General features: G+C 39.3%; 55 protein-coding genes and 1 riboswitch (1 of these 56 cut by a window edge). Of the genes, 43 read left to right on the forward strand and 12 right to left on the reverse strand.

Annotation, left to right across the window (positions count from 1 at the left end):
* Nucleotides 1-413 precede the first annotated feature (413 nt).
* On the forward strand, nucleotides 414-821 hold the full coding sequence (locus tag B4Z90_RS06235; protein ID WP_115047011.1) for a hypothetical protein: 408 nt from the start codon (nucleotides 414-416) through the stop codon (nucleotides 819-821).
* A 52-nt stretch (nucleotides 822-873) separates the two neighbouring features.
* Here the strand turns inward: B4Z90_RS06235 and B4Z90_RS06240 are convergent, their stop codons facing one another.
* Entirely contained in the window at nucleotides 874-1,269 is a 396-nt protein-coding gene (locus tag B4Z90_RS06240) for a single-stranded DNA-binding protein (RefSeq protein ID WP_070561582.1), read from the reverse strand.
* A 174-nt stretch (nucleotides 1,270-1,443) separates the two neighbouring features.
* Between B4Z90_RS06240 and B4Z90_RS06245 the strand changes: the two genes are divergently transcribed.
* Nucleotides 1,444-1,809, forward strand: a complete 366-nt coding sequence (locus B4Z90_RS06245) for a hypothetical protein (RefSeq protein ID WP_286754801.1) — start codon at nucleotides 1,444-1,446, stop codon at nucleotides 1,807-1,809.
* A gap of 31 nt (nucleotides 1,810-1,840) precedes the next feature.
* Here B4Z90_RS06245 and B4Z90_RS06250 read toward each other — a convergent pair whose 3' ends face one another.
* Nucleotides 1,841-2,431: a helix-turn-helix domain-containing protein gene (locus tag B4Z90_RS06250; protein ID WP_286801597.1), complete on the reverse strand. Its 591-nt coding sequence runs from the start codon at nucleotides 2,429-2,431 to the stop codon at nucleotides 1,841-1,843.
* A gap of 420 nt (nucleotides 2,432-2,851) precedes the next feature.
* On the opposite strand from B4Z90_RS06250, the gene B4Z90_RS06255 reads away from it, so the two are divergent.
* On the forward strand, nucleotides 2,852-3,382 hold the full coding sequence (locus tag B4Z90_RS06255; protein ID WP_112374064.1) for a hypothetical protein: 531 nt from the start codon (nucleotides 2,852-2,854) through the stop codon (nucleotides 3,380-3,382).
* Nucleotides 3,383-3,481: 99 nt separating this feature from the next.
* On the opposite strand, the gene metE is transcribed toward B4Z90_RS06255, so the two are convergent.
* From metE to B4Z90_RS06270, 3 genes are all read right to left on the reverse strand, one after another.
* A complete protein-coding gene (gene metE, locus B4Z90_RS06260) occupies nucleotides 3,482-5,794 on the reverse strand; it encodes a 5-methyltetrahydropteroyltriglutamate--homocysteine S-methyltransferase (protein ID WP_070561576.1) in 2,313 nt (770 codons plus the stop codon).
* Between the two features lie 78 nt (nucleotides 5,795-5,872).
* A riboswitch (SAM riboswitch) is annotated at nucleotides 5,873-5,976 on the reverse strand.
* A gap of 184 nt (nucleotides 5,977-6,160) precedes the next feature.
* Complete coding sequence (locus B4Z90_RS06265) at nucleotides 6,161-6,850, reverse strand: response regulator transcription factor (RefSeq protein ID WP_172840643.1); 690 nt, start codon at nucleotides 6,848-6,850, stop codon at nucleotides 6,161-6,163.
* 102 nt (nucleotides 6,851-6,952) lie between these two features.
* Nucleotides 6,953-8,785: a sensor histidine kinase gene (locus tag B4Z90_RS06270; RefSeq protein ID WP_115047017.1), complete on the reverse strand. Its 1,833-nt coding sequence runs from the start codon at nucleotides 8,783-8,785 to the stop codon at nucleotides 6,953-6,955.
* Between the two features lie 374 nt (nucleotides 8,786-9,159).
* On the opposite strand from B4Z90_RS06270, the gene B4Z90_RS06275 reads away from it, so the two are divergent.
* Complete coding sequence (locus B4Z90_RS06275) at nucleotides 9,160-9,489, forward strand: hypothetical protein (protein ID WP_070561571.1); 330 nt, start codon at nucleotides 9,160-9,162, stop codon at nucleotides 9,487-9,489.
* 47 nt (nucleotides 9,490-9,536) lie between these two features.
* Here B4Z90_RS06275 and pyk read toward each other — a convergent pair whose 3' ends face one another.
* Nucleotides 9,537-10,964, reverse strand: coding sequence for a pyruvate kinase (gene pyk / locus B4Z90_RS06280; RefSeq protein WP_070561569.1), 1,428 nt, complete (start codon nucleotides 10,962-10,964; stop codon nucleotides 9,537-9,539).
* Nucleotides 10,965-11,098: 134 nt separating this feature from the next.
* Nucleotides 11,099-11,593, reverse strand: coding sequence for an IPExxxVDY family protein (locus tag B4Z90_RS06285; RefSeq protein WP_286801598.1), 495 nt, complete (start codon nucleotides 11,591-11,593; stop codon nucleotides 11,099-11,101).
* A gap of 287 nt (nucleotides 11,594-11,880) precedes the next feature.
* Between B4Z90_RS06285 and B4Z90_RS06290 the strand changes: the two genes are divergently transcribed.
* The 8 genes from B4Z90_RS06290 (at nucleotide 11,881) to B4Z90_RS06325 (ending at nucleotide 20,587) form a co-directional block, all read left to right on the forward strand.
* Nucleotides 11,881-12,117: an acyl carrier protein gene (locus B4Z90_RS06290; RefSeq protein ID WP_028070665.1), complete on the forward strand. Its 237-nt coding sequence runs from the start codon at nucleotides 11,881-11,883 to the stop codon at nucleotides 12,115-12,117.
* 27 nt (nucleotides 12,118-12,144) lie between these two features.
* Nucleotides 12,145-13,398: a beta-ketoacyl-ACP synthase II gene (fabF, locus tag B4Z90_RS06295; protein ID WP_046674847.1), complete on the forward strand. Its 1,254-nt coding sequence runs from the start codon at nucleotides 12,145-12,147 to the stop codon at nucleotides 13,396-13,398.
* 84 nt (nucleotides 13,399-13,482) lie between these two features.
* Nucleotides 13,483-14,223, forward strand: a complete 741-nt coding sequence (rnc, locus tag B4Z90_RS06300; protein WP_046674848.1) for a ribonuclease III — start codon at nucleotides 13,483-13,485, stop codon at nucleotides 14,221-14,223.
* A gap of 24 nt (nucleotides 14,224-14,247) precedes the next feature.
* Nucleotides 14,248-15,630 (forward strand): histidine--tRNA ligase, encoded by a 1,383-nt coding sequence (gene hisS / locus B4Z90_RS06305; protein ID WP_070561565.1) that lies wholly within the window; start codon nucleotides 14,248-14,250, stop codon nucleotides 15,628-15,630.
* Nucleotides 15,631-15,873: 243 nt separating this feature from the next.
* Nucleotides 15,874-16,869 carry a pyruvate dehydrogenase (acetyl-transferring) E1 component subunit alpha gene (gene pdhA / locus B4Z90_RS06310; RefSeq protein WP_046674850.1) on the forward strand — a complete coding sequence of 332 codons (996 nt, stop codon included), beginning with the start codon at nucleotides 15,874-15,876 and terminating at the stop codon, nucleotides 16,867-16,869.
* Nucleotides 16,870-16,898: 29 nt separating this feature from the next.
* Nucleotides 16,899-18,530: a pyruvate dehydrogenase complex dihydrolipoamide acetyltransferase gene (locus B4Z90_RS06315; RefSeq protein WP_115047021.1), complete on the forward strand. Its 1,632-nt coding sequence runs from the start codon at nucleotides 16,899-16,901 to the stop codon at nucleotides 18,528-18,530.
* 382 nt (nucleotides 18,531-18,912) lie between these two features.
* Nucleotides 18,913-20,103, forward strand: a complete 1,191-nt coding sequence (locus B4Z90_RS06320) for a serine hydrolase domain-containing protein (protein WP_286801600.1) — start codon at nucleotides 18,913-18,915, stop codon at nucleotides 20,101-20,103.
* Between the two features lie 124 nt (nucleotides 20,104-20,227).
* Nucleotides 20,228-20,587, forward strand: a complete 360-nt coding sequence (locus B4Z90_RS06325) for a CoA-binding protein (protein WP_046674853.1) — start codon at nucleotides 20,228-20,230, stop codon at nucleotides 20,585-20,587.
* Here B4Z90_RS06325 and B4Z90_RS06330 read toward each other — a convergent pair.
* The 3 genes from B4Z90_RS06330 to B4Z90_RS06340 form a co-directional block, all read right to left on the reverse strand.
* A complete protein-coding gene (locus B4Z90_RS06330; RefSeq protein WP_046674854.1) occupies nucleotides 20,584-21,834 on the reverse strand; it encodes an ROK family transcriptional regulator in 1,251 nt (416 codons plus the stop codon). The two genes, B4Z90_RS06325 and B4Z90_RS06330, sit on opposite strands and share 4 nt — an antisense overlap.
* Before the next feature lie 151 nt (nucleotides 21,835-21,985).
* Nucleotides 21,986-25,387: a DUF1080 domain-containing protein gene (locus B4Z90_RS06335; RefSeq protein WP_286709452.1), complete on the reverse strand. Its 3,402-nt coding sequence runs from the start codon at nucleotides 25,385-25,387 to the stop codon at nucleotides 21,986-21,988.
* 12 nt (nucleotides 25,388-25,399) lie between these two features.
* Nucleotides 25,400-26,668 carry a Gfo/Idh/MocA family oxidoreductase gene (locus B4Z90_RS06340; protein ID WP_046674856.1) on the reverse strand — a complete coding sequence of 423 codons (1,269 nt, stop codon included), beginning with the start codon at nucleotides 26,666-26,668 and terminating at the stop codon, nucleotides 25,400-25,402.
* Nucleotides 26,669-27,051: 383 nt separating this feature from the next.
* Between B4Z90_RS06340 and B4Z90_RS06345 the strand changes: the two genes are divergently transcribed.
* Together B4Z90_RS06345 and B4Z90_RS06350 are read left to right on the forward strand one after the other, a co-directional pair.
* Nucleotides 27,052-29,196: a glycosyl hydrolase family 95 catalytic domain-containing protein gene (locus tag B4Z90_RS06345; protein WP_286801601.1), complete on the forward strand. Its 2,145-nt coding sequence runs from the start codon at nucleotides 27,052-27,054 to the stop codon at nucleotides 29,194-29,196.
* A gap of 151 nt (nucleotides 29,197-29,347) precedes the next feature.
* Complete coding sequence (locus B4Z90_RS06350) at nucleotides 29,348-30,595, forward strand: glycoside hydrolase family 88 protein (protein ID WP_070561558.1); 1,248 nt, start codon at nucleotides 29,348-29,350, stop codon at nucleotides 30,593-30,595.
* Nucleotides 30,596-30,721: 126 nt separating this feature from the next.
* Here B4Z90_RS06350 and B4Z90_RS06355 read toward each other — a convergent pair whose 3' ends face one another.
* Nucleotides 30,722-34,603: a hybrid sensor histidine kinase/response regulator transcription factor gene (locus B4Z90_RS06355; RefSeq protein WP_286801602.1), complete on the reverse strand. Its 3,882-nt coding sequence runs from the start codon at nucleotides 34,601-34,603 to the stop codon at nucleotides 30,722-30,724.
* A 137-nt stretch (nucleotides 34,604-34,740) separates the two neighbouring features.
* Here B4Z90_RS06355 and B4Z90_RS06360 point away from each other — a divergent pair, with 137 nt between their 5' ends.
* The 6 genes from B4Z90_RS06360 to B4Z90_RS06385 all read left to right on the forward strand — a co-directional run bounded on the left by B4Z90_RS06360 (nucleotide 34,741) and on the right by B4Z90_RS06385 (nucleotide 45,181).
* A complete protein-coding gene (locus B4Z90_RS06360; protein ID WP_286801603.1) occupies nucleotides 34,741-38,061 on the forward strand; it encodes a SusC/RagA family TonB-linked outer membrane protein in 3,321 nt (1,106 codons plus the stop codon).
* Between the two features lie 109 nt (nucleotides 38,062-38,170).
* Complete coding sequence (locus B4Z90_RS06365) at nucleotides 38,171-40,063, forward strand: RagB/SusD family nutrient uptake outer membrane protein (RefSeq protein WP_115047035.1); 1,893 nt, start codon at nucleotides 38,171-38,173, stop codon at nucleotides 40,061-40,063.
* A 186-nt stretch (nucleotides 40,064-40,249) separates the two neighbouring features.
* A complete protein-coding gene (locus tag B4Z90_RS06370; protein ID WP_112373927.1) occupies nucleotides 40,250-41,515 on the forward strand; it encodes a DUF2264 domain-containing protein in 1,266 nt (421 codons plus the stop codon).
* 41 nt (nucleotides 41,516-41,556) lie between these two features.
* Nucleotides 41,557-42,831, forward strand: coding sequence for a glycoside hydrolase family 88 protein (locus B4Z90_RS06375; RefSeq protein WP_286801605.1), 1,275 nt, complete (start codon nucleotides 41,557-41,559; stop codon nucleotides 42,829-42,831).
* A 590-nt stretch (nucleotides 42,832-43,421) separates the two neighbouring features.
* Nucleotides 43,422-43,886 (forward strand): hypothetical protein, encoded by a 465-nt coding sequence (locus B4Z90_RS06380; protein WP_112373925.1) that lies wholly within the window; start codon nucleotides 43,422-43,424, stop codon nucleotides 43,884-43,886.
* 341 nt (nucleotides 43,887-44,227) lie between these two features.
* Nucleotides 44,228-45,181: a helix-turn-helix transcriptional regulator gene (locus B4Z90_RS06385; protein ID WP_112373924.1), complete on the forward strand. Its 954-nt coding sequence runs from the start codon at nucleotides 44,228-44,230 to the stop codon at nucleotides 45,179-45,181.
* Between the two features lie 149 nt (nucleotides 45,182-45,330).
* On the opposite strand, the gene B4Z90_RS06390 is transcribed toward B4Z90_RS06385, so the two are convergent.
* Nucleotides 45,331-45,801, reverse strand: a complete 471-nt coding sequence (locus tag B4Z90_RS06390) for a DinB family protein (RefSeq protein WP_286754812.1) — start codon at nucleotides 45,799-45,801, stop codon at nucleotides 45,331-45,333.
* Between the two features lie 334 nt (nucleotides 45,802-46,135).
* Here B4Z90_RS06390 and rplC point away from each other — a divergent pair, with 334 nt between their 5' ends.
* From rplC to infA, 23 genes are all read left to right on the forward strand, one after another.
* Nucleotides 46,136-46,753, forward strand: coding sequence for a 50S ribosomal protein L3 (rplC, locus tag B4Z90_RS06395; protein WP_104385215.1), 618 nt, complete (start codon nucleotides 46,136-46,138; stop codon nucleotides 46,751-46,753).
* A gap of 5 nt (nucleotides 46,754-46,758) precedes the next feature.
* Complete coding sequence (gene rplD / locus B4Z90_RS06400; protein WP_046674865.1) at nucleotides 46,759-47,388, forward strand: 50S ribosomal protein L4; 630 nt, start codon at nucleotides 46,759-46,761, stop codon at nucleotides 47,386-47,388.
* Between the two features lies 1 nt (nucleotide 47,389).
* Nucleotides 47,390-47,680: a 50S ribosomal protein L23 gene (gene rplW, locus B4Z90_RS06405; protein ID WP_046674866.1), complete on the forward strand. Its 291-nt coding sequence runs from the start codon at nucleotides 47,390-47,392 to the stop codon at nucleotides 47,678-47,680.
* Nucleotides 47,681-47,686: 6 nt separating this feature from the next.
* Nucleotides 47,687-48,514, forward strand: a complete 828-nt coding sequence (rplB, locus tag B4Z90_RS06410; RefSeq protein WP_046674867.1) for a 50S ribosomal protein L2 — start codon at nucleotides 47,687-47,689, stop codon at nucleotides 48,512-48,514.
* The gene (rpsS, locus tag B4Z90_RS06415) at nucleotides 48,514-48,780 is read left to right on the forward strand and encodes a 30S ribosomal protein S19 (protein WP_002997495.1); all 267 of its coding nucleotides are present in this window, start codon (nucleotides 48,514-48,516) and stop codon (nucleotides 48,778-48,780) included. The genes rplB and rpsS overlap by 1 nt, the downstream gene beginning before the upstream one ends.
* 6 nt (nucleotides 48,781-48,786) lie before the next feature.
* The gene (gene rplV, locus B4Z90_RS06420) at nucleotides 48,787-49,221 is read left to right on the forward strand and encodes a 50S ribosomal protein L22 (protein WP_046674868.1); all 435 of its coding nucleotides are present in this window, start codon (nucleotides 48,787-48,789) and stop codon (nucleotides 49,219-49,221) included.
* 11 nt (nucleotides 49,222-49,232) lie between these two features.
* A complete protein-coding gene (rpsC, locus tag B4Z90_RS06425) occupies nucleotides 49,233-50,027 on the forward strand; it encodes a 30S ribosomal protein S3 (RefSeq protein ID WP_046674869.1) in 795 nt (264 codons plus the stop codon).
* Nucleotides 50,028-50,086: 59 nt separating this feature from the next.
* Entirely contained in the window at nucleotides 50,087-50,509 is a 423-nt protein-coding gene (rplP, locus tag B4Z90_RS06430; RefSeq protein ID WP_046674870.1) for a 50S ribosomal protein L16, read from the forward strand.
* Nucleotides 50,510-50,601: 92 nt separating this feature from the next.
* Nucleotides 50,602-50,820, forward strand: a complete 219-nt coding sequence (gene rpmC, locus B4Z90_RS06435) for a 50S ribosomal protein L29 (protein ID WP_046674871.1) — start codon at nucleotides 50,602-50,604, stop codon at nucleotides 50,818-50,820.
* Between the two features lie 14 nt (nucleotides 50,821-50,834).
* Nucleotides 50,835-51,089 carry a 30S ribosomal protein S17 gene (gene rpsQ, locus B4Z90_RS06440; RefSeq protein WP_046674872.1) on the forward strand — a complete coding sequence of 85 codons (255 nt, stop codon included), beginning with the start codon at nucleotides 50,835-50,837 and terminating at the stop codon, nucleotides 51,087-51,089.
* A gap of 1 nt (nucleotide 51,090) precedes the next feature.
* Complete coding sequence (rplN, locus tag B4Z90_RS06445; protein WP_046674873.1) at nucleotides 51,091-51,459, forward strand: 50S ribosomal protein L14; 369 nt, start codon at nucleotides 51,091-51,093, stop codon at nucleotides 51,457-51,459.
* Between the two features lie 2 nt (nucleotides 51,460-51,461).
* A complete protein-coding gene (rplX, locus tag B4Z90_RS06450) occupies nucleotides 51,462-51,806 on the forward strand; it encodes a 50S ribosomal protein L24 (RefSeq protein ID WP_070570406.1) in 345 nt (114 codons plus the stop codon).
* A complete protein-coding gene (gene rplE, locus B4Z90_RS06455) occupies nucleotides 51,806-52,375 on the forward strand; it encodes a 50S ribosomal protein L5 (protein WP_046674875.1) in 570 nt (189 codons plus the stop codon). Before rplX ends, rplE begins: the two co-directional genes overlap by 1 nt.
* Nucleotides 52,368-52,637: a 30S ribosomal protein S14 gene (gene rpsN, locus B4Z90_RS06460; RefSeq protein ID WP_028071569.1), complete on the forward strand. Its 270-nt coding sequence runs from the start codon at nucleotides 52,368-52,370 to the stop codon at nucleotides 52,635-52,637. Before rplE ends, rpsN begins: the two co-directional genes overlap by 8 nt.
* 137 nt (nucleotides 52,638-52,774) lie before the next feature.
* Nucleotides 52,775-53,176: a 30S ribosomal protein S8 gene (gene rpsH / locus B4Z90_RS06465; RefSeq protein WP_223584601.1), complete on the forward strand. Its 402-nt coding sequence runs from the start codon at nucleotides 52,775-52,777 to the stop codon at nucleotides 53,174-53,176.
* Between the two features lie 21 nt (nucleotides 53,177-53,197).
* Nucleotides 53,198-53,752, forward strand: coding sequence for a 50S ribosomal protein L6 (gene rplF, locus B4Z90_RS06470; RefSeq protein WP_088160090.1), 555 nt, complete (start codon nucleotides 53,198-53,200; stop codon nucleotides 53,750-53,752).
* The gene (gene rplR / locus B4Z90_RS06475) at nucleotides 53,749-54,111 is read left to right on the forward strand and encodes a 50S ribosomal protein L18 (RefSeq protein ID WP_172462327.1); all 363 of its coding nucleotides are present in this window, start codon (nucleotides 53,749-53,751) and stop codon (nucleotides 54,109-54,111) included. The genes rplF and rplR overlap by 4 nt, the downstream gene beginning before the upstream one ends.
* 27 nt (nucleotides 54,112-54,138) lie before the next feature.
* Nucleotides 54,139-54,642 carry a 30S ribosomal protein S5 gene (rpsE, locus tag B4Z90_RS06480; protein ID WP_236560343.1) on the forward strand — a complete coding sequence of 168 codons (504 nt, stop codon included), beginning with the start codon at nucleotides 54,139-54,141 and terminating at the stop codon, nucleotides 54,640-54,642.
* 5 nt (nucleotides 54,643-54,647) lie between these two features.
* The gene (rpmD, locus tag B4Z90_RS06485) at nucleotides 54,648-54,827 is read left to right on the forward strand and encodes a 50S ribosomal protein L30 (protein ID WP_046674880.1); all 180 of its coding nucleotides are present in this window, start codon (nucleotides 54,648-54,650) and stop codon (nucleotides 54,825-54,827) included.
* A gap of 119 nt (nucleotides 54,828-54,946) precedes the next feature.
* Nucleotides 54,947-55,393: a 50S ribosomal protein L15 gene (gene rplO, locus B4Z90_RS06490; protein WP_046674881.1), complete on the forward strand. Its 447-nt coding sequence runs from the start codon at nucleotides 54,947-54,949 to the stop codon at nucleotides 55,391-55,393.
* Between the two features lie 3 nt (nucleotides 55,394-55,396).
* Nucleotides 55,397-56,734 (forward strand): preprotein translocase subunit SecY, encoded by a 1,338-nt coding sequence (secY, locus tag B4Z90_RS06495; RefSeq protein ID WP_046674882.1) that lies wholly within the window; start codon nucleotides 55,397-55,399, stop codon nucleotides 56,732-56,734.
* Nucleotides 56,735-56,743: 9 nt separating this feature from the next.
* Nucleotides 56,744-57,526: a type I methionyl aminopeptidase gene (map, locus tag B4Z90_RS06500; RefSeq protein ID WP_046674883.1), complete on the forward strand. Its 783-nt coding sequence runs from the start codon at nucleotides 56,744-56,746 to the stop codon at nucleotides 57,524-57,526.
* A gap of 74 nt (nucleotides 57,527-57,600) precedes the next feature.
* A protein-coding gene (gene infA / locus B4Z90_RS06505; RefSeq protein ID WP_002997456.1) for a translation initiation factor IF-1 crosses the window boundary here: on the forward strand, nucleotides 57,601-57,671 show its start. 148 nt of this gene lie beyond the right edge of the window; only the first 71 of its 219 coding nucleotides appear in the window; the start codon lies at nucleotides 57,601-57,603; the stop codon falls past the right edge of the window.

Raw genomic sequence — 57,671 nt, forward strand, 5'->3', positions numbered from 1 at the left:
ATTGTTTATTCGGTTTTGCCGGTATCGGGCGTATTTCCATGTTGTTATCATATCCGTGGTTAATTATGTAATCGCAGTCCATTTACAAGGTATTAACAAGGGGTTTGCAGGGGTTTACCCTTGTAATACCCCTAATATGTACGGCCTTGGAGTTGATCTGATGTTGACTTGCCTACAAGAAAAGAAGACTCCTAACTCAGGCCTGCAGAATGTGAGTGTCCACAAAAAATTTCGTAGAGTCGGGCATTGTAATTAAATTAGTTCGATAATAAAGTAACGTTACAAAAAGGTAGGGTTGTGATTAAGATGATGGTGAACTTGTCGATCCGATAAAACTAGAGTGATTTATTTAGCTTTAGAACAACACGCATAAACGAATAAATGACCAGACTTAAAAAACTAAATTTAAATAAATGAAGAAAGTAGCCTTATCAGCATTAATTGCTGGATTTTTTGTTATTTCCTGCAATAATTCCACGACTAAAAAAGTCGAAGTAAAAGATACAACTGCCGCTATTGACTTAAAAAAAGATACGGCCGAAACGTCGGTAGAAAATAGCGGTGGCGAAGTGCCAATACCGAAATTTAGTTCTGCTGAGACACAAAAATTGGCGGAGGATTATACAAAATATATCAAAGAATTTATCGCTGTTGCTAAAAGCGGCGATGTTGTTAAACTCAAGGAGCTTGCAGCGAAGCGACAGGAATGGGCGGCCAAAGAAACTGAAGCTGTTGCTAAGTTTACGCCAGAAGATGCTAAATTATGGAAGGCTTATGCAGAGAACCTAGGAAGAGCGTTGACTGCAAGCCTGACAAAATAAGTTGGAAACAATCGACGAGGTAGGGGCTTGAAAACCTACCTCGTTGATCATACTAGAAAGGCAGATCGTCTTCATTTTCATCTGGAGGTGTTGGGATGTCATCTTTGGCACCGTTCGAATCAGATAAAATCATAAAATTATCTACTTTAATTTCTGTGACATATTGTTTTACCCCATCTGCGTTCTCATAGTTACGATAGGTGAGTTTGCCTTCAACCATGAGTTTGGTCCCACGTTGGCATTTCTTTTCAATGGTATTGTTTTGCTTACCCCAAACCACGAGTGTATGCCATTGAACTTCTTCAACCCATTCACCGGCTTTGTTCTTGAAAAGATCATTGGTGGCGAGACGTAATATGGAGTAATTGGTGCCAGTGGAAGTTGTTTTGATTAACGGGTCGTTTCCTAAATGCCCAACCAATTGTACTTTGTTGCGTAATGTGCTCATGTGTCTAATTTTTAAAAGTTTTTAATAATTCTTATTTTAGTTGATGGTCATTGGCTATGAACGCCGAATGATCTTAAGCAAAGGTGGGGTGGGGAAATAACTATAGTCGTCTATTTACCATTTGTATTCGACTATAGTCGGTTGTAACCGTTTGTTGTCGTTTAATCTTCCGTTATGAGTTCTGGAGAAAAAGTCTGCCTTGAATGTGGCAAAGTAATATATGGCCGTTCGGACAAGCGATTTTGTGATGATGCTTGCCGGAACGCCTATAACAATAAATTAAATAGCGACCAGACCAATCTGGTGCGCAATGTGAATAATATCCTACGAAAAAACCGCCGTATTTTATTAGATGCATTGAGTGGGGAGGGTATGGTGAAGATCCAACGGGAAAAGTTAAAGCGGTTGGGATTTGATTTTAAGTTTCATACACATACTTTTTCCAATAACAAGGGGCAGACCTATAGCTTTATTTACGAAACAGGGTATCTGTTGTTGGAGAATGATTGGGTATTGATTGTTCAAAAGAAACCGCTGTGATATTGATCACAATAGATTCATTTGTATTGGTTTAGTTTGCAGAACTGAGCTTGGCTTTTCTTATTGCAATATAATTAAAAATAGTAAACGTTAGAATCAATATGTAATAGCATACTGGGATGAGTAAAAAATAGGCGCTATTAAAGATATTGGTTAAAAAAGACGGTAGTGCAATTTTAAAAAAATCTGCAATAATGATATAGCCTATGAAACTTCCGAGAAAAAATAGTCCAACAGCGTGTATTATAATTATTTTTTTTAGGTGCTTACTGTATAAGGCGTCTTTGTTTTGTTTCGTATAACCCATAATTGCTGGGACCAATAGCCCTAATAATGGATTGACCAAAAAGGTGAGCGATGCTAAATATAGCGCTTTAATACTTCCTGTTTGATTGTTGTCGATACTGATTTGATTTACATTTGGCATAATGAGTTGTTCTAATGGTATTTCCAAAATTTGACTGATCTGTTTGAGACTAAATCCACTGATTTCTTCCGTGCCTTTTTCTATGTGTTGCACTGTTCTTAGCGATACCCCCGCTTGATCGGCGAGTTCCTGCTGCGTTAGTCCCTTACGTTTTCTTGCTAGTTTGATTAATTGATTAGCTGATTGACTTTCCATAGTTCAAAGATGGGGAAATAGTCGTTGAATTTTAGTGAAATTGATGCGACAATAATATGCCAATATCGTGCTGAACAATATAACAGATTAATAATCAAAAGTTTTTGGAATTTGGTAAATATTTTGAATCTTTGCAATTCAATAGAGTAATTAATAAAAACGGAAGAATATGTTTGCAATATTAGAAAACCCCGCTTCGTCCACAGAGAAGATTCTCGGGAATATTCTTCGGAATACGGCCCTTTCCTAATCTTCTTCTTAATACGTTAAGTAACCTAGGTTGATATTGGCTAAAACGTGGCGCTCGAAATGGTAGTCCACTTTTCCAATATGCTTAGCTTATTCAGGAGTTTTAAAAATCCAGTTACTTTCAAAGTTATCGTGAAAGCTGGATATGAATGTTATGTTTTAGAAAATTTTATGAATTCAGTAAATAAATATGTCCTTCAGGCGCTGGATAACTATCCGATGTATTTGGAGGAGACCATGGAATCCTTATCCTATGCGCTATCCTATGATGAGTCCAATACAATGGCGCTGTGTTTGATGGGAAGAGTTCATGCCGAACAGCTATTGGACTATGAGCAGGCAAAAAGGTATTTCCAGGAAGCTTTGGTGCATAATGTGCAGGCACTGGAAGTATATCCTTATTTCATTCAGACATTGATTGATATGGGGGAGTATGAAGCTGCAAAAAAGACGATCAAATTTGCTTTGACACTTCCGGCCATGCCCTTGACAGGAATCTGGATCAAGAAAGCACTTCTATTTGAAAAAATGAGAAAATACAAAAAGGCATTGAAGGCGTTAAAAAAGGCTAAACTTGAAAATGTTGACCTCGATTTTTCGTCAAGCCTGAAGGCGATTGAAGATCGGATTAAAGGAAAACAGGAAATTAAGAACGGGAACGAAAAGGAAAACAAGAAAGAACGGAAGAACAGCCGAAAATAATCTCACCTTATTCGGATAACAGTTTTTATTTTGAACGAAGCCCAATAAAGAAGCCCTAGCTGAAATTTCAGCTAGGGCTTTATCAATATAGTTTAAGAATTATTCTGCTCTTAAGATTTTCGCAGCCTCAACCATAGACTCTAAAGCCGCTTTGGTTTCTGGCCAAGCACGAGTTTTCAAACCACAGTCAGGATTAACCCAAAGTTGTTCTGCTGGAACTACTGCTTTTGCTTTGCGCAATAGATCTACCATCTCATCTTTGCTTGGAACACGTGGTGAGTGAATGTCATAAACACCTGGACCAATATCATTTGGATATTTGAAATCACCGGCGAAAGCATTCAATAATTTCATTTGAGAACGTGAAGTCTCAATCGTGATAACATCGGCATCCATTGCAGCGATATCTTCGATCACATTATTGAACTCAGAATAACACATGTGTGTGTGAATCTGTGTATCGTCTTCAACATTTGATGAAGAGACACGGAAAGCACGTACTGCCCAGTTCAAGTAATCTTTTTGATCAGCTTTACGTAACGGTAATCCTTCACGGATAGCTGGTTCATCGATTTGTATGATTTTGATACCTGCTTTTTCCAAGGCTTGTACTTCATCCAAGATCGCCAATGCAATTTGGTAAGTCGTTGTTGAGCGCGGTTGATCGTTACGTACGAAAGACCATTGTAAGATTGTTACAGGACCAGTCAACATACCTTTAACCGGACGATTTGTCAATGATTGTGCATATGAAGACCAACGGACAGTCATATCTTCAGGACGGTATACGTCACCATAGATAATCGGAGGTTTTACACAACGTGAACCGTAAGATTGTACCCAACCATTTTGTGTGAAAGCGTAACCAGCCAATTGTTCACCGAAGTATTCAACCATGTCATTACGTTCGAATTCGCCGTGTACTAATACGTCGATATCCAATTGCTCTTGAAGACGGATGGTGTTTTCTGTTTCTTCTGCGATTGCTTTATCGTATTCTGCCTGCGTAATAGCACCCTTTTTCAGATCTGCTCTCCATTTACGAACATCTTTCGTTTGTGGGAATGAACCGATAGTTGTGGTCGGGAACGCCGGTAAGTTGAATTTCGCTTGTTGCGCTGCTTTACGGTCTGCAAATGCTGAAGTGCGTTTTGCATCGTCATCAGTAATATTGCTTGTACGTGTTTTAACCTCTGGTTTGTGGATCAATGGAGAGGTACGGCGGCTTTCAGCAGCCGCTTTGTTCGCTTCGAAGCGTTTTGCTGTTTCAGCATCAACTTCTCCCTCCGCTAGTACGGCTAAGTCTTTTACTTCAGCTAATTTTTGTTTAGCAAATGCTAACCAGTTTTTTACTTCAGCTGGTAGCGATTGTTCATTGTGTTCATTGTCTAAGTCAAAAGGAACGTGCAACAGTGATGAAGAAGGAGCTACCCATACACGGTCTTTTCCTAATGCATCAACAGCCTGTTTGATTTTAACCAATGATTTTTCGTAATCATTTTTCCAGATGTTACGGCCTTCAACAATACCTAAAGATAATGTTAATGAAGCAGGAACTTTAGCCAATACCGTATCCAATTGATTTTCACCGCGTACCAGATCCAAATGTAAAGCATGGATAGGTAGGTTAACTGCGATATCTTCGTTGTCTTTTAAAGATTCGAAGTAAGTCGTTGCGATTAATTTGATATTTTTTGCTGCTGCAGCTAATTTTTCGAAAGTAGGTTGATATAAAGCTTTTACTTTAGCATCTAAATCCAATGCTAAGAAAGGCTCGTCAATCTGAACATATTGTGCACCAGCATCAGCTAGTTTAGCTAGTATTTGCTCATATACTGGAATAAGTTTATCCAATAAATCGATACGGTCGAAGCCAGCTTCTTTTTCTTTACCGATCAAAAGGTATGTAATAGGACCTAATAGAACTGGTTTAGTATCGATGCCCAATGATTTTGCTTCGTTGTATTCATTTAAGAATTTTTCGGAAGTCAATTTGAATTCTTGATCTTTGGTGAATTCTGGTACCATGTAGTGGTAGTTCGTATCCAACCACTTGGTCATTTCCATTGCAGTCACGTCGATTCCTTCTTGTTGGAAACCGCGCGCCATGGCAAAATATAGATCTAAACTGTAATTGTTGTCTACTTTATTCAATAAAGAATGGTAGCGAGCAGGAATTGCACCAACAGTGAGGGTTAAATCCAATACTTGATCGTAAAAAGAGAAATCATTGGAAGGGATCAAATCTATTCCAGCATCTTTTTGTGTTTTCCAATTGCCTTCACGAATTTTTTTTGCTGTGTCCAATAATTCCTCAACAGAAGATTTTTTAGCCCAATAGGCCTCATTGGCTTTTTTCAATTCGCGGAACGCGCCCACACGAGGGTAACCTAAATTGTTAGTCAATAACATAATGAATGTTTTTAATATTTCTTTTTCAACTATATTTCTTGCTAGAGAGAGAAGGACACACTAGAATTTGGTGACTTCGGCTTATCATTCCCATATCAAGTAGGGTAGAATTTAGCACCTTGTCAAGGGACAGGTTGCTAAGGCTTCATCGGGTCTATTCCCTCTGCCTTTCTCTATAAGCGACGCTAAGTTAGAACATTTCTTTTTGAAATGCAAATTTTTTATAAAAGTGCGTCAATTTTTTATATTCTACTAAGGATGAAATTGTTTTGTTCTTTTATTTTCATCCACGAATTCGAGTAAGTCACGCTTGAATACGTGTGTAGCATAAAAAGGGGAATGACTATATTTTTCATTCCCCTTTTTTTAGCTGACCAAAAGTTTGTAACCTTTTCCGTGCACATTGACAATTTCAACTTTGCTATCTTCTTTTAGATATTTACGAAGTTTACTGAGAAATACATCCATACTTCTACCCGTAAAATAGTTATCATCATGCCATATTTTTAACAACGCTTCTTCCCGGGTCAGCACATCATTTTTCTTTAAGCAAAGCAAGCGGAGTAGTTCAGCTTCTTTCGTGGAGAGTTTTTGCATCTGTCCTTTGTAAGAAATCTGCTGACTTGTATAATCAAAGAAATAATCGCCAATTTCAAATTTATCCGCAACCACTTCTTCTTCTTTGTCTCGAACACTGCGTTTCAGCAAAGCATTGATGCGGAGCAATAATTCTTCCACTCGAAAAGGCTTGGTGATATAATCATCTCCTCCTAGCTCAAAGGCTTCGGTCTTATCTTCCATCATCCCCTTTGCTGTGGCAAAGATAATAGGAACAGTATTGTTTGTTTTTCTGATTTCACGTCCAACTGTAAATCCGTCCTTTTTTGGCATCATGACATCAAAAATACAAAGGTCGTAGTTATTTTTTTTGAATTGAGAAATCGCTTCATCTCCATCCGTGCATAATGTGACGTCAAATTTTCCCTTTAATTCGAGATAGTCTTTTAAAAGATCCCCCAAATTAGGATCATCTTCTGCTAATAATATCTTTTGCATAATGAATATATTAATTTTCACCAATGTCCCTTGATGCTGATAAATCAGCCTTCCTCAACCTTTGAAATTTTTTAAAGAGGAAATATACAAAAAAGGAACGTTTTATTTTTTAATAGGCAAAATTACTTCAAAGGTCGTGCCTTTATCTTTTTCACTTTTAACTGTAATTTTTCCGTTCAGCCTTCTCAGAATGTCCTGTACATAACTTAAGCCAAGGCCAAATCCTTTGACATTATGAACATTCCCAGTTGGAATACGGTAAAACTGGTCGAAAATCTTTTGCAGGTGATCCCGGCTCATCCCAATACCATTGTCGGCTATGGTGACAACAATGGTGTCGCCAACATTTTTTGAATTGATGTTGACATGTAAATCTCCTTTGCTGTACTTGATGGCATTATCCAAAAGATTGTAAAATACATTGGAAAAATGTAACTCATCACCAACGACAACATCCTTGGTCGCTGCAAGATCTATACTGAATTTCCCGCCAATATTTTGCATCCGTAGCTGCATACTGTCCGTTACTGCCGAAACAAGATCATTGATGCATACTTCTACCTGGTCGAGTTTTAGCGTTTCTTTTTCTAGTCTTGCCAAATCGAGCACACGTTCAATATGATTTCCGAGTCTAACATTTTCGTCGTAGATGATATTAGCCAATTTCTGAACGCGCTTGTGGTCGGCATTGATGTCTGGATCTTTAAGTGACTCACTGGCAATCATAATTGTTGCAACAGGTGTTTTAAACTCATGCGTCATGTTGTTGATGAAATCCGTCTTCATTTCCGAAACTTTCTTTTGTCTGAAGATGATAATCAGTGTATAAGCAAAACACCCCACCAACAAGAAAAGCAGTGCCAGCATGGGCAGCAACAGATAGCCCATATTATCGGCAATTATCGCCTTTTTATTGGGGAAATAGATGGTTAATTTTCCTGGCGCAGCACCGATATCACCTTTAAAAAGTGCCGTTGAGTATTTGGTTGTATTTGTTGGGTTATTTAAAGCGGCTTCGTTTAAAATATTATTTAGTAATATATTGTTTGTGCTCCATATTTCAATATTGAAAGGAGCTTTAATGTCGCGTTGAGCCAACTCCTCTTTGATAAGTTCTTGAACGATGATCACATTCAATCGATCCTTTAATGGACGTTTAGCAAGCTCCATTCCAATAGCAATATCTTCGATGTAGTCTGCTTTTTTGCCGCCCAGCATGGCAACGGAATCATATACATTAAAGCCACTCCACGCGTTTTTTCTGTTGAGGATATCCAATCTTTTTTCCAAATCAGAAATTGTTTTCGCAAGTTTCGCATTCTCTCTTGGAGGTAATGTGGCTACCCGGAATTTTGTTTGTTGATTGACCAGTGGGTCCATTAGGGGGATAACAAACCGCGTGCTATCGTCCTTCCCATTGATCTGATCATCTACCTTTGAAGCATTTAACATGATAAAAGCCTGTACCAAATTATCGTCGGTAAGCTCATTTGAAACAGAAAATTTGATAAATTTCTGGTACTCCGGTCTTTTGATGTATGTTTCGTAGAATGAATTTTTGATTTCAATTACATTTGGATACAATGCACGTAATTGGTCTTCTTGCTCTTTAAAGTTTGAGAAAACAACATGTTGTTTGTTTTTTAATTCTTCAATTCTATACTGTATTTCGAGTTGCTCGGCCAAAAGACGTTGTTTGGCCTGTTCCTGCTTGGATTTTTCAATGTTACGCTCCTGTTGAACCTTAGCGAAGTCAACTACCTCCCGTCGTTCAAGCTTACCGGCAACAGCTGTAATCGCAGCATTGACGGACTCATCAAATAATTGAGACTTTTGGCGATAAGAATCTCTCAGAAAATAGAATTGCATGGCCAATACCCCAATTAGAGCGAGAGACATCAGTCCAATGATTAATACAATGCTATTTTTCTTCATTAGTATTGGGTATTAAATAAATGTATTTTGAATATATCAAAAAGTTTATAGCGCTCAGTTTATTTACCATTTGCGTATTCATCCCTTATGCCATGTGAGCGGCCATTTAAGGTGCGATAGCTCATTTTTTCTTAAATTGTTACAAATATAAAGATGCTAATGTGTTTTGTAGCTGTTTTAACAATGTTTAACAGCAATCTGTTTAAATATAGATGCTGTTCTTTGTAAATTAGTGAATAGAAATGGATTATGTGCTGAATTGCGCTGTGGACAAATTTTAATCTACGCGGTTGAGTCTAACTGCTGGAGAAGTGAATAAGCCGAATATGACGCGTTCATTGGTACAATGAGTGCTCTTTAATAACTATATAAAGATGAAAAGCTACGTATTATTATTGGTATTGTCTTCCATAGGGACCATTGCTTTAGGACAAGTAAAGGTGAAACCGCAGATTCCTTTAATGGAGGAAAAAGAATCAAAGATGCCTGTCTTTAAATTGGATTCTTCAGATGAAAAGTATCATATGCCCATTAAGAAGCCAAATCGTGTGGACGGTCTAGCCCCAATGCCAGGAACGGAAAAAATGCCCAAAGGTGATGAGAAAGAAAACAATCTTCCTTTTAGGCGCTTGAATGATTCGCTAAAGGTGAAGGACTTTAAATTAAAAATCGACTCCTTGTATCCAAACAAGCAAAAAAAATAGCGTTCTAGATAGAACGCTATTTTTTTTGCTTTAATCCTTATTGTCCATTATAGCTGGGAAACACGGATTGTATTTGTTTTACCTTTTTCGATTAACGGTGTCGAAGCTGTATTGATAATGATAGATCCAGGTTTAACGTAGTTATTTTTTACAATAAATTTGTTAACATCATGAATAGATCCATCTGTGCTTTCGAACTTGTCGTAGATAAAAGTTTTTACGCCCCAAAGTAGGCTGAGTTGTTTCAGCAATTTTTGTGTTCCTGTGAAAACTAAGATATCTACATTTGGTCTATAACTTGTAATTTCAAACGCTGTTGCACCAGATGATGTCAATACCGCAATTGCAGATGCATTTGTTTTTTGAGCAAGATAAACCGAAGATGCGCAAATCGCGTCCGGAATAAGTGTTCCGTCGTGGATTTCACTAACTTTCTCATTATAATAAGGATAAGAAGTTTGTTCCACGTGGATAATGATTTTGCTCATTGTTTCGATAACGATTTCAGGGAATTCACCAACTGAAGTCTCGCCACTTAACATCACAGCATCCGCTCCATCCAATACGGAGTTGGCTACGTCATTTACTTCAGCACGTGTAGGACGTGGTGTAGTGATCATACTTTCCAACATCTGTGTCGCAATGATTACCGGTTTTGAAAGATCTCTACATTTCTGTACGATGATCTTTTGAAGTCCTGGTACCTCTTCCATTGGAAGCTCAACGCCCAAGTCACCACGAGCAACCATAACAGCATCTGTAGCTTCGATAATGGCATCAATATTTTCAATCGCTTCCGGTTTTTCAACTTTTGCGATGACACGAGCATGGCTTCCTTTTGCCTCGATGATTTTTTTACATTGAAAAATATCTTCTGCCGAACGTACGAAAGACATCGCGATCCAGTCTGCACCATGATCCAGGGCAAAATTCAAGTTGTCTAAATCTTCTTCCGTCAACGATGGGATAGATACTTTGGTGTTCGGTAAGTTAACGCCTTTACGTGAAGTAAGGACACCTCCGTGTACAACTTCACAGGTAACAGTATCTTTATGATTGGTCTCTAAAACACGAAGTTGAAGTTTTCCGTCATCAAGTAAAATGATTTCGTTGGCTTCAACATCGTTTGGAAAGTTTTCGTATGTAATGTAGATTCTGTTTTCGTCTCCGATGAGTTCTTGTGTTGTAATTTCAACTTTTGAACCATTCACGAGAATAGCTCCACCTTCTTTCATTTTTCCGATCCTAATTTTTGGACCTTGTAAATCGGCTAAGATGGCAACATTGAATCCTGTTTCATTATTTATTGCATTTATAGTTTCGATTACCTTAAGGTGATCTTCCTGGCTGCCATGAGAGAAATTCAACCGGCACACATCAACCCCTTTGGCAATCATGTTGGTCAAAACTTGTTTGTCTGCCGAGGCAGGGCCTAATGTTGCGACAATTTTAGTCCTTTTTTGAACTTTTTCCATCTGTTATTTTGTATTTTAAATGTTCTTCATTAATCACAACAAATAGCCTACTATATTGTTGTGTTTTGTCAAAACTAAATCGAATTAATTTAGATCTAAGTTGGGGTGTATTTGCTACACTAACCTACAGTTTGCTAAAATATGAGATTTTCTTTAGATTTCAATATTTTTGGTGATATTTCTTTTGCAATGACGACTTCGGGTAATTTGTTGATCCTTTTGATAATATGTTCCACGTCATCCTCACAGATGTAGTTTTTGATGACGATAAAAAAATCGAAGTGGGGGTTTTCCGGGATTAAATAAGTGCCTTCGATGCTCTTATTGTTGATCAAGAAATATTCGGTGTCGGCATCGGCGATAAGGTAATGAAAAGCAGTGAAGTGGTAGCTTATTTTTTTCTTTGGATCAAAGACAATGTGATATTCAAGCTCTTCTTCGGTTTTGTTTTTTTGTCGACCATCATGGTCGTACTTGCTTTCTTTTCCTCTGGAAAAATTCAGGTTAGTCTCCTTGTTGATGAAATGGCAGAGTCGGTAATCTTTCAACGAACAGGTGATGGCGAGTAGGGTAAAATCCAACTCTTCATTCATGTCCATATCCAATCTTGCTACTAACTTATTGACCACTTTAATGTTTAAATATATGTCCCTCTGCTAACGAAGGTACTAATAATTTTGAGGTAGGAATATACTTTTTGTGTAAAATTTGAGTTAATTAGCTGAGCGTTTGGAATACAAAATATTTTTTGTTATACTTGAACTAAGTTAATATAGAGTGGGTTAGCTAGTATAAGACGCGAATAAGTTCGGTCGCCTAACATGGTGACTTTCATCTAAATATCAATTTAGGTTTGAATTTTGATGAAATTTATTTTTCTTTGCACAGATTTATTAAACAATTAAACTATAAAATCATGTCAGATATCGCTTCAAGAGTAAAAGCAATTATCGTTGAAAAATTAGGTGTTGACGAAAACGAAGTAACACCAGAAGCTTCATTCACTAATGATTTAGGTGCTGATTCACTTGACACTGTTGAGTTGATCATGGAGTTTGAAAAAGAATTCAACGTTGCTATTCCTGATGATCAAGCAGAGACTATTGGTACTGTTGGTCAAGCAATCGCTTATTTAGAAAAAAACGTTAACTAACTAATTTAATTAGGCTAATCGTAATAAATGGAGCTTAAAAGAGTAGTAGTAACAGGATTAGGCGCCCTTACACCAATTGGTAATACCGTCTCAGCTTACTGGGAGGCGTTAATAAATGGTGTAAGCGGAGCTGCTCCTATTACGCATTTTGATGCGTCAAAATTCAAGACTCAGTTTGCATGTGAGGTAAAGGGGTTTGATCCGCATGAATTTATGGATCGAAAGGAAGCTCGTAAAGTCGATCCTTTTGTCCAGTATGCAATTGCGTCAACAGATGAGGCAATTAAAGATGCTGGCTTAGATTTTGAAAAATTAGATACAAATCGTATCGGAGTAATTTGGGGATCAGGAATTGGAGGTTTAACAACTTTCACTGAAGAAGTTGCAAACTTTGCAAAGGGAGATGGAACACCTCGTTTCAATCCTTTCTTCATTCCTAAGATGCTCGTTGATATTGCTCCAGGACATATTTCAATGCGTCATGGTCTACGTGGCCCTAACTTTTCTGCCGTATCGGCTTGTGCCTCGGCTACCAATGCAATGATAGATGCTTTTAACTATATTCGTATGGGCAAAGCTGATGTGATTGTTACAGGTGGATCAGAAGCTACAGTCAATGAAGCTGGAATTGGTGGGTTCAATGCTATGCATGCGTTGTCAACCCGGAATGATGATCCTAAAACAGCATCACGTCCTTTTGATAAAGACAGAGACGGTTTTGTTTCGGGAGAGGGTTCGGGTGCATTGATCTTAGAAAGTTTGGAGCATGCCTTAGCACGTGGAGCAAAAATCTATGCAGAGATTGCAGGGGGTGGAATGAGTGCAGATGCACATCACATCACAGCCTCGCATCCTGAAGGATTGGGCGCAAAACTGGCTATGACAATGGCTGTAAATGATGCAGAGATGGATTTTTCAGATATTGATTATATCAATGTTCATGGAACATCTACACCGGTCGGTGATATTAGTGAAACGAAGGCTATTGTTGACCTGTTTGGTGAACACGCTTATAAATTGAATATCAGTTCAACTAAATCAATGACAGGGCACCTTTTGGGTGCTGCAGGGGCTATTGAAACTATCGCTTCTATATTGGCTGTTCAAAATGATATTGTCCCTCCGACAATCAATCACTTTACAGACGATCCGGAAATTGATAACAACTTGAATTTTACATTCAACAAAGCGCAAAAACGTATCGTTAATGCCGCTTTGAGCAACACATTCGGTTTCGGTGGGCATAATGCTACCGTTATTGTGAAAAAATATAAAGCTTAATGTTTGATCCTTCAAACATGGTTTGATAATATGAGCTAGCGACAGGTTCTTTAACTAGGACTTGTCGCCTTATTTTTAGAAGAGATGCCTTTTGCAAGGATATATAAATTATATTTTTCGCCAGATCGGGAATACGTTAGAAAACTAAAAAACCTGCTAGGATTTGTTCCCGGAAATGTACATCTGTACAAGATGGCGTTTAGACACAAGTCTGTCGCCGTTACAATTAAAGAGGGCGCAAAAAATAGCAACGAACGTTTAGAATTCTTAGGTGATGCTGTTTTGGGTTCGGTTGTGGCTGAACTGTTATTTAAGAAATATCCTTATAAAGACGAAGGGTTCCTGACTGAAATGCGCTCAAAAATTGTCAGTAGAGCAAATCTAAACCAGCTTTCCAGAAAGTTGGGGTTTAATGAGCTTATCCAGTTTGATGCGCGAATGATCAGTTTTCCAAATAAACAAGGATCTTTATTGGGTGATGCTTTTGAGGCATTGATTGGGGCAGTTTATCTAGATAGGGGCTATGTTTTTACCAAGAGCTTTTTGTTGAATCGAATTATTAAACCGCACGTCGATATTCACCTATTGGAACAGACGGAAACAAACTTTAAAAGTCGGTTGATCGAGTGGTGTCAACATACTGGCAAAGAGATTGTATTTCGGCAAACAGACAACCCGGAAGGGGAATCTTCTAAGATGTTTAGTATTGAAGCGGTCGTGGATGGTATTGTTTGTGGACTTGGCCGTGATTTTAATAAGAAGTCTGCCGAGAAATCTGCCGCCGAAAAAGCCTGTGAATTCCTTAAAATTCTGGAAGTAGAATAAAGGATTTTATTAACTTTGCCAAATATGGCAGTAGTAAAACCTTCTTTGGCAAAAGGAACGCGTGATTTTTCGCCTTCCGAAATGATCAAACGCAACTATATTTTCGATACACTGAAAACGGTATTCAGAAAATATGGCTATAATGAAATACAGACCCCTTCATTTGAAAATTTGACGACCCTCACCGGTAAATACGGCGACGAGGGTGATAAATTGATCTTTAAGATTCTTAATTCGGGTGACTACCTGACAAAAGCGCCCGACAGCCTGCTTCACGATAAAAATTCCAATAAGCTCATTCCGCATATAACAGAGAAAGCACTAAGATATGATCTTACGGTGCCCTTTGCGCGCTATGTTGTGATGCACCAAAATGATATTACTTTACCGTTTAAGCGCTTTCAGGTGCAACCTGTATGGCGTGCAGATCGTCCGCAGCGCGGAAGATACCGCGAGTTTTACCAATGTGATGTCGACGTTGTCGGGTCAGAAAGTCTATTGAATGAAGCGGAGTTTATTTTGATTTATCAAGAAGCCTTCGAACGGTTTGGACTGAAAGATTTTAATATCAAAATCAATAACAGGAAAATTCTTTCGGGTATTGCTGAAATCATCGGCAAACCGGAGCTGATCGTAGACATGACTGTCGCGATCGATAAATTGGATAAAATCGGGTTGGAAGGTGTCAACAAAGAACTGTTGGAAAGGGGTTTTACAGAAGCAGATCTTGCTATTTTGAAACCTATAATTTTATTGGAAGGCTCAAATGATGAGAAACTTGCTTCCTTAAAAGCGATTTTAGCAACTTCTTCTGTCGGCTTAAATGGTATTGCAGAGATTGAGGATGTGTTTGACTATGTGGCCAAATTAGGTGCTGAAGAAAAGTTGCTTCATCAAATTATAGATCTGGATATTACATTGGCCCGAGGTCTCAATTATTATACGGGCTGTATCTTTGAGGTCAAGACGAATGAGGTTGCCATGGGAAGTATCGGTGGAGGTGGCCGCTACGATGATCTTACAGGAATGTTTGGTTTGAAGGGACTGACCGGTGTCGGCGTTTCCTTTGGTGCAGACCGCATTTATGATGTGCTGGAAGAGTTGAACTTATTTCCTGCTGGGAAAGCTGATTCTACCAAGCTCCTGATCATCAATTTTGACAAACAGCTGGAAAGTTATACCCTGAGCTTACTCAACAAGCTTCGCAAGGAAAATATCGCTTCGGAACTCTATGCATCTCCTGTAAAATTGAAAAAACAAATGGGTTATGCGGATGGGAAGGGTATTCCCTACGTGTTATTAGTCGGTGAAGAGGAGGCTGCATCGGGGCAATTGTCCTTAAAGGACATGGAAAGCGGGGAGCAGGTAAAGGTAACTGAAAGTGAGCTGATCCAAAAACTTCGATAGCAAACAGTTTGCATAAAATAGATTAAGCCAAATGATTATTAAGTCCTTTGGCTTTTTTATTTTCATAAGTTTTTGATTTATTTGATTGTGCCGTTCATTTATTTGTAATCAAATGCTATATACTTTAAATCAAATGTCTTAGAAGTGTCTTAAAGTATAAATAAAATTGATTTTTGGGCAAGGAAATTCGTCCAAAATTATTAGATTTGTAGTCTAGAATAGTAAGAAAATCAAAACTTTGAAATGAGTTCAACACCTATAACAAAAGAGACATATTTGGAGTGGTATAAGTCTATGTTACTTATGCGTAAGTTTGAAGAAAAAGCAGGTCAACTTTACGGACAGCAAAAGATTCGTGGTTTCTGTCACTTGTACATAGGACAAGAGGCTGTAGTCGCTGGAACGATGTCAGTAATCAAACCTGAGGATTCTCTAATCACTGCTTATCGTGATCACGCCCACGCTTTGGCTAAAGGCGTTTCTGCAAATGCTTGTATGGCTGAATTATATGGAAAGATCACTGGTTGTTCAAAAGGTAAAGGAGGTTCTATGCACTTCTTCTCCAAAGAGCACAAATTCATGGGTGGCCATGGTATTGTTGGAGGTCAGATTCCTTTAGGTGCTGGTATCGCATTTGCTGAAAAATATCTTGGTACAGATAATGTAAATATCTGTTATATGGGTGATGGAGCTGTGCGTCAAGGTGCATTCAATGAGACATTGAACATGGCGATGTTGTGGAAACTCCCTGTTATCTTCGTATGTGAAAACAACGGTTATGCAATGGGTACTTCTGTACAACGTACAACGAACATGCAGGATATTTACAAAATGGGCTTAGGTTTCGATATGCCTTCTGCTCCGGTTGATGGAATGGATGTTGTTGCTGTACACAATGCGATGGACGAAGCTGTTCAACGTGCTCGTGCAGGTGAAGGTCCAACGTTCTTAGAAATTCGTACATACCGTTACAAAGGACACTCAATGTCTGATCCGGCTAAATATCGTACGAAAGAAGAGCTTGAAGCGTATAAAGACCGTGATCCATTGTTGTCGACTAAACATGCTATTTTAGAAAACAACTATGCGGATGACGCTTGGTTTGCAGAGGTTGAGGCTGATGTGAAAAAGGTCGTTGAAGAGTCTGTAAAATTTGCAGAGGAATCTCCTTATCCAACTGCAGATGAATTGTACAAAGATGTATATGTACAACAAGACTATCCATTTATTTTAGATTAATACTCTTTAACTTGATAATATAATAAAGAATGGCTGAAGTAGTAAGAATGCCGAAAATGAGCGATACAATGACCGAAGGGGTCATCGCGAAATGGCACAAAAAAGTTGGTGATAAAGTAAATTCTGGTGATTTAGTAGCTGAGATTGAAACAGATAAAGCTACAATGGACTTTGAGTCTTACCAAGAAGGAACTCTTTTATATATTGGTCCTAAAGAAGGCGAAGCAGTAGCTATTGATGCTGTTATTGCTGTTTTAGGTGAGCCAGGTGAAGATTTTCAAGCATTGTTGAGCGGTGATGCGCCTGCAGCTGAAAAAGCACCGGAAAAAACAGAAGAAAAAAAAGCAGAAGAAGTTTCTGGTCCAGAATCTTCGGCTAGTACTGTAACTCCTGAGGAATTGGGATGTACGGTAATTACAATGCCTTTGTTAAGTGATACCATGAAAGAGGGTGTCATTGCGCAATGGAACTTCAAAGTTGGTGATACGATTAAATCTGACGATGCTATTGCTGATGTAGAAACTGATAAAGCGACAATGGAAGTTACAGCTTATGCTGATGGTACTTTATTATATGTTGGCCTTGAAGCTGGACAAGCGGCAAAGGTTAACGACATCATCGCGATCGTTGGTCCTGCAGGAACTGATATCACACCTTTGTTAAATCAAAAATCTGCACCTGCAAAGGCAGAAACTGCTGAAGCTCCTAAAGCTGACTCAGCTGCTGCTGTAACTGCCGCACCGGTAGCATCGACTTCAAGCGATGATTCTCGTGTGAAAGCTTCTCCTTTAGCACGTAAAATTGCACAGGAGAAAGGTATCAACTTAAGTGATATCAAAGGTTCCGCAGATGGTGGCCGTATTGTGAAGAAAGACGTAGAATCATTTGTTCCTGTTGCTGCACAACCTGCGGAAACAAAAGCTGCAGCCGCTCCTGCAACAGAAGCAAAAGCAATCACTTTACCTACATTTGTTGGTGAAGAGCGTTATACTGAAAAACCAGTTAACCAAATGCGTAAAACTATTGCGCGTCGTCTAGCAGAGTCATTGTTTACAGCTCCACACTTCTATTTGACTGTATCAATTGACATGGACAATGCAATGGCTGCTCGTGCGCAGATTAATGAGGTTGCTCCAGTAAAAGTTTCTTTCAATGATATCGTTGTAAAAGCTGTTGCTGTTGCCTTGAAAAAACATCCTGCCGTAAACTCTTCATGGCAAGGTGATAAAATCCGTTTCAATGAGCATACCAACATTGGTGTTGCAATGGCTGTTGAAGATGGTTTATTAGTCCCTGTTGTGCGTTTTGCAGATGGTAAATCATTGTCGCATATCTCTGCAGAGGTGAAAGACTTCGCTCAAAAAGCGAAAGCTAAAAAATTACAGCCTGCCGATTGGGAAGGATCTACATTTACGGTGTCCAACTTAGGTATGTTTGGAATTGACGAATTTACATCCATTATCAACTCACCAGATGGAGCAATCCTTTCTGTTGGTGCTATTCAAGCAGTTCCTGTTGTTAAAAACGGTGCTGTAGTTCCTGGTAATGTAATGAAAGTGACATTGGGTTGTGATCACCGCGTGGTCGATGGTGCAACTGGAGCTGCATTTTTGCAAACATTAAAATCTTTGGTTGAAAATCCAGTAAGATTATTAGCATAATCCTTTAGTTGAGGAATTAAAAGCCACTTTAGTAATAAGGTGGCTTTTTTTATGGCCTTAATTGGTTAATCTTATGATAGGGAAAAGTTTTTTTACCTATAGTTTTCCATCGTTATCCATTTGTTTGAAGTAAGCCCAGGTTGTCCGTTGCTAGAGTGAAAGAGACTGCGCACATAAAAAAGGTAACATATCCGATGAATATCAATTATTGTGGTGAAAAATTCGTTTTTTTATACTAAAATCTTCATTTTAGCATTATTATCAGTAGGCTGGTCCTTCTATTACGAGCTTCAATAATTTAATGTTGTTTAGAACAAAGGAAATAGGAGGTATTTATTGATAAACAATACATAAAACACAAAAATCCGGGAGACTTAGTATAGTGAAATTATTTTTTTTAAAGGGAATGGTCGCTCTTTTGATGGTATCTACAGTGGCTTGTAGTTCAAAAGAGAAAAAACAGAAGGAAGCAGCAATAGCGCAGGCAAAAGCAGATAGCACGAGACTCGTCTATAATCCAAATAATGCAGATCAGAAAATCGATGCTTTTATGAAAAACCTTCATTCAAAAGCTGCATTCAATGGGAACGTTCTTGTTGCTAAAGATGGGAAAATCTTATATCAGAATACATTCGGCTGGGCCAATTACTTAAAACGGGATAGTCTAAAAATAGATGACAAATTTGAACTCGCTTCAGTTTCTAAACCGTTAACAGCTGTCGGAATTTTGAAGTTAGTGGAGGCAGGAAAGCTACGTCTCGATCAAACGATCAATGACTTCTATCCGGATTTTCCTTATCCTGGTATTACCATAAAAATGTTATTGACACACCGCTCGGGATTACCTAATTACGTTTATTTTTCGGAGGAACATTGGCCTGATCGCAAGAAAGGAATGACAAATCAAGATGTGATGAAAATGCTGACCGAATTTAAGCCTAATCGCTATGGTGCGCCAGGAGGCCGTTTCTTTTACAATAATTCGAACTTTATGGTCTTAGGGGCCATTATTGAAAAGATATCAAAGCAAGATTATGCGACGTATATGAAAGATAGCGTATTCAATGTTGCCGGAATGACAAATACAGCCGCACTCTCTAAGGCCGTGTATGATAAAATTCCGACCAACGTTATCGGGCATGATAAGGTATGGCGAAGATCGGTGGTGCAAAATTTTCAGGATGGACCGCTTGGTGACAAAGGAATTTATAGTACAGTGCGTGACCTTTATCGTTTTGATCTGGCTTTAAGAGATGGACGATTGTTAAAGCAGTCAACATTGGATTCAGCATACCGAGGATATCCCGATGCCAAAAAAGGAATTTTTAGCTATGGTTATGGTTGGCGTACCTTTGAGCATGGTAATGATCATATCGTATACCATACAGGCTGGTGGCACGGTTTTAGACATATTTATGTAAGAGATTTAAAAAGAAACATTGTTATTGTTTTACTTTCTAATATGACCAATGGAAGCTTGGTCAAATTGGATGAGCTTTATAAAATCATGGGAATGCCGGTATTGCGTAAAAATGCCTATAGCACCCATGGTGATTTTATCATCGATGAGTAATTTCTGAGCGATGCTACTCGGAGCATTTAGATTATCTTTTTTATCGTAAACTAGAATGCAGAGAAGATAATCTAAATGCCTTGAGTGAGCGTGTAATAAGTAAATACAAAAGATATATAAAGGGATGAAAAAAACATTGATTTTGGGTGCTAGCACCAATCCTTCACGTTATTCGAATAAAGCGGCAAATATGCTTCATAAACATGGGCATGCAATCGTCAATATTGGCTTGAGTGGAGGAGAAGCCGCTGGAGTTGCCATTGAAAAGAAAGGTGAGATCTATACAGATATTGATACGGTGACAATGTATCTTAGCGAGCCTAATCAGAAAGAATATTACGATTATATATTAGCGACGAAGCCAAAAAGAATAATATTTAATCCAGGGGCAGAGAATTCAGCATTGGAACAGCTCGCGATGGAGCATGGTATTAAGACAGAAAGAGCCTGCACTCTTGTTTTGTTGAGTACAGGGCAGTTTTAGATTTTGGATTTATGAAGCAACTCAACCGACAGATACTTTGTGATAAAATAATTTGTAAGTCCCACGGTATTGCTGTCGAGATTTAGGCTTGACACTTTTATGTCACAATGTTCCTTCAATATTGCCATGGTATAAGAATTGATGGCTTGCTGTATCGGAATCGTGATCAGTTCATTTGCTTTTGCAATTTTCCCCCCCAATACGATCAATTCGGGGTTGAGGAGCTGTATCAAGGATGCAAATGCTTTCCCTAGATTTGTCCCTAGTTTTGAAATCTGGTTTATTGCAAATTGATCACCTTTGTTTGCAGCTTCAATAATATGCGTTGGTGTTAAATGTTGTAATTCATCGGGTTGCAATTCGTTTAATTTAGTCAGCTCTCCTTTCTGGATTTCCTGTTTCGCATTGTTGACTAAAGCAATTCCGGAAGCTACGGTTTCCAAACAACCTCTTTTCCCACAGTAGCATAGTTCGCCATTATCGATAAAGGGCATATGTCCCACTTCGCCGGAGTAGCCATCACGTCCCAGATAGACTTCGCCATTGGACACGATTCCTAAACCAATCCCCCAATCCATTAGGATAATTAAACTGTTTTTTGTGTTTTTTGCCAATCCAAATTTCAATTCAGCATAAGCAGCGCCTTTGACGTCATTGAGAATGAAGACTGGTTTTTTATATATGCGCTCAAAATAATTTGTTATGGATTGATTGTCGTCATGTAAAAAAGTCTCGTTGGTACCTTCTTCAGCGTTGATTAGCCCAGGCATACCAATGATAATCCCTGTTAGGTTCTCGATATCAACTGATTTATCGATAAGATATTGATCAACGATTTGTGTGATAGCGGCTAGATTTTCTCCATTGCGAGATAATTCATTATCCAGCTCAACAGTTTCAGCAATAATGTTCTGGTTGTTGTCCATTATGCTCATAGTGATAGAGAAACGTTGGAGCTCAATCGAAAGCACCTGAAACAATCCATCACATAGCTTATATAAATTGGGTTTACGTCCGCCAATAGATTCTCCTTTGTCAAATTGACGGATAAAATCATCTTCCAGCAACTCTGCAATGAGGCTATTCACCGTAGGCAGGCTTAAATAGAGGTTTTTTACAATGTCATTTACCGATACAGATCCTAATTCGGCTATTAATTTTATAATGGAGATTTTATTGAACAGATTTTTCTTTTCAGGTTTACTCTCCAATTTTTTGTTAATCAGTAAGTTTACGGCTTTAGTCATAAAACATCATATTTTGAAATAGAATCCTCAGGGCTTTAATTTAGCAAAAGTTTTGGAATCATTTGGTTATTTTTCTCACTTGACAAACAAGTGGGCTAATTAGCAAAAAGGGGATAAGATTCCTTATCCCCTTTCTACGTATAAGTTAAGACTATTTGAGTTTTTTTACTCGAATATCTTTAAAGAATACTTCGGTACCGTGTCCAAGGAACCCGATATGACCAGAGGTTCGTTTAAGTCCAGGATGTTGTTTGCCATCCAAGGTTCCGTTTTTGCTTGCCTCGGCGATATCCGCATCAACAATAACAGCGCCATTTAGTGTAACTTTGATACGATTTCCTTTCACGACTATTTCCTCGGAGTTCCATTCACCTACAGGTTTTAAATGACCTTTTTTGGCAGGAACAACACCATAAATCGAACCGTGATATTGGTATTGCTTCAAGTCTTTATAAACATCTGCGCCATCATCAAGTACCTGGATTTCCATTGCCTCATATGCGGCGTCCCCCTCTAGAGGAGCCCTTATTCCCACACCATTGTTGGCACCAGGGGTCAATTTGAAGTCGAAGCGATAAATGAAGTCTGCGTATTCTTCTTTTGTGTAGAGGTTTCCACCAAATTTTGCATTTGGATACACCCAGATATAACCTTCGTCATTGATGACATAGGCTTGGTTTTCTGTCCACTTGTCGAGGTTTGTTCCATCAAAAAGTACTTCAAAACCTTCTTTTTTCTCTTGATCGCTCAATTTAAAGATTTGCTTTCTTGGGAATTCCTTGATAAAAAGATCTCTATAATAAACAACTGAACCATGCGCTTGTAACTCAATTTGTTCGGTAGGGAAAATGGATTGGTTTCTATCCCAATAGTTTTCAAGAGGAATATTATCAGTTACTAACTGTCCATTTAACCAAACCGTGACTTTATCGTCTACCATTTTGATTTTAAACGTATTCCATTCGCCGGTAGCATTGTCGGCAACCTTCAATGGTTTGCTTTCATTTTTCTGGTTGTTATATAATCCACCAGAGCCAACTTGGGCACCGACTCTTGTATTCGCAATATCCCAAATCTGTACTTGTGGAGTACCTCTCAAGTAAATACCGGCATCACCTTCTATACCACCATAGTTCTCCAATTTCCAATCTACAAGCATTTCAAAATCGCCATATTTTTTTACGGTAGCCAGGTTATCTCCTTTACCACTGAAGGTAATTTCGCCATTGGATGCTGTCCAGCCTTTGCGCATGATGTCATCGGCTTTAGCTTGTTCTGCTGCTAAAGTTTTCTCGTTCATCTTACTACGTTTGATCGGATCCGCTACCAAACCTTTCCAGCCACTTAGGTCTTTACCATTGAACATCGAAACGTAACCCTCTTTGATGGGCATTTCAGCGAGATAGCGAACAACGGCTTCTTTAAGGTATCCACTTTCACTACCCGACAATTTACCGATTACCTGTTCAAGAACCTCTCTGACCTTTTTTCCATAGAACTTGTTGTCCATTGCAATGTTCATTGCTACATTGGCAGCAGTTCCGCCCAGTTGTGCATCGTTCATTAAGTCGGCGGCAAAAACTAAAGACTGGTATGTTCCTGTAGGTTGTAACACCGATAATGCTGCTTTTTTCTGATCTGCTGTTTTGGCAACGCTGAATGCATCTCTTAATAACAACGTTTTCTGTTCAGGCGTATTCGAAGAAGAAGAAATTGATTTAATTAATCCCCGGTATACCGTATTGAACAGATTATCGTCTTTTTCTGTTCGGGAAAGAGATACCAATTCTGGAAGTGCGTTGGAGGAAGACCAGCCAGCCAAAGATTCAATTGCTGCTGACCGTAGACTTGTATTATTATTGTTAAGGTATGCAGTTACAGCTTTCAATGACTGTGCGTCACCAAGCCCAGCAAAAATAGGGAAATATTTAGCGGTATTAGGCGCTGCTGATTTCGCTATATTAGTTGCTAGTTTTTCTGTTAATCCTTTTGAATTTGTGCTTGACTGAATCACATTGACAATGGCACGCTGCAATAGAACGGCAGATTTATTATCTGTCGTATTGTTTAGCCTATTGAATAGTTCTTCTAAATCCGACTCCTGGGCAACATTGGGAAGTGCTTTGTTGATCGCTTCTTCGACAGCAGGATTTGAACTCTTTATTGCTAATACAGCTTTGGATGACGCATTGTTGGAACGTTTACTTAAAATATCCAGTAATTGAATCTTTTTGTCGTCATCTACCGTGGCGAGCGCATTGTTGACATCGGTAACAACATTTGCATCTTTAGATGATAGGATCAACGCCTTTACCGAATTGTTGAACTGTTGATCTGTGTTGAGAGCCTGGATTAAAGTATTGGTTTCTTTTCCCTGTGATAGTGTATTTAGTGCACTTAATCCAGCTAATTTAGTTACTGGAGATTGTGTTTTATTTACTAACGCCTGGATTAGTTTTAAACTGCTTGCCGAACCATTGTGGGCTAAGTAGTTCAATACACTTTCTTGAACTTCAGGCGTACCCTTGCTTGCTAAAGCAAGCAAGCTTTTTGCGTCGCTGCCCTTTCCGTATTTTCCGAGTAATTGTAAAGCAATGTTACGGTAAGCACCATTATCGCTCTTAACTGCTGCTAATAAGTTCTTTTGTTGTTTCGCCGGGTCAAGAGTTGTCAATAATTTAAGCGATGCAATTTGACCGTTGATTGATTTGGCTTTTTGGGATTCTTGGAAAAATTTGTTCAGAAACTTGATTGCGTCTTGATCATGCTTATTGTCGATCAATGCTTGGGCATAGTCGATACCAAGACCAACCGCATCAAATTTGTCGTAGCTGTAACCTGCAGCAGTTAGTTTTTCCTGGAACAGCGATTCAGAAGCTGTGCCACCTATTTTGCTTAATGCGATTAATGCTGTCCGTTGAAAACCGTCCGAATTATATTTTTTGGTCAATCCCAAAATAGCATTTTCAGCATTTTTATCCTTTAAATCTCCGAGTGCAGTAACTAAGGCAATAGCAGTTTTCTCTGTCGTTGACGCAGCTAAAGCTTTTTCTAATGCTGCTGTCGACTCAGGGGTACGAATAGATACCAGAGTTCTCGCTGCAGCATCGGCAAGATAATCGTTTGCCAAGCAATTTGCGACAGCGGGTATAGCGGTATTATCTGCACATTGACGTAATAGGCGTAGGGCAAAGACCTGATTTGTTGGTTCACTCAATTGCGAGATGGATTTTGCCAAACCTTCAACAAAAACTCTTTTATGCTGTTCTTTACCTGGTTGATTTACATAGAATGAATAGCTGTTTGCTGCAAATTCTATCGGAGCATTATTGCTTCCCGGTGCTTTAAGTCCCTTGAGGAAAGTGACAACGTCGTCAGACGAAAAACCTTCCAACTCATGCATGGCAAGCAAAAATTTTTCTTTTTCTTCGGCAGGCTGCTGTGCCAATACGTCTGCTATTTTGGTTGCAGTCGTTCTATTTTGTGGTTGCTGAGCGTAAGTTGCACTAGATATAAGAAGCAATACAGTCAGCGAATTGAATATTCTTTTCATTGGGATTTCTTTTTAAATAGACCAAGGGCCTCTCATTGGTTGGTGAATCAATCTATTTGCGGCGTCATCATTAATAAATAGCTCGTTTTGAGAGTCGTATTTTAATGATCTGTTTAGTCGCAATGCTGCTAACCCCATGTTGACCAAAGTACAAGAACGGTGTCCATTGATTTCATTCAGTGCAAACTTTTCTCTTGTGCGCACAGATTCCAGGAAGTCGGTAATCTGTGGTGCTGGTTCAGGATATTGTGCAAGTTTTCTTTCCAAATCTGGTATATCTGATTGAAACCCTCGATATAATTTACCTTTTGGACCTTCAATATAGGCTGCCTTTTCATCTTTCGCTTCACCATCTAGAATGATCTGACAACCATCGGCATAGGTAAATGTAATTCGTCTCCATGTGCCCACGGCATCCGGATGTTGCTGCGGAGCATCAACGTCAACAGTAACGGGACTTTCGTTGTCTTTTCCTAAGAAGTATTGAACAGGATCCATATAGTGTTGTCCCATATCTCCTAGGCCGCCGCCATCATAATCCCAATATCCTCTAAAGGTCGTATGTACACGGTGCTTATTATAAGGTTTGTATGGTGCTGGGCCTAGCCAAAAATCGTAGTCAAGTTCCGCTGGTACTTTCTCTTCCGGTAGGTTTTCCTTTCCTACCCAATAAAATTTCCAGTCAAAGCCCGTATGTTTGCTTATCGTCACTTTCAAAGGCCAACCCAACATCCCTGTATCAACTAATTTTTTGATTTTGCTTACGGGAACATTCATTCCATAAAAATCATCCTTAAAACGAAACCAGGTATTTAAACGAAAGATATTACCATGCTGTGCAATGGCTTCTTTCACTTTTTTACCTTCACCGATAGTGCGTGTCATCGGTTTTTCACACCAGATATCTTTTCCTGCTTTTGCCGCTTCAATGGACATCAGTCCATGCCAATGTGGCGGAGTAGCAATATGTACGATATCTACTTCCGGAGATTTAATCAACTCCCTAAAGTCATGGTATTCCTTCACACCACCGCCTAAGTCTGCTTGTGCTGCCGCCAGATGGGTTTTGTCCACATCACAAATAGCTACTGTTTTAGTTCCGGCGTAGCCAAAGTGTCCACGCCCCATATTGCCGACACCAATTACACCTTTGGTTAGATGGTCGCTCGGAGCAAGATAGCCCTGTCCTCCGAGTACAAAGCGTGGTACAATAGAAAATGCCGCAGCACCGACCACGGATTTTTTTATGAAATCACGCCTTGATGAATTCTGTTCTTTCATTTTGGTTGGATTAGTTGTTTTATAATTGATCCACTATTAGGCTGTTAAAAATAACGGCATTGGATATTTAATCTTAAAAATAGATAAAAAACTGATAAATGTAAACTGATAACTAAAATTTTACGTATTGTTTATTTGTGTTTTATTAAAAAATAACAAAAGAATACTGTTGAATTCATTTCTTTCATATATAGTGTCCAATTTTTGCCTATGCCACGTCATTGTGTCTGCTAAATTGTTACATTTCAGCTTGGTAACCGACCTGTCGGATAGATTCGGAAAGCCCTACCGATCAATTTTTCTCAATCGTTTTCGTAAAAGAGGCTTGATTTCAGTCGAATAATCCAGCATCTTTATGGTCGCTCTGATAGCATTAAATCCTAATGATGAATCTAAGAATACTATTTTTACTCGTTTGCATCCTATGCCGGCCATTTGGAGGATCAGCTCAATTTAGAATTCCCGTGTTGGGTCATACGATCTATGAAGGTGTATTTACCGGAAATGGTCTACTGGGAACGATGACTTACTTAGCCGGCAAGAATTCAATGCGTGTGGATATTGGACGAACTGATGTTTATGATCATCGCGCGAATTCGGCCGATAAATTGTTTGATCAGGCGCGTATGTCGTTAGGTCATTTTGAAATGGAATTTGAAAGCCCGATTGTACAGGCACAAGGAGAAATTTATTTAAAAGATGCTTATGCAGAGGCGAAAGTCAGCACGGATAAGGGCATAATGAGAATTCGGACAACCACCTTATCGAATGACAATATTATCTTGCTGGAGGTATTTAAAAAAGATTTTAACGGGAATTACCAGCTTACATGGAAACCCGACGAAGCCATCAGCCCAAGGATGGGATTCAGCTATACGAAAAAACCGAAAAACTATCCGACAAATCCAAAAGGCAGTTTTGGTACACAAGGCGGAATTAAATATTTTGACCAGCCTCTCTTAGCGGGGGGAGGGTATGTAACGGCTTATTGGAGCAAATCTGATAAAGAAGTGGATACCTATTTAATTACTGTAGATTATAGCCAGCATGGGACTGCTTATTTCAAAAAGGCGATTCATTATGTTCGGAATTTTAATGCTCTACAGTTAACGAAAGGACTGGCATCCCATCGCAAGTGGTGGACAAACTATTTTAAGGCATCGACGCTAGAATTGCCAGATACGGTTTATCAGCGGTTTTATGATATGCAACTGTATAAGCTTGCCAGTGCAACAAGGTCAGATAAACCCGCCATGGATTTACAGGGGCCATGGACGAGTCCAACTCCTTGGCCAGCTTACTGGCTTAATCTTAATATGCAACTTGCTTATTCACCAGTTTTCAAAGCCAACCAGCTCGGTATTGCAAACTCGTTGATCCAGATGATTGATCGAAATAAAGATAAGCTAAGACAAAATGTTCCCGAGCCTTATCGCTATAATAGTTTGGCTGTAGGTCGCTCCTCGGGACCAAGTTTATGGAGTCCGGTTCTTCTGGCAAAAAATGTTGCGCTGGAAGGCGCTTCCGATGGAGAAAAAGAATTGGGAAATCTCGTTTGGCTTCTGCATAGTTATTATCAGTATTATCGAGCGACCCTTTCTCAGGAAGTATATGATCGCTTGTTCCCGCTACTGAAGGAAGCTATAAATTATCATTTGCACTTATTGCAAAAGGACCAACAGGGTAAATACCATATCGGGGTGAAAACCTATTCACCGGAATACCCTAAAGGTTATGCTTATGATACAAATTATGATCTTTCCATTTTCAGGTGGGGACTCAAGACACTTATAGAGCTGGATCAAGAAAGAGGCGGCAAGGATAAACTTTATGCGGTCTGGAAAGACGTGTTAGCCAACTTGATTGATTATCCACAAGATGCCGATGGCTTTATGATCGCAAGAGACCTTCCCTATGGTGAGTCGCATCGTCATTATTCGCATCTCATGATGATTTATCCGTTTTACGACATAAACTGGGATCAGGCAAATAACCAAGCGCTTATTGAACGTTCTATTGCACATTGGCAGAGCCAAAAGCAATGGTTACAGGGCTATTCATTTACGGGTGCTGCCTCAATGTATGCCATGATGGGGAGAGGAGATTCGGCTTTGGCTTCGCTGGATGTTTTGTTACAGAAATATATTAAATCCAATACACTATATGCCGAAAGCGGTCCGGTGATAGAAACCCCACTCGCAGCGATGGCGAGTATTCAAGAACTGTGTATGCAGTATTGGAATGGCATATTACGTGTGTTTCCTGCAATTCCTTCTAAATGGAAGGATGTTTCCTTTACCAATTTTTTGACAGATGGTGGAAATCTCGTATCAGCGGAGCGTAAAAATGGAAAAACGGTCGGCATCCAAATCCGAAGTCAATATGGCGGTCGTCTACGTTTAAAATCCGATATCGGAACACCAGAGGTAAAAATACAGGGAAAAGGTACCTTTACTGTAGCGCAAGACGGAATAATTGATCTGCAGCTCGATAAGGGAGCAGTCGCTTTGATCAACGCACATGGATAATCGAGCTTAGAGAAAGGAAGACAGGAAAAGCTGGATAGGCAGATGCTTTGAACCCACGCTCCATATTAAAATGGAGAAAAGAGCTGATTATTTAACTATAGAATTGACGCGCTCATGCGCTGACCAAATAAAAATAAACGAATAAAAAATAATGAAATTAAAACAACTTTCTGTGTTATTATTGGCCGTTTTGGGCACTTCGACTGTCGTTCAGGCCCAAACAGCAAAACCGAATCTATCCAAAGAGTTCATTCAGCAACAGTTAGATGCTGCAGCAAAGCAAATAAAAGTCCTGGCGAATGAAACGCCGGCAGAAAAGTTTCCAAAAACTTTCGAAAATGGGAAAGAGGTATTTTCTTCATCCAGTTGGTGGTGTTCGGGCTTCTATCCGGGGACATTGCTGTATTTATATGAAGGCACCAAAGATGAGGGATTATTAAAGAAAGCAACTGAGAAATTGACGTATCTGGAGAAAGAAAAGAACAACAAGGGTACGCATGACTTAGGATTTATGTTATTCTGTAGTTTTGGAAATGCACTTCGTCTCACGGGAGATACGCAAAAGTATGAGCCGATACTCAGCACTGGTGCGAATTCCCTAGCATCTCGCTATAGTCCCGTTACCAAAACAATTCGTTCTTGGGATCACGGATCATGGCAATATCCTGTAATCATTGATAACATGATGAATTTGGAATTTTTGACACAGGTATCTAAAATGACTGGAGATAAAAAATTCTATGACATTGCGGTAGCTCATGCCGAAACAACCTTGAAAAATCACTTCAGAAAAGATTATAGTTCCTACCATGTGATCGATTATGATAAGAAGACTGGTAAGGCTATTGGAAAAAAAACACATCAGGGTGCATTTGATGAATCGGCATGGTCAAGAGGGCAGGGATGGGCACTCTATGGTTATACGATGATGTATCGCGAAACCAAGAAGAAAGAATTTTTGAAGCAGGCACAGCAAATCGCAAAATATATCTTAAGTAACCCAAATATGCCTGCTGATCTGGTTCCTTACTGGGATTTTGATAAAGATAAAATTGCGCAGTCGGACAAAATGTATCCAAATAAGGACCTTCGGGATGTGTCGGCAGCGGCATTGTATGCATCGGCTTTATTAGAACTTTCGCAATACACAAAGGGAAGTGAGGCTGTGAACTATTTTAACAAAGCAGAAATTATTCTTAAAAACCTGTCGAAGGCGCCTTATCTTGCTCCTTATGGTCAAAATGGCGGTTACATTTTACAACATAGTGTTGGAGCGTTGCCATTGAATTCCGAAATCGATGTGCCTTTGACTTATGCAGATTATTACTATGTTGAAGCCTTGGTGCGTTATCAACGCCTATTGTCAGGAGAGCCAATGATCAAAGAGATCGCTAAATAGGACCATCAAAGAAAGCTTGTCGTTGATAAATTAACTCGTTTTAAGTACACAGGTATAGATAAAAAAAGAGATGTTAGAGACATCTCTTTTTTTATGGGATAGGATCTAGACTACTTTGAAATATCACTAAGTTTCAGTGGTCTGGCTAGAATTTGTTGTTTGCTCTGACGGATTGTATCCGAACTGTTTTTTAAATTCCTTACTGAAGTATTTCCTGTCGGAAAAGCCTACGGCATAAGCGATTTCACTGATATTCATTGCGGATGTTAGTAACTCTTTCGCTTTGTTTAGCCTATACGTTTTTACATAATTGTTGAGTGACAAATTGGATATGGCTTTTAGCTTGCGATAGAGGATTGGTGCGCTCATTCCCATTGTTCGCGCTATAAAATTGACATCAAAGCCATCTGATTGGATATTTTCTTCAATCAACTGATTTAGGGATGAGATAAATTGTGCATCGAGTTCATTGTCGAATATAGCCGTTTTGACTTCAAATTCCTTGCTTCTTTTCTGACTGACCGCTATGAGATTGTGTGCAGAAAGAAAAAGCTGTTTATTGTCGAAAGGTTTTGTCAAATAGATGTTTGCGCCATGCTCTAAGGCCAAAGTTTGGGAATCGTTGTCGGTTACAGCAGTCAGCAAGATGAATGGTATATGGCAGGTCGTCATATTTGTTTTAATGGCCTGGCATAGCTGAGCACCGTCCATGTAAGGCATCATCAGATCCGAAATAATCAGATCAGGGATATATTCCAATGCTTTAGAAAGGGCTTCCTCACCATTGACAGCAGTAATAATGCTGAAGCTCTCCTCAAATAGACTGACAACGGCTGCTAATAATTCGCTATTGTCCTCTACAATCAAGATGGTCTGCTTTAAGGAAATATCCAGCGTGCCTAAATTCGTTGTGTTTGCTTCCTCTGTCTCTTTTGTTAATATTTCTAGCGGTATAACTCCGGTTTTTTGGTTTATTTGCTTGCGGAGACTAACAGTAAATACAGTCCATTGGCCTTTTTCATCATTCATCGTTGAGCAGCGAATATCTCCTTCGTGCTGCTGCACAATTTGTTTGGTAAGTGCTAGACCAATACCTGTTCCGATCACGTCATTAGCCTGTTCTTCACGATAGTACTCTTCAAATATTTTAAATTGGTTGTCGGTAGCGATACCGATACCATTATCGATAATACTGATCGCTATTGTGTGATCATTTTCGATAAGATCCAGATAAACTGTGCCATGTTCTGGTGTGTACTTGATCGCATTTGATAAGAGGTTAAACATGACTTTATCAAATTGTACAGTATCTATGGATTGTAGCCCCACAGCGTCCAGCTGCCGGATATAGTAGTTGAGGTGTTTTGCTTTTGCAAGGTCATTTAATAGGTAGAATGTATCTTCTATATATTCCCGAAAAGAGATGTCTGTTTTCTTCAGTACAAAGTGTTTGTCATCTAATTTTTTAAAATCCAGTAGCTCGTTGATAACACCCAGGAGTTTACTGGCATTCTTTTTTATCCGTTTTACCTTGTTCTGGGTAGAAGTAAGATTGGCTGTTTCGGAAATAATTTCATCCAAAGGAGCCGTTATCAAAGTCAGTGGTGTACGGATTTCGTGGGATATCTGTGTGAAGAACTTTATTTTCTTTTCCTGTTCCCGTTCTGAGTTGATCAACATCTCACGTTCGACAACAAACTTGATAACAAAATGTACACCGAGAGTAAACAAGCCGGCATACAAAAGATAGGCCCACCAGGTCCTCCAAAAGGGAGGTTTAATATCGATATTGATCCGCAGGGGTATGCTGCTCCAGATACCATCGTTGTTACTGGCGAAAATGGTCAAGGTGTGCATACCTGTAGGAATATTGGTATATCGTATAGAGGGGGTATTTGTTTCAACCCAATCCTTGTCGAAACCTTCGAGCTTATAGCGGTATCTGTTCTTCTGCGGTTTGATGAAATTGGAACCTGAGAAATTAATCGTTACAAAGTTTTCATCGTGTCGGAGTTTGAGCTGGTAGCTGTTGGGGTCCGACGTTTTCTGTAAACGTCCGTAGTTCAATGGCGTGTCTTCGAGAAAGATATTTCGAAAGAGTACTTCGGGGATGTTCTGATTAAAGATAATTTTTCGGGTATCTAGAGAAACTACACCATTTAGTGTCGTGACGAATAGTGTTCCTGCTTTGCTGGCAAAGACTTTGGCACCAAGTAGATTTTTGACCGGTAAACCGTCATATTGATTCAGGAGGTAACGCTGTTTTGTTTTGGGATTGTAGCATATTAATCCATTTTTACTTGTAAGCCACACTTGATTGTTCACAATGATGGGCCAGCCTAAGGAATTGTTTGGAAAACGTGATACTTTGGTAAGCTTATCGTGCTGATCAAGATGATAAAGATCTTCTTTTGACGTCAGCCAGATGTCACCATTCGGATGCACATAAAATCCACCCAGGGCTAATGTATCAAGCTGTTTTATTGGTCGTATGTTTGATTCATTCGGTTTTTTGCGAAAAAGTGTCCCGCCTCTAAGAAAATAGGTCTGCTGTTTATGATCAGCTTGGATATCATCAATTGTACCTGTTTTTAATGCAGCATGATACGTTGCAGGTTTTCCTGGCTCCACGATATAGAGCCCTTTGTTGGTTCCAAGGTAAATACGGTGTGTCGGATCGACGTAAATGCTGTAGATGTTATTTTTGAGATTTAGGAGTTCTTTTTCGAGGTAAAAATGCTGTGCATTTCCAGATTGTGCATCGATAATGGAATAGCCGCCGCCATATTGTGCCGCGTAGATTTTATTATCGCGAACATAGAGGTCCTTGATCAGGTTTGACTGGGTTAATTTTGATAAAGGTGAAGTTACTCCAGTTATTTTGTCAATTTTGTTGATTCCTTCTTCTTCTGTTCCGATCCAAAACGCATTTTCTGACTCAGCAAAACTGCCGGTGATATCGCTACTGAGGCTGAGAGCAGTGTGCGAACGTGTTGAGTAATGCTGTATGGGGATGAGATCGGGGTAGATGGCATTGATTCCTCCAAAATAAGTTCCTATCCAAGTGATCTGTTGGCGATCTATGAAGATATCATAGATGGAATTTTGACTCAATGAGTTTTTGACGGAGGTATTGTGTTTATAGTTTAGGAAATGTGGCGAGCCGTTAAAGATGGAGAGTCCTTTTAGTGTACCGATCAAGAGATCTCCTTGTTTGGTTGGGACTATTTTTCTGATGTTATTGCTCAGTAGGTTGCTGTTTGATTCTGTTAAGTTATTCCATTTTTTATCAATGAAGTTGTATTGGAATATTCCGTGCAATTTTGTGCCAACCCACAAGATACCTTGATGGAAATATTGGGCACTGAAAATACGTTCTTTTAACGGCAGCGGGGGAAACATCAGATTCTGGATATGGAAGATCTGATTATTTTGCCATGAAAAAGACTCGATGCCCTTATAACTTGCTACTGTATAGGTGTTGGGGCTGGTTTGGATGATCGATTGCACTCGGGGGCGGTCGAGGATTCTCTTGAGATTGTAGGAGCCGGCTGTCGGGATTGCCTGATAAAGCCCCTTGTCAGTGCATAGAAATATCTGGTCTGATAAAAACTGGATGTCGGTGATGACAATTTTTTCCTGAAAAGGTTTTCCTTGTTTAAATACAGCTTTACGTTTGTCGATGTCGAAAATGAATAGTTGGGTTGCCGTAGCGATGAAAAGATGATTTTTTTCGTTGATGCCAATCTTATTAATATAATCTATCTTTTTAAAGACGGTATCCTGTACTAAAATATTGGTGATATTCTGGGAGTCATATACAAATAGGTTAGCGCCACCACCGAACCAAAGTTTACCCTGTTTATCCTGCGCAATTGTTAATACTGCCTGTTTATCCAACACATTCTCCTGGCTCAGTGTCTCAAACTTAAGATCCTGAGCATGACAAAGGGAAATGATGGATATCAACAGCAGAAATTGTCGCGATAAAATAGGCAATATGTTCATGGTTATGGGGTATTTGGATCAAATTTAAGATTTTACCCCCAAATATTTATGAATTTCACCCCTCTTAATTTGCGTATAGGCCCATCTTTGGCCTAGTTAAACAACCAATTTTTATTATAAAGCTAATTTCCTAAAGTATGGCAAAGTTTTACAAAGTTGGACTGTCTGCTATGATGATGTTTACTGTGGGTGCGAGTATGGCACAGCAGAAAATTTCGATTACGGGGCGGATTACAGACAGTCAAGGTGCACCTTTAGCGGGTGTAACGATTCGAGAAAAGGGTGGAAAGATCTCTACTTCTACTAATGAGACGGGTCAGTATACCATCTCTGTCCCAGAAAATACTATCATACTGATTTCATACATTGGTTATCAGGATCAAGAAGTCAATTCTAAAGGGCGTTCGATAATTAATGTTAGTCTAGAAAAAAATACTTCAGCACTTGATGAAGTCGTGGTTGTAGGATATGGCACACAGAAAAAAGTCAATTTGACTGGATCTGTCGCTACTGTTGGTGCAGATAAGCTTACCAATAGACCTATTATGAACCTTGCGGCGGCCTTAGGCGGAACGGCTCCTGGTATTCGTGTTACGCAAGGAAATGGTAATCCTGGAAGCGAGGATGTTTCGATTCGTATTCGTGGTACAGGATCTTTCAATAATAATAACCCTCTGATCCTTGTGGATGGTGCTGTGGCCGATATGGTTCCATTAAATACAGATGATATCGAGAACATTTCCATTTTGAAAGATGCGGCTTCGGCAGCGATTTATGGATCTCGTGCAGCAAATGGTGTAATTCTCGTGACCACTAAAAAAGGGAAGAAAGGTGAAGCGCCTAAAATAGCATTCAATGCATTGTATGCACGTGAACAAGCGCAAACTGATTTGAAGTTTATGTCAAATACAGCGGATTGGATGGAGCTACATAATATTGCTAAGGTAAATGCTAACCCAACTTCGACATCTCCCGATTATACACTGTCAACCATTGAAGATTGGCGTAAAGCGAATGGGGATCCTAATGGTATCTATACTAATCCTGTGACAGGAAATAGTATTCCGAACTGGTTGGCATATCCAAATACAGATTGGGCACAGGTTCTTTTTCAACCACAATATTATCAGCGATATGGTGTCTCAGTAACTGGAGGTAGTGATAAATCTTCTTATCTCATGTCCGCTGGATACCAAAATAATCCTGGAACGTTGGCAAATACTGGAATGAAAAGATTTAATATTCGTACCAATTTGGAAACAAAAATTGCGGATAGAATTACTTTTGGTACACAAACCTATGCAACAAAGGAGTATAAGCAACCAGGTAGCACTTCAATGACCTATTTGTTGCAGGCTTTCCCAGGCATGACCCCCATTTATCAGGGGAAATATGGTGCTAGTGAAGATCCTAATACAACAAATAAGGATAATATTCTGCAACAGGTAGCGTCAAATGGAGGGGAAAACAACTATACACGTATCAATAGTACGTGGTATGCTAACGCGGATCTTTGGAAAGGGATTATTGCAGAAGCTCGCTTTAACTATAGTGATTATATGCGTGAGGATGAAAATTATTCCCAAAACTTGCCTAGGTATAGTTTTAGAGAAAGCTTTGAGAAGCCTAAAGAGGGGATAGGAAATTTAGACCAAGCAACGACTTATAGATACTCTTATAAATCTTCCAGTTATACAGCGAATGCATTATTACGCTATGCACATACTTTTGGGAAACATGATGTTGGCGGATTAGTAGGATACGAGCAATATTATTCAAAGACAAGCGGGTTTAATGCTACAAAAAGGGGCTTATTAGACTGGGACGTAACGGATATAACTTCAGGTGCGACAATGGAATCAATTGGAGGTGATGCAAAGGCGGAGAACGCAATGATTTCTTATTTTGGCCGGGTAAATTATGCCTACGATGGTAAATATTTGTTTGAAGGAAACTTTCGTTCGGATGCGTCATCTAAGTTTGCTCCGGGACATCGCACCGGATTTTTTCCTTCTTTCTCGGCAGGTTGGGTGATCAGTAACGAACGTTTTTTTGATCCGGCTAAAACAACAGTTAATTACTTAAAGCTTAGAGGGTCTTATGGAACCTTAGGGAATACAATAAGTGGAAATTACGATTGGCAGACTCTTTATCAGAAAGTGAATAATGTATTTAACGAGTCGGTCGCTAATGGGGTTATTCAGCAAACTATCCAAAATCTTAGTTTATCATGGGAGAAGCTAACGACATACAATCTTGGGTTGGAAGCCAGTTTCTTAAATCGCCGTTTGAGTGTCGAGGCTGATATGTATTCCCGAAAGACTTCTGATATCTTAACTGCAGCTATTATTTATTTGACAATGGGTAATATCAATGCCCCTATGTCCAATACTGCTTCAATGAATAATAAAGGGATAGAACTTAATCTAGGTTGGAACGATAAAATTGGAGAGTTTAGATATGGAGTAAATGGTAATATTTCCTATAACATGAACAGAGTTTCAGGTTTTAAAGGCACATTAAAGTATGAGCAAGATCCATCCACTCTCGATATATGGGGTAATCCAACTTGGCGCTATACGAATTTAGCCGATGTATCTACAGGAGGGAATGAGCGTCGTGTGGAACAACATATGCTTGACGAGTGGTTTTTAAGAAGGCCTTATGCGGGAACTGGAACCTATATGAAATCTGACGGAAGTGTAGATCCAAATGGTGGACCCACAGACGGAATGATCCGTACTAAAGCTGATCTGGAGTGGGTGAAATCTATGATTGCTGCAAATTATTCTTTTAATAATAATACGGTTGGGCCTGGTGCAGCAAATATATGGTATGGACAAATGCTTATGGCGGATGCGAACGGTGATGGTAAATACGGTAATGATGATGACCGTGAATTCACAGGGAAGTCTTCTGTTGCCAAATTTGTGTTTGGCTTAAATCTGACAGCAGCTTACAAGGGTTTTGATCTAAACATGCTTTTGGCGGGACGTGTCGGCTCTTATCATTATATTAATGAGCGTGGATCCAATGGATCAATCTTAGCGAATACAGGAGATCAATTGCCAGCAGATGCCTGGACCAAATACTATTCTTATGATGCAGTAAGAGCAAATAGCGATTATGATAATTATGATCCAGCTACAGATCCAAATGCAAATATAAATGGTAAATACCCACGTTTGCTTTCTTCAAGTTCAATCATGCAGGCTAATACATTCTATTTGTACAATACCTCGTATTTAAAGTTAAAGTCTTTGCAGTTGGGGTATACATTTCCTAAAAAATGGATTAATCAAGCTAAAATTAAAGACTTAAGGGTATTTGTAACAGGAGAAAATCTGTTGACATTTAAACATAAAGACTTTCCAGGAGTGGACCCGGAATTAGGTGGTTCATTGATTGTTTATCCCATCGCGAAGCTATATTCCGCCGGGGTATCGGTAACTTTTTAACTTAATCTCAGAACAGCAGGATAAGTTAATTTGAAGTTTTCAATAGAGTAAGACTTAGACTAGCATCTTAATCTTAAACTCTGTTTAGTCAAATAAAATAGAAATAGAGATGAAAAAAATATTAAAATCTGTCATAGCAATTGGTATAGCAAGTTCTTTATCGTCTTGTACGAAAATATTGGACCTTGCACCTAATGACAAAATATCTTCGGGAACAATGTGGTCAACGGAAACGTTGGTTGATCAAGGGGTAATAGGTGTTTACTATTCATTACAACGTCCAGTAAGAAGTGACGGAATTGTAGGAACATCTGCAAATATTGGGTATTATGCTTATGAGGCATTCGGTATGACTGGTCAAGGTGAATATAACTTAAATAACCTTTTCTCCAGCGCCGTGAATCCAAGTAATTCCTATTTTTCATTCCAATGGAAATGGTTGTATGATGGCGTACATCGCGCTAACGATGCAATTGTTCATATACCCGATGCCATGATGGCTCAGGAAAAAAAGAACAAATTAGTAGCGGAATGTAAAGTATTAAGAGCCTTCTTTTACATGCGACTCAATGAGCTGTATGGTCGGAATGGTTTAGGTGTTCCTATTTACACCGAGCCTATTAGTCCTGCAGAAGGTAACAAAGGACAGAGTTCTGAAGAGGAAGTTTGGGCGCTTATTATTAAGGATTTAACTGATGCAATCAATGAGAGTGCTTTGCCAAACAATCAAATCCAAGGTGAAGGACGTGTAAGTAAAGGTGCTGCTTATGCACTACGTGGCCGTGCTTATCTTATGACAAAAAAATACGATCAGGCAGTTGCTGATTTTGCGAAAGTTGGGGAGAGCGGCTACAAACTTTTCTCAAATTATAAGCAATTATTTAAAGTTGCCAATGAACGTTGTGAAGAGATGATTTTGAGCGTTCAATATATAGAGGAACCTTCAGGATACGGTTCGGCCGTACAGAAGTATACCGCCGCATTTCAACAGGGGGCAAAAGATAGCCGGGGATGTTGGACAGATCTCCAAGTGACCCCAGCTTTGGTTAATTTGTATGAAGAAATAATTGATGGAACTACCGTACGTCCTTTTAGTTGGTCAGACTATATTCCTGAATGGAATACGGTAAATGCTTTAGGAGCTCCCAATAGAAAAGTCTTTTTTATCCGGGATCAAAAAGTTAACGGAAATGATGTCCATTCTACTGTTACCACGGTAATCAATACAGAATTGAATAAATTGAATAGTACTGCGCGGGCGTTTTACCTACCAGAAGGGAATGAAGCACGCCTTAAAGCAGCTTACGCAAATAGGGATCCACGTTTAGCGTATAACGTGGTAACTCCTTATGCATCTTTCCAGGGAGTAAACAGCAATTCCACTACTGCAGGTATGTATACCTATAGATTCCCGGTCACTGGTAAATACTATGTGGACCAATCTGGAGCTGAGCCTAATTTGAATAGTAGTTTACCTAGTACTTATTATACTTCGGGAAGCGCCAATGCACAGGCTGAGTTTAAGTATATCCATCGCAAGTTTGTGGGGGAAGGTTTAGAATACGCTCGTCGTGAGCAAAACCCAGTAGACGAGCCTATTATTCGTTATGCAGATGTTTTGTTGATGTGGGCAGAAGCGTTAGTCGAGATGAATGATTTACCTGGTGCTATGGCAAAAGTAAAACAGGTCAGAGATCGGGTTGGAATTCCAACAATGGCCTCCTCTTTTTCAGATCAAAGCAAAGCACGTAATTATGTACGAGACGAGCGGCGTCGGGAATTAATTGGTGAGGGAGTTAACTTTTTTGATGAAATGCGTTGGAAAACACTGAAAGAGACAAAGTTCAACGAAAAATTTGCACAACATGCTTGGGGTGGTACAGAAAATACGGGCGGTACCACTTATGAATGGATAGGTGACCAATGGTACACCTGGCCAGTCCCAAAATCTGAAATAGAGTTAAATAAAAATTTGAAGCCAACACCAGGCTGGGTATATTAATAAAAAACGTTTCAACTAAATTTAAAATCTCATGATGATTTTGTAAAAAAGCTGTTATCAATCGCTCATGCAATCGTTTGCTAGAGCGATTGATTTATTTAGGTTTGTTTTTTTAGGTTAAATTAAAGATTTTTAATGTTTTGTGCAGCATTATCAAGCTCACATTAATTTATAAACCATTATCGAATGAAGAGAAGATTCCTATTAAAATTGTTAGGCGGAGCTGGAGTTGGCGCATTAACTGCGTCTCTACCAATAAAAGCAGAGGCAAGCAGTTTGGACAATAAGACAAGCGTTAACGAAAACGATCGCGCCTATTGGGTATCTGTCTTACATAAGATGGCTGCTCCAATATTAGGTAATATCAGCAAGCAGCAGTGGCGTAAAAATATGCCGATGGAGGTGAGCCCGACTTTTGATAGTAGGGACCCTGGAGTCGGATACCTAGAAGCGTTTGGACGTTTGCTGGCAGGAATGGCACCCTGGTTGGCATTACCGGATGACGTCACTGAGGAAGGAAAATTGCGAAAAAAATTACGCGATCAAGCATTACTCGGTATACAGTATGGTGTAGATCCTAAATCACCGGATTATTTTACCTGGCGAGGTCCGTCGTCTCAAACACTCGTAGATGCAGCACATCTTGCGCTGGCTTTTCTGAGAGCTCCAAAAGCTTTATGGGAACCATTGGACCCAATTACAAAGAAAAGAGTGGTCGAAGAGTTTAAACTGCTGCGTAAGATTAAGCCGAATGAGAGCAATTGGCTGCTGTTTGCTGCAATGACAGAAACATTTCTTTACAGCATAGGTGAGGAATGTGCGCGAGAAAAGATCGATTATGCCGTCAATAAATTTGATCAGGAATGGTATGTGGGAGATGGCTGGTATAGCGATGGCGCCCATTTTAGTTTTGATCACTACAACGGGTACGTAATCCATTGCATGCAGGTTGAGTCGCTGCGTCATAATATCCCAGCGGGTGGAAAATACAAAGAGATGTATGAGCGGGCATACAAACGGATGCAGCGTTATGCGCATCATTTGGAACGCATGATTTCCCCAGAAGGCCATTATGTTGTCGTTGGCCGTTCATCAACTTATAAGAATGCTGCTTTTCAGCCGCTAGCAACAGTTGCTCTAGAAAATAAGTTGCCCGAAGACATCTCGAAGGGTCAGGTCAGGGCAGCGTTGACGACTATACTTCGACATATTTATATTGACAAAACCTTTGCGCCATCTGGATGGCTACGTATGGGCGTGGTGGGTGATAAACAATCCAATCTCGCAGATTATTATACAAATGCAGGTTCAATGTATGTAGCTTCCTTGTCGTTTTTGCCATTAGGACTACCAGCAAACGACGAGTTCTGGACCTGTGCTCCACAACCATGGACCTCCCAAAAATGCTGGAATGCTGAGCAATTTCCCAAAGACTATTATGTAAGTTATTAAACGAAAAAGAATAAAAAGCAAAAGATTAAGGATTGGATAAAATGAAGATACAACACTATATTACGGGAGCTTTAATGATCGGGCTAGGAATGCAGGGAATTTCCTGTTCCAGTCAGCGAGACCTAGGAGCAGTGAAATTGGGACTTGACAAAGAATTTGTTCGCACAAATTTGGAAGATGCACATAAACAAATCGCCTACCTTGCCGCATCGATCAATGAATCGGATATGCCGACGACGTATAAAGATGGTAAATATGTGAATTGGGGTTCAAGTTGGTGGTGCTCGGGCTTTTATCCCGGTACAGTGTTATACTTATACGAGTATACCAAGGATGAAAAACTTTTGACGGAAGCAAAAAGCAAATTAAAAGAACTCGAGAAGGAAAAGAACAACAAGGGAACACATGATTTGGGCTTTATGTTGTACTGCAGCTTTGGGAATGCGTTACGCTTGACGGGAGATTCGGCTGCATATAAGGAAATTTTAAGTACTGGAGCAGCCTCGTTGGCAACACGCTTTCACGAAGCACCCAAAACTATCCGTTCATGGGACGGTGGAAAAAACTGGGATGGGCAGCCTTGGACCTATCCGGTAATCATCGACAATATGATGAACCTGGAGTTTTTGACGGAAGTTTCCAAGATGACAGGTGATAAGCGCTATCGTGATATCGCTATAACGCATGCAAATACAACAATGGTCAATCACTATCGAAAAGATTATAGTTCCTATCATGTCGTGGATTACAATCCAAAAGATGGACGTATTATTTCGAGAAAGACTGCCCAAGGTGCTTTTGACGAGTCTGCATGGGCTAGGGGACAGTCTTGGGGACTTTATGGTTATACGATGATGTACCGTGAGACCGGCGACAAGAAATATTTGGAGCAAGCGCGGCATATTGCGCAGTTTTATCTGAATCATCCCAACCTTCCAAAAGATCTAATTCCCTATTGGGATATGGACCAAAACAAGCTTACACCGGACAGTAAATATTATAGCCAAAAAGATCTTCGCGATGTGTCGACAGCTTCAGTAACGGCCTCGGCTTTGCTGGAATTGGCACAATACACAACAGGTAGTGAAAGCCAGCTCTATATTTCAAAGGCCGAGCAGATGTTGCGGTCTTTATCATCTAAACCCTACAAAGCAGATTATAAAGAAGCAGGGGGATATATCTTGAAACATAGCGTCGGTTCTATTCCACATAAAACAGAGGTAGATGTGCCTTTAACCTATGCCGATTACTATTATGTAGAAGCATTGGTGCGGTATAATCGATTGCTTGATGGCGAGAAAGTGATTAAACAATAGGCGATAAGGGACCTTTAAACTGTTCCTAAAATGAGTGTTGTTTTAGGGACAGTTTTAGCCGTTCGTGCACCCGGAAAAATGCCGTTCCAACCAACCCCATATTTTCATTGGATCATCTCCTGTTATAATAGTCGCGATAGACACATCATATTTAGCGAGATCTGTCACTCGAATTGTCAGATCTATACCGCTCCGTTTATAAGTTACCAATAGCATAAATCTAATAAAGAATGAAAAGAACAAAGTAAAGTCAGATTTATTGAAATTGCACTGATTAGTGTTTTTTTAGAGGTCGGTAAGTTTTTGTATTTCAAACTAGTACACTTTGGTTAAGTAATCATTTGGACGGATTTATAGATAGTAAACCTATTTTTTTACGGAAGATTTTTTAATGCGATGCGCCATGGATTTTTCGACCATAATTATTAACGATGAGGCATCATTCGCTAAGGATTGAGAAACTTTAGTCAATTTATCTAAAAGAAAGGAGGTCACTTATGATTTAGTTAAGGCAGAAGCCAATTGTTGATAAGCTATATCTCAAAAAAAGCTTATTGAAATAGTCAATTATTTATAAACACTTTTGAATTATGTTAAAAAAATCATTTGTAATAGCCTTTGCGTTATTTATTGTCACCGGTTTGTTCGTTCAAGCTAGAGATTTGAGTGTACCAGCTATAAAACTATCTAATAAACGAAATGTAATTTCTACAGAAAACGTTGGTGCAAAAAAAAATACCAAAACGAATATTAAAACACTAAGTAGCACATTCGACTTTTATGTGTATAACTTTAGTAATTCCCCTATTTATTTGACCTTTAGTGGGAATTTTCCAGGAGGAACCACACAGCATGTTGTAGTCCCTGCGAATACGCTTTCCTATCCCGTTAATATTCAAAGTGGAAATTATGATATTTATGCAAGTTGCCCTAGTTGGTTAACAATGTGGTATGCGATGAGTTGCGGTCATTCGGGCTCCGGACAATATTACACTTTCGAAAATGTCTATTTGAGCGATACTGGCTGTACATCATTAGATGTCGGAAGCAATTAAGATACACATAATAATTAATGTTGCTGTCTCAATGTCTTCATTGGGGCAGCTATTTTAAGGAAGCAGGGGGCTATATCTTGAAACATAGCGTCGGTTCTATCCCATATAAAACAGAGGTGGAGGTGCCTTTTTGATTAGTACAGATTTTAAATAAATATTATCCGTAGATAAATCGGATATTATACGCTTTCATCCGAATGAGGTCCCTATTAAGTCCGTATAAAGTCCCTATTAACTCCCTGTTATTTAATAAAATCCTATTAATTTATTGTTTTCCTTAACAGGAGTGCTCAAACTTAACTTTTGTAGCGTTAAAGCCTAGATTTTGTATCTTTATCCCTATGACCGATATCCAGAAGAGATTTGACCGTATACTCGCTATTTATATGCATCTGCAAGCTAAACCTGTTGTGACAGCTGCAGCGTTGGCAGAACGATATGAAGTGAGTCAGCGTACCATATATAGAGATATTCGTTCCCTGATGCAGGCAGGGGTACCTATTTATGGTGAAGCGGGAAGCGGTTATTCTTTGGTGGAGGGATATAAGATGCCACCTTTGCAATTTACAAGGGAAGAGGCATTGAGTTTTGTCGCAGCAGAGAAATTAGTTGAAAAATATACAGACCGGAATCTTGCTCATCATTTTACCACGGCATTGCTGAAAATGAAAGCTATATTACGGGGCAACGAAAAAGAACAGGTAGCCTTAGTTGGGGATAACTTTCTGGTGCGCGGTGGGCGTCATCAATTCAATGAGAAGCTAACCCATGGCACCAATATTCTGATCGAAAGCATCGCAGCAAAGAAATGTGTGGAAATCTATTATTCCAAACCTTCCGATAAAACTCCAGAAAGGCGTGAAATCGAAGCTGTGGGTATTTTTGTGGAGAGCAAGTTTTGGTATGTACTTGCTTTTTGTAGATTGCGACAAGATTATAGGCAATTCCGCTTGGATAGGATAAACAATATTAGAATACTTGCTGAAGATTTTGGAAAAGAGCATCCCGAACTATCTTTCTTTCTGAGTAAGCGGCATGAAGTGCCGACAACCAAAGTGGTGGTGCAAGTGGATAAAGAAATGGCTAGGTATATGGAGTGGGATCGTCACTATTTTGGTTTCCAAGAAGAAATTGTAACCGATAACTATGTGGAAATGCATTTTGACTGCATGAATATGGAGAATGGGTTTGCGCGCTGGTATCTGATGTTTGCGGATAAAGGTCGCATAATTGAACCCGAATCGCTAAAAGATGTTGTCAGAGGTTTGCTTTCATCTGCTTTGGAGCAAGTTTAGCTGTAAATGAAGTAATCAGGATTCTTTACTATGGTAAAGGAAAAACTTGTTCGGCGGAAAGGGAGGATGCCGAACAAGTTAAACTGTAAATTGTACTAAAAAGTTTTTGATCCATGTCAGGAGAAAACTTCCGTTGTCTGTATCAGTTATTAACCCCTTTCCCAAAAAAATGGTGGTTGGATACCCAGTAAGCGTAAATAGACAAAAGCTTGACCACGATGGTGGATCTCGTTGTCAATAAAATAAAATATGCTATGGATAATGGGGGATTTGTATTGTCCAAATAAATTGAACTCTTCGGCAAAACGTTCTTCTGAAATTTGATTGAACAGTTCACTGATCTGAGGAGTAGCTTCATCCCAAGCCTGCAGTAATTGTGCTTTGGTCGAATAACTGAGATTCTCGTTGAGTTTGCCACTTTTGTTGTTGACAATTTCCTGGAGACCTGGAACAGCAATACCCAGTAGCTCCTTAATCATATCTGCAAAAGTGCGCATGCCTTCTACCTTGTAATTGAACAATCCTTCTTCTGGAAATTTTTCAATAGTCTGTCTTGTTAGGTTTCTATGGCCTAGCCAATGTTGAAGTAGCTCGTTCTTCGAAATGATTTCTGTTTTCATGATTTTTGTATTTAAAATTTTAGTAAGCGATACATCACCTGACGTGTTGTATGACAGTTCAAAATTAGCGCAACTTATGACAGCTGTATGGCAGTATGGATTTGGGTGCTAATTTTATTTTTTTTGGGGCATTATTCGATGTAAGGAATCTTGAAAGGACAAATCGTAAAAATAGGGGAGTGGTTTTAAAAGAAGTAGAAAATAAAAAAAAATAATTCACTAATTATTTGACAGTTATAAAAATGTTTGTAACTTTGCAGTCCCTTAATGGGAATAGTATGTCTTGAGCGAAGCCCTACTGCTTCGAAGGACTTTTAATTAATTAATTTACAACATGTCAGGTATTATTGGAAAAAAAGTAGGAATGACGAGCCTGTTTAACGCTGATGGGAAAAATATTCCTTGTACAGTGATTCAGGCCGGGCCGTGCGTGGTTACGCAGATACGTACGGAAGAAAAGGATGGCTACTCGGCAATTCAACTTGGTTTCGACGAAGCTAAGGAGAAAAACACGACAGCTCCTTTGAAAGGGCACTTTGCGAAAGCAAACACAACGCCTAAGCGTAAGTTGGTAGAGTTTAAAACTTTCCCAGATGCAAAACAACTTGGTGACGTAGTTGACGTTACACTTTTCGAGGAAGGCGAATTCGTAGATGTAGTTGGTACTTCAAAAGGTAAAGGTTTCCAAGGTGTAATGAAACGTCATGGATTTGGTGGTGTAGGTGGTGCGACTCACGGTCAGCACAACAGATTACGTGCTCCAGGTTCATTAGGTGCTTCATCATGGCCTTCACGCGTATTCAAAGGTATGCGCATGGCTGGTCGTACAGGTGGTGACAGAGTTAAAGTTCAAAACTTACAGGTGTTGAAAGTTTACGCTGAGCAAAACCTTATCGTTGTTAGTGGTTCCATTCCAGGAGCTAAAGGTTCTTATGTAATCGTAGACAAATAGTAGAGATGGAAGTTAAAGTTTTAAATTTATCAGGTAAAGAAACAGGTGCCAAGGTGCAACTTCCTGAGTCGGTATTTGGGTTAGAGCCTAACGATCATGCGATCTATTTGGATGTGAAACAATACTTAGCGAACCAACGCCAAGGAACTCACAAATCTAAACAACGTAACGAAATCGCGGGTTCTACTCGTAAATTACACAAACAAAAAGGTACTGGTGGTGCTCGTGCGGGTTCTATCAAATCTCCATTGTTTAATGGTGGTGGTCGTGTATTCGGTCCTCAACCTCGTGACTACTCGTTCAAATTGAACAAAAAATTGAAACAAGTAGCACGTAAATCAGCGTTATCTTACAAAGCAAAAGATAATAACATTGTGGTATTGGATGAAGTAAAATTCGATGCTATCAAAACTAAAAACTATGTTGCTTTAATAAATGCGTTGAACGTAGCTGATGAGAAAACATTGTTGGTATTACCAGCTTACGATGAGATTGTTTATAAATCAAGCAGAAACTTGAAAAAAGCAAAAGTTATTGTTGCAGCTGATTTAAATACATATGATGTATTGAACGCAACAAAATTATTGTTGACTACAGATTCTGTTAAAACTTTGGAGGAAGCATTAGCTAAGTAATATGGAAATTATTAAAAAACCTATCTTGACTGAGAAAGCTTCTTTGTTAACGGAAAAATTAAACCGTTACGCTTTCAAAGTAGATCACAGAGCAAACAAAATCCAGATTAAAGCAGCTGTTGAGGCTATGTTTGGTGTTACAGTTCTTGCTGTAAACACTGCAGTAGTAGCTGGTAAAGCAAAAAGCCGTTACACAAAAGCAGGTTTCGTATCTGGTAGAGCTCCTAAGTATAAAAAGGCTGTCATTACGATTAAAGACGGCGAAACTATTGACTTTTACAGTACTATATAATACAAAATGGCAGTTAAAAGATTCAAACCGGTAACCCCTGGTACTCGTTTTAGAGTAGGCGCTGACTACTCTGATGTTACTACAAACGTTCCTGAAAAATCGTTAGTAGTAAAAATCAACAAGAAATCAGGCGGTCGTAATAACTCCGGTAAAATGACTATGCGTTATCTCGGTGGGGGACATAAAAAAGTATACCGATTAATTGATTTCAAACGCGATAAAAAAGATATCCCTGCAAAAGTAGCTACTATCGAGTACGATCCAAATCGTACTGCTCGTATTGCCTTGTTGCATTACGCTGATGGTGAAAAACGTTACATCCTTGCTCCAGCTGGTTTAGTAGTTGGTCAAACTGTAATCGCAGGTGATAAAGTTGCCCCAGAAGTTGGTAATACATTACCATTAGCAAACATTCCATTGGGTTCTATCATCCACAACATTGAATTAAATCCTGGTCAAGGTGGTTCAATTGCTCGTTCGGCTGGTACTTATGCTCAATTGTCTGCTCGTGATGGTAAATATGCCATCATCAAATTGCCTTCGAGCGAAACACGTATGATCTTATTGACTTGTGTTGCTACAATTGGTTCAGTATCGAACCATGAAAGATCTAACCAAGTGTTAGGTAAAGCAGGTCGCAAACGTTGGTTAGGTCGTCGTCCAAGAGTTCGTGGTGTTGCGATGAACCCAGTAGATCACCCTATGGGTGGTGGTGAAGGCCGTACTTCAGGAGGTCACCCACGCTCACGTACAGGTGTATTAGCTAAAGGCTTCAAAACACGTTACAAGAAGAAAACATCGAATCGTTACATCATTGAGAGAAGGAAAAAATAATGGCTCGTTCAATTAAAAAAGGTCCTTATATCGATCACAACTTAGAAAGAAAAGTTCTTTCTATGAATGAAACTAACAAAAAGTCAGTTATCAAAACATGGTCTCGTAGATCAATGATTTCACCTGATTTTGTTGGCCATACCTTCGCAGTGCACAACGGGAATAAATTTATCCCTGTTTATGTAACAGAGAATATGGTAGGTCACAAGCTTGGTGAATTCGCGCCTACGCGTACATTCAGAGGCCACGCAGAAAAGAAAAAATAATAGGTAATGGAAGCAACAAAAAAACTTAAAAAGTCTGTCTTAATTAGACAACGTAAAGAGCAAGAGAAAGCTCAACAAGGAGGAGCTTCGGATGCCAAATTATTGAACTGCCCGACTTCGCCTCGTAAGATGCGTTTGGTGGTAGACTTAATTCGCGGTCAACGTGTTGAAAATGCAATTTACATTTTGAAACACTCAAGTAAAGAAGCTGCTGCTCGTGTAGAAAAATTATTATTATCTGCAATCAAAAACTGGGAAGCCAAAAACGAAGGTAAATCAGTGGAAGAAAGCGAACTATATGTAAAAGAAGTATCAGTAGGTGGTGGTCGTCAATTGAAAAGATTGCGTCCGGCTCCTCAAGGTCGCGGATACAGAGTTCGTAAACGTTCAAATCACGTTACGTTGGTAGTTGATAGCAAATTAAACGTTGAACAAAACTAATTTATTGAGAAATGGGACAAAAAGCAAATCCAATAGGTAGCAGATTAGGAATCATCAAAGGTTGGGATTCTAACTGGTTCGGAGGTAAAAACTATTCCGATAAATTAGTTGAAGACGAAAAAATCAGAAAATATCTTTCTGTTCGTATTGCAAAAGGTGGTGTAGCTAAAGTTGTTATCGAAAGAACTTTAAAACGTATCACTGTTACAATTCACACTGCTCGTCCAGGTATCGTTATCGGTAAAGGTGGTCAAGAAGTTGACAAGATCAAAGAAGAGTTGAAAAAACTGACTAAAAAGGATGTTCAAATCAACATTTTCGAGATCAAACGCCCTGAGTTAGATGCTAAGTTAGTAGCTGAAGGTGTCGCTAAACAATTAGAGGCGCGTATTTCATTCCGTCGTGCAATGAAAACTTCAATCGCTTCTACCATGCGTATGGGTGCAGAAGGTATCAAAATCATGTGTTCTGGTCGTTTAGGTGGTGCTGAAATGGCGCGTACTGAACAATACAAAGAAGGAAGAACTCCTTTACACACATTGCGTGCTGATATCGACTACGCTTTAGCTGAAGCATTGACTACATACGGTAAAATTGGTATCAAAGTTTGGATCTGTAAAGGTGAAGTTTACGGTAAACGTGACTTATCTCCAAACATTGGTCAAGCATCTGGTGTAAAATCACGTGGCAACCACGAAGGTGGTGGCGAACGTCGTGACAACCGTAACAACAAAGGTGGTCGCGGTGGAAACAACCGTGGTGGAAACAACCGTGGTGGAAGCAACCGTGGTCCGAAAAAAGATTAATAGTTATTTAGATTACAACAAAAACCTGCTGAAAAAGCAGATTTAAAAAGTATACGAACATGTTACAGCCAAAAAGAACGAAGTTCAGAAAGATGCAGAAAGGCCGCATGAAAGGTAACGCTTCTCGTGGAGCGGAGTTAGCTTTCGGTTCTTTCGGTATCAAAACAATGGAGCAAGCATGGATCACTAGTCGTCAAATCGAGGCAGCTCGTATTGCGGTTACACGTTATATGAAACGTGAAGGTCAAGTTTGGATTCGTATTTTCCCTGACAAACCTGTTACGAAAAAACCTGCAGAGGTACGTATGGGTAAAGGTAAGGGTGCTCCAGAATACTGGGTAGCAGTAGTACGCCCAGGCCGTATGTTATTTGAAGCAGAAGGTGTGCCTTTGGAAATTGCCAAAGAAGCTTTACGCCTTGCAGCTCAAAAACTTCCGGTTCAAACTAAGTTTGTGATTCGTAGAGACTACGTTGAAGCATAAAAATCTTGGTAATGTCATCATTTAAGCGTTAGGGCCGTTACCCCTAACGCTATATATAAAGCGATGATAACCCAAATAACAACTGAAAAAACATGAAAAATTCAGAAATTTTAGAATTATCTAATGAGGACTTAAAAGCTCGTCTTGTAGAAGAGAAAACAGCCCTTACAAAATTGAAATTTGCACATGCTGTTTCAGCTATTGAGAACCCTAACGTGATCAAAGCAGCACGCAAAACTATCGCTCGTATCAGTACAGAGATCAGTGCACGCAAAGCTGCAGCTAAAAATGAAACAGCCTCTGAGGCGTAAAATTTAAAGTCGAAATGGAAAGAAATTTAAGAAAAACAAGAATCGGCTTAGTAGTTAGCAACAAGATGGACAAGTCTATCGTGGTATCAGTGGAACGTAAAGTGAAACACCCGATCTATGGTAAGTTCGTTAAAAAAACTACTAAATTTAAAGCTCATGACGAAACTAATACCTGCGGTATCGGCGATACGGTATTAATTATGGAAACTCGTCCGCTGAGTAAAACAAAAAACTGGAGATTAGTAGAAATTATAGAAAGAGCTAAATAACATGGTACAACAAGAATCAAGACTTAATGTAGCTGACAATAGCGGTGCTAAACAAGTTTTAGTAATCCGTGTATTGGGCGGTACGCGCAAGCGTTATGCATCAATCGGAGATAAGATTGTTGTATCGGTGAAAAGCGCTATGCCTTCAGGAAACGTGAAAAAAGGTTCCGTTTCTAAAGCAGTAGTGGTTAGAACGAAAAAGGAAATCCGTCGTAAAGATGGTTCATACATCCGTTTCGATGATAACGCCGCTGTATTATTAAATAATAATGATGAACCACGTGGTACACGTATCTTTGGCCCTGTTGCTAGAGAGTTGCGTGAGAAGCAGTTCATGAAAATTGTATCATTAGCACCGGAGGTTTTATAATTATGGCACAGAAAACAAAAACAACTACGCACAAAATCAAAATTAAAAAAGGTGATTTAGTGAAAGTTATCGCTGGTAACTCTAAAGGTGTTCAAGGAAAAGTATTAACTGTTTTAGTGGATAAAAATAGAGCTATCGTTGAGGGCGCTAACATCGTAAAAAAACACACTAAACCAAGTGCAGCTAATCCTAATGGTGGTATCATTGAGAAAGAAGCTGGTATTCACATCTCTAATTTAGCTGTTATCGATCCTAAAACAGGTGCAACTACACGTGTAGGTCGTAAGTTAAATGCAGATGGTAAATTAGTTCGTTACGCTAAAAAATCAGGGGAGGAAATTAAATAATGACTTACGTACCAAGATTAAAAGTGAAATATGCGGAGGAAATCCGTAAAGCACTTCAAGAAAAATTTCAGTATAAAAGTATTATGCAGGTTCCTAAACTTGAGAAAATCGTTGTTTCACAAGGCGTAGGAGCTGCAACAGCTGACAAAAAATTAATCGATAACGCTATCGCTGAGTTGACTTTAATCACAGGTCAACAAGCCGTTGCTACAAAATCGAAAAAAGATATTTCAAACTTTAAATTACGTAAAGGTATGCCTGTAGGGGCACGTGTTACTTTACGTGACAACAATATGTTTGAGTTCTTGGACCGTTTGGTAGCAGTATCGCTTCCACGTATTCGTGACTTCCGCGGTATCAACGATAAAGGCTTTGACGGACGTGGTAACTATAACTTAGGTATCACTGAGCAAATCATTTTCCCTGAGATCAACATTGACAAAATCAACAAGATCCAAGGTATGGACATCACTTTCGTGACTTCTGCTCAAAATGATGTTGAGGCTTTAGAATTGTTGAAACAATTCGGTTTACCATTTAAAAATCAAAATACTAATAACAATGGCTAAAGAAGGATTAAAAGCACGCGAAGTAAAACGCGCTAAATTGGTAGCTAAATATGCGGCAAAACGTGCAGAATTAAAAGCTGCTGGCGATTACGTTGCATTAGATAAATTGCCTAAAAATGCTTCTCCAGTACGTTTACACAATCGTTGTAAATTGACTGGTCGTCCTAAAGGATATATGCGTCAATTCGGTATCTCTCGTGTAACATTCCGTGAGATGGCTTTAGATGGCAAAATCCCAGGGGTGAAAAAAGCTTCTTGGTAATTAAAAAAAAAATACTTAATTTTGCCCGGGCAATTCAACTGAGGATTGCCGGGGTTTTTGCATTTTAAAATTGTTTAACAGATAGAAGGTCCCATACCAATGGTTGGGAGGGAAACCGCTGTCACAAATTTTCATATATAATGACTACAGATCCAATTGCGGATTACCTTACACGAGTAAGGAATGCCATCAAGGCCAACCACAGGGTTGTTGAAATTCCTGCATCGAACCTAAAAAAAGAGATCACTAAAGTTCTTTTTGACAAAGGTTACATTGCTAATTACAAATTCGATGAGAATGGCGTACAGGGTACGATCAAAATCGCATTGAAATATAATCCAATTAGCAAAATTCCGGCTATTCGTACGTTGACACGTGTGAGTAAACCTGGTTTAAGAAAGTATGCAAGCGTTGATACTATGCCTCGTGTTTTGAACGGTTTAGGTATTGCTATCTTGTCAACATCGAAAGGTGTAATGACAGATAAGGAAGCTAGACTTCAAAATGTTGGTGGTGAAGTTTTATGTTACGTTTATTAATCTAGGTAAAAGCACAAAGAAATGTCAAGAATTGGAAAAGCGCCTATCGCTATCCCTGCTGGGGTAACTGTTACTATTTCGGACAAAAACTTAGTTTCAGTAAAAGGTCCTAAAGGCGAATTAACACAACAAGTTGACCGTGACATCACGATTGCTCAAGAAGAGGGTAATATCGTTGTAACACGTCCAACTGATCAAAAGAAACACAAAGCATTACACGGTCTATACCGTTCCCTGTTGGCTAACATGGTTCACGGTGTGACTGAAGGTTACAAAACTACGCAAGAGTTAGTCGGTGTAGGTTACCGTGCTTCAAGTACTGGTAATGTATTAGAGTTAACTTTAGGTTTCTCTCACCAGATTGTTTTTGTATTGCCAAACGAGGTTAAAGTATCAACTACTGCTGACAAAGGTAAAAACCCTACAATCACTTTAGAGTGTGCTGACAAACAATTGATCGGTCAGGTAGCGGCTAAAATCCGTGGCTTCCGTAAACCAGAACCTTACAAAGGAAAAGGTGTCAAGTTTGCAGGTGAAGTATTGAGAAGAAAAGCAGGTAAATCAGCTAAAAAATAATAATCATGGCAGGACAAAAAGCATCTCGTAGAGAGAGAATCAAAAAAGGAATCAGAAAAAACCTTGCTGGAACGTCTGAACGTCCACGTTTATCGGTTTTTAGAAGTAACAAAGGTATCTATGCGCAAATCATTGATGACAATGCAGGCAAAACATTAGTTGCTGCATCTAGCTTGTCAAAAGAGTTTGTTGCATCTGGTAACAAGGTTGATCAATCTAAAGCTGTAGGTAAATTGGTGGCTGAAAAAGCATTAGCAGCAGGTATTAATAAAGTAGTTTTTGACCGTAATGGGTACTTATACCATGGCCGTATCAAATCTTTGGCTGAAGGTGCTCGCGAAGGCGGTTTAGACTTTTAATCATAGAAAGAAATGGCATTAAGCAATATAAAAAGAGTAAAATCAAGCGAAATTGAATTAAAAGATCGCTTAGTAAGTATCCAACGTGTAGCTAAAGTTACTAAAGGTGGTCGTACTTTCAGCTTCTCTGCAATTGTTGTAGTAGGTGATGAAAACGGTATCGTTGGTTACGGTTTAGGTAAAGCTAAAGAGGTAACTGAAGCAATCACGAAAGGTATCGATGACGCAAAGAAAAATTTGGTAAAAGTTCCTATTATCAAAGGTACTGTTCCGCACGCACAATATGGTAAATATTCTGGTGGTTCAGTTTTGATTAAACCAGCTGTAGGTGGTACAGGAGTTTTAGCAGGTGGTGCAATGCGTGCAGTATTGGAGTCTGCTGGTATCAAAGATGTATTGGCTAAATCATTAGGTTCTTCTAACCCACACAACGTGGTAAAAGCAACTGTAACTGCTTTAGCAGATATGCGTGATGCGTATACAGTAGCACAACACCGCGGTGTCGATTTGAATAAAGTATTTAACGGTTAATTATCATGGCAAAAATCAAAATCACCCAGATAAAGAGCGTTATCGACAGAAGCGAGCGCCAAAAGAAAACTATTGAGGCATTGGGTTTGAAAAGAATCAACCACTCAGTAGAAGTTGAAGCTACTCCATCAATTATTGGAATGGTACGTAAAGTAAACCATTTAGTAGCTATCGAAACTATTTAATATTAGCATATGGAAGAGGTCTTTGGGCTTCTTCCATTACTTGTTATTAATAATCATTATTTTTTAATCGCTAGTACCTGTTTAGTGAGAGCGAAGGGCTAGCACAATTTAGTTTAAAAATGAACTTAAGTAATTTAAAACCTGCAAAAGGTGCAGTAAAAAGTAGCAAACGTATTGGCCGTGGTACTGGTTCTGGTCGTGGTGGTACTTCAACACGTGGTCACAAAGGTGCTGGTTCTCGTTCAGGTCACTCTACGAAAATCGGTTTCGAAGGTGGTCAAATGCCTTTGCAACGTCGTGTGCCTAAATTTGGTTTCAAAAACATCAACCGTGTTGAGTATAATGGTGTAAACTTAGATACTTTACAAGCGTTGATCGAGAAATACAATTTAACAGCTGTAGATTTCGACGCATTGAAAGCTCATGGTTTAGTGTCTAAAAATGACAAAGTTAAAATCTTGGGTCGCGGTGAGTTGAAAGCTAAAGTTGAAGTAACAGCGCACGCGTTTACTGCTTCTGCTCAAAAAGCTATTGAAGCTGCAGGCGGTTCTATCGTTAAAATTTAATAAATGAAGAAACTAATCACAACCTTAACCAATATTTGGAAAATCGATGATTTACGTACGCGTATTCTAAATACCTTACTTTTTCTTTTGATTTACCGTATTGGATGTCACGTGGTATTACCAGGTGTAAATCCTCATGCTTTGGCTTCTGGTCAAAAAGAGGGTTTATTGGGCTTACTGGATATGTTTGCGGGAGGATCATTCTCTCGTTCGGCTATCTTTGCTTTAGGGGTAATGCCATATATCTCGGCATCCATTGTTGTTCAATTGCTGGGCATCGCGGTTCCTTACTTCCAAAAGATGCAGAAGGAAGGGGAAAGTGGTCGTCAAAAAATGAATCAAATTACTCGCTATTTAACTTTAGGGATTACTTTGCTTCAAGCTTTTGCTTATGTACGTACTCAAATCGAGCCAAGTGCTAAGACAATAGCTGACCCATTATTCACTATTCTGACTGCTATAGTTTTGACAGGCGGTACTTTATTTGTGATGTGGTTAGGAGAGAAAATTACGGATAAAGGTATCGGTAATGGTATTTCTTTGATCATCATGACTGGTATTATCGCTCAATTGCCAAGTGGTATCACTGCGGAATGGGTTTCTAGAATGGCGAAAGGTGGTGGTGGTCCAATTCCATTGTTGCTTGAATTTGTAGCTTTGTTCTTTGTTGTGATCTTTACGATCTTGATCGTACAAGGTGTTCGTAAGATCCCTGTACAATACGCGAAGAAAATCGTTGGAAACAAGCAAGTCGGTGGAGTACGTCAGTATATACCGTTAAAGGTAAATGCTGCAGGTGTAATGCCTATCATTTTTGCGCAGGCAATCATGTTTGTGCCAATGAGTTTAGGACAGTTCTTCCCAAATCTTCAGTCGGAATTTTTGACTTCGTTGAGTAACTATACTTCTGTTGCATACAACGTGACATTTGCGGTGTTAATTATCGCATTTACGTTTTTCTATACAGCGATTATGGTGAACCCACAACAGATGTCGGACGACATGAAGAAGAACGGAGGTTTTGTACCAGGTATTAAACCGGGATTGGAAACTAGTAATTTTATAGACCGCGTAATATCAAATATTACATTTCCAGGTGCAATTTTCTTAGCGATCATTGCTATTCTACCTGCTATTGCAAGTTTGTTTGGTATTAACAATCAATTTGCGCACTTCTACGGTGGTACGTCATTATTGATTTTAGTAGGTGTGGTGTTGGATACTTTGCAACAGATCGAATCTCATTTATTGATGCGTCATTACGATGGATTAATGAAAACAGGTCGTATTAAAGGTCGTTCGGCCGCGTCTGTTGAGGGAATGGATCATTCGGCAATTTAATTTCTTTAGATGTCTAAAGTATTTTATAAGTCAGCAGAAGATATAGAGCAATTGCGAAAGTCAGCAGATGTGCTTTCGCAATTGCTTGGTGAAATCGCAAAAGTGATTAAGCCTGGGGTAAAGACTATATCTCTTGATAAATTAGCTTATGAGTATATTCATGATAACGGCGGAACGCCTGCGTTCTTAAATTATCAGGGATTTCCATATTCTTTGTGTATATCTGTCAACGATCAAATTGTACACGGCTTTCCAAGTGATTATGAAATTAAAGATGGAGATCTTGTTTCGGTCGATGGTGGTGTCAATTTGAATGGTTTTATCAGTGATTCAGCATACACCTTTGGTGTAGGTGAAATATCTGAAGAAGCACAGTTGTTACTGGATGTAACAAAGGAATCATTGTACAAAGGTGTTGAACAGGCGGTGGCTGGTAAACGTGTTGGGGATATTTCTTCAGCTGTTCAGGAGTATGTGAGTAAATTCGGATTCGGAATTGTGCGCGAGCTGGTTGGACACGGAGTTGGTTATCACTTACATGAAAAACCTGAGGTTCCTAATTATGGAAAACGAGGTGCTGGTCCTAAATTGGAAGAAGGTTTGGTTATTTGTATCGAACCGATGATCAATGCAGGGCGTGCGGGTGTTCGTTTTTGGGATGATGGTTGGACAGTAAGTACAGTGGATGGGAAATTATCGGCGCACTTCGAACAGATGGTTGCAATCCGAAAAGGAGAACCAGATGTGTTGCTGACATTCGAACATGTAGAGAAAGTTTTGAACAAAAAGTAGTTGGTTTTCAATTATTTTTATTTATCTTTGCACTCCTGTTCGCAGGCTTTTAAATTAAATTTAATCGAGAATATATGGCTAAACAAGCCTCAATAGAACAAGACGGTATAATTAGAGAGGCACTTTCTAATGCTATGTTTAGGGT

It is taken from the genome of Sphingobacterium sp. UBA5639 (assembly GCF_002421245.1).
GTDB lineage: Bacteria > Bacteroidota > Bacteroidia > Sphingobacteriales > Sphingobacteriaceae > Sphingobacterium > Sphingobacterium multivorum.

What these genes read in the sequence shown, in the direction of transcription:
- B4Z90_RS06235 (WP_115047011.1), top strand. Translation starts at nt 414, where the DNA reads ATGAAGAAAGTAGCCTTATCAGCATTAATTGCTGGATTTTTTGTTATT.
- B4Z90_RS06240 (WP_070561582.1), bottom strand. Translation starts at nt 1,269, where the DNA reads ATGAGCACATTACGCAACAAAGTACAATTGGTTGGGCATTTAGGAAAC.
- B4Z90_RS06245 (WP_286754801.1), top strand. Translation starts at nt 1,444, where the DNA reads ATGAGTTCTGGAGAAAAAGTCTGCCTTGAATGTGGCAAAGTAATATAT.
- B4Z90_RS06250 (WP_286801597.1), bottom strand. Translation starts at nt 2,431, where the DNA reads ATGGAAAGTCAATCAGCTAATCAATTAATCAAACTAGCAAGAAAACGT.
- B4Z90_RS06255 (WP_112374064.1), top strand. Translation starts at nt 2,852, where the DNA reads ATGAATTCAGTAAATAAATATGTCCTTCAGGCGCTGGATAACTATCCG.
- metE (WP_070561576.1), bottom strand. Translation starts at nt 5,794, where the DNA reads ATGTTATTGACTAACAATTTAGGTTACCCTCGTGTGGGCGCGTTCCGC.
- B4Z90_RS06265 (WP_172840643.1), bottom strand. Translation starts at nt 6,850, where the DNA reads ATGCAAAAGATATTATTAGCAGAAGATGATCCTAATTTGGGGGATCTT.
- B4Z90_RS06270 (WP_115047017.1), bottom strand. Translation starts at nt 8,785, where the DNA reads ATGAAGAAAAATAGCATTGTATTAATCATTGGACTGATGTCTCTCGCT.
- B4Z90_RS06275 (WP_070561571.1), top strand. Translation starts at nt 9,160, where the DNA reads ATGAAAAGCTACGTATTATTATTGGTATTGTCTTCCATAGGGACCATT.
- pyk (WP_070561569.1), bottom strand. Translation starts at nt 10,964, where the DNA reads ATGGAAAAAGTTCAAAAAAGGACTAAAATTGTCGCAACATTAGGCCCT.
- B4Z90_RS06290 (WP_028070665.1), top strand. Translation starts at nt 11,881, where the DNA reads ATGTCAGATATCGCTTCAAGAGTAAAAGCAATTATCGTTGAAAAATTA.
- fabF (WP_046674847.1), top strand. Translation starts at nt 12,145, where the DNA reads ATGGAGCTTAAAAGAGTAGTAGTAACAGGATTAGGCGCCCTTACACCA.
- rnc (WP_046674848.1), top strand. Translation starts at nt 13,483, where the DNA reads ATGCCTTTTGCAAGGATATATAAATTATATTTTTCGCCAGATCGGGAA.
- hisS (WP_070561565.1), top strand. Translation starts at nt 14,248, where the DNA reads ATGGCAGTAGTAAAACCTTCTTTGGCAAAAGGAACGCGTGATTTTTCG.
- pdhA (WP_046674850.1), top strand. Translation starts at nt 15,874, where the DNA reads ATGAGTTCAACACCTATAACAAAAGAGACATATTTGGAGTGGTATAAG.
- B4Z90_RS06315 (WP_115047021.1), top strand. Translation starts at nt 16,899, where the DNA reads ATGGCTGAAGTAGTAAGAATGCCGAAAATGAGCGATACAATGACCGAA.
- B4Z90_RS06325 (WP_046674853.1), top strand. Translation starts at nt 20,228, where the DNA reads ATGAAAAAAACATTGATTTTGGGTGCTAGCACCAATCCTTCACGTTAT.
- B4Z90_RS06330 (WP_046674854.1), bottom strand. Translation starts at nt 21,834, where the DNA reads ATGACTAAAGCCGTAAACTTACTGATTAACAAAAAATTGGAGAGTAAA.
- B4Z90_RS06335 (WP_286709452.1), bottom strand. Translation starts at nt 25,387, where the DNA reads ATGAAAAGAATATTCAATTCGCTGACTGTATTGCTTCTTATATCTAGT.
- B4Z90_RS06340 (WP_046674856.1), bottom strand. Translation starts at nt 26,668, where the DNA reads ATGAAAGAACAGAATTCATCAAGGCGTGATTTCATAAAAAAATCCGTG.
- B4Z90_RS06345 (WP_286801601.1), top strand. Translation starts at nt 27,052, where the DNA reads ATGATGAATCTAAGAATACTATTTTTACTCGTTTGCATCCTATGCCGG.
- B4Z90_RS06350 (WP_070561558.1), top strand. Translation starts at nt 29,348, where the DNA reads ATGAAATTAAAACAACTTTCTGTGTTATTATTGGCCGTTTTGGGCACT.
- B4Z90_RS06355 (WP_286801602.1), bottom strand. Translation starts at nt 34,603, where the DNA reads ATGAACATATTGCCTATTTTATCGCGACAATTTCTGCTGTTGATATCC.
- B4Z90_RS06360 (WP_286801603.1), top strand. Translation starts at nt 34,741, where the DNA reads ATGGCAAAGTTTTACAAAGTTGGACTGTCTGCTATGATGATGTTTACT.
- B4Z90_RS06365 (WP_115047035.1), top strand. Translation starts at nt 38,171, where the DNA reads ATGAAAAAAATATTAAAATCTGTCATAGCAATTGGTATAGCAAGTTCT.
- B4Z90_RS06370 (WP_112373927.1), top strand. Translation starts at nt 40,250, where the DNA reads ATGAAGAGAAGATTCCTATTAAAATTGTTAGGCGGAGCTGGAGTTGGC.
- B4Z90_RS06375 (WP_286801605.1), top strand. Translation starts at nt 41,557, where the DNA reads ATGAAGATACAACACTATATTACGGGAGCTTTAATGATCGGGCTAGGA.
- B4Z90_RS06380 (WP_112373925.1), top strand. Translation starts at nt 43,422, where the DNA reads ATGTTAAAAAAATCATTTGTAATAGCCTTTGCGTTATTTATTGTCACC.
- B4Z90_RS06385 (WP_112373924.1), top strand. Translation starts at nt 44,228, where the DNA reads ATGACCGATATCCAGAAGAGATTTGACCGTATACTCGCTATTTATATG.
- B4Z90_RS06390 (WP_286754812.1), bottom strand. Translation starts at nt 45,801, where the DNA reads ATGAAAACAGAAATCATTTCGAAGAACGAGCTACTTCAACATTGGCTA.
- rplC (WP_104385215.1), top strand. Translation starts at nt 46,136, where the DNA reads ATGTCAGGTATTATTGGAAAAAAAGTAGGAATGACGAGCCTGTTTAAC.
- rplD (WP_046674865.1), top strand. Translation starts at nt 46,759, where the DNA reads ATGGAAGTTAAAGTTTTAAATTTATCAGGTAAAGAAACAGGTGCCAAG.
- rplW (WP_046674866.1), top strand. Translation starts at nt 47,390, where the DNA reads ATGGAAATTATTAAAAAACCTATCTTGACTGAGAAAGCTTCTTTGTTA.
- rplB (WP_046674867.1), top strand. Translation starts at nt 47,687, where the DNA reads ATGGCAGTTAAAAGATTCAAACCGGTAACCCCTGGTACTCGTTTTAGA.
- rpsS (WP_002997495.1), top strand. Translation starts at nt 48,514, where the DNA reads ATGGCTCGTTCAATTAAAAAAGGTCCTTATATCGATCACAACTTAGAA.
- rplV (WP_046674868.1), top strand. Translation starts at nt 48,787, where the DNA reads ATGGAAGCAACAAAAAAACTTAAAAAGTCTGTCTTAATTAGACAACGT.
- rpsC (WP_046674869.1), top strand. Translation starts at nt 49,233, where the DNA reads ATGGGACAAAAAGCAAATCCAATAGGTAGCAGATTAGGAATCATCAAA.
- rplP (WP_046674870.1), top strand. Translation starts at nt 50,087, where the DNA reads ATGTTACAGCCAAAAAGAACGAAGTTCAGAAAGATGCAGAAAGGCCGC.
- rpmC (WP_046674871.1), top strand. Translation starts at nt 50,602, where the DNA reads ATGAAAAATTCAGAAATTTTAGAATTATCTAATGAGGACTTAAAAGCT.
- rpsQ (WP_046674872.1), top strand. Translation starts at nt 50,835, where the DNA reads ATGGAAAGAAATTTAAGAAAAACAAGAATCGGCTTAGTAGTTAGCAAC.
- rplN (WP_046674873.1), top strand. Translation starts at nt 51,091, where the DNA reads ATGGTACAACAAGAATCAAGACTTAATGTAGCTGACAATAGCGGTGCT.
- rplX (WP_070570406.1), top strand. Translation starts at nt 51,462, where the DNA reads ATGGCACAGAAAACAAAAACAACTACGCACAAAATCAAAATTAAAAAA.
- rplE (WP_046674875.1), top strand. Translation starts at nt 51,806, where the DNA reads ATGACTTACGTACCAAGATTAAAAGTGAAATATGCGGAGGAAATCCGT.
- rpsN (WP_028071569.1), top strand. Translation starts at nt 52,368, where the DNA reads ATGGCTAAAGAAGGATTAAAAGCACGCGAAGTAAAACGCGCTAAATTG.
- rplF (WP_088160090.1), top strand. Translation starts at nt 53,198, where the DNA reads ATGTCAAGAATTGGAAAAGCGCCTATCGCTATCCCTGCTGGGGTAACT.
- rpmD (WP_046674880.1), top strand. Translation starts at nt 54,648, where the DNA reads ATGGCAAAAATCAAAATCACCCAGATAAAGAGCGTTATCGACAGAAGC.
- rplO (WP_046674881.1), top strand. Translation starts at nt 54,947, where the DNA reads ATGAACTTAAGTAATTTAAAACCTGCAAAAGGTGCAGTAAAAAGTAGC.
- secY (WP_046674882.1), top strand. Translation starts at nt 55,397, where the DNA reads ATGAAGAAACTAATCACAACCTTAACCAATATTTGGAAAATCGATGAT.
- map (WP_046674883.1), top strand. Translation starts at nt 56,744, where the DNA reads ATGTCTAAAGTATTTTATAAGTCAGCAGAAGATATAGAGCAATTGCGA.